53 protein-coding genes (2 of these 53 running past the window's edge) are annotated in these 54,805 nt (G+C 66.4%); 31 read left to right on the plus strand and 22 right to left on the minus strand.

Translation table 11 applies throughout. From position 1 onward, the window contains the following. The 7 genes from B3349_RS17635 to B3349_RS17665 all read left to right on the plus strand — a co-directional run. Positions 1 to 61: the end of an ABC transporter ATP-binding protein gene (locus B3349_RS17635; protein ID WP_291590689.1), read on the plus strand. 1,529 nt of this gene lie to the left of the window's left edge; the window shows 61 of its 1,590 coding nt (coding positions 1,530–1,590); its start codon lies beyond the left edge, outside the window; the stop codon is at positions 59 to 61. Further along, positions 58 to 1,143, plus strand: coding sequence for an ABC transporter permease (locus tag B3349_RS17640; protein WP_291590691.1), 1,086 nt, complete (start codon positions 58 to 60; stop codon positions 1,141 to 1,143). Before B3349_RS17635 ends, B3349_RS17640 begins: the two co-directional genes overlap by 4 nt. Next, complete coding sequence (locus B3349_RS17645) at positions 1,143 to 2,063, plus strand: ABC transporter permease (protein WP_066536647.1); 921 nt, start codon at positions 1,143 to 1,145, stop codon at positions 2,061 to 2,063. Before B3349_RS17640 ends, B3349_RS17645 begins: the two co-directional genes overlap by 1 nt. 47 nt (positions 2,064 to 2,110) lie before the next feature. Continuing rightward, positions 2,111 to 3,262 (plus strand): BMP family ABC transporter substrate-binding protein, encoded by a 1,152-nt coding sequence (locus tag B3349_RS17650; RefSeq protein ID WP_291590693.1) that lies wholly within the window; start codon positions 2,111 to 2,113, stop codon positions 3,260 to 3,262. 289 nt (positions 3,263 to 3,551) lie between these two features. Then, positions 3,552 to 4,700 (plus strand): BMP family ABC transporter substrate-binding protein, encoded by a 1,149-nt coding sequence (locus B3349_RS17655; RefSeq protein ID WP_291590694.1) that lies wholly within the window; start codon positions 3,552 to 3,554, stop codon positions 4,698 to 4,700. Between the two features lie 106 nt (positions 4,701 to 4,806). Beyond that, positions 4,807 to 5,790, plus strand: a complete 984-nt coding sequence (locus B3349_RS17660; RefSeq protein ID WP_291590695.1) for an aromatic ring-hydroxylating dioxygenase subunit alpha — start codon at positions 4,807 to 4,809, stop codon at positions 5,788 to 5,790. A gap of 203 nt (positions 5,791 to 5,993) precedes the next feature. After that, positions 5,994 to 7,043, plus strand: a complete 1,050-nt coding sequence (locus B3349_RS17665) for an adenosine deaminase (protein WP_291590696.1) — start codon at positions 5,994 to 5,996, stop codon at positions 7,041 to 7,043. Between the two features lie 98 nt (positions 7,044 to 7,141). Here the strand turns inward: B3349_RS17665 and B3349_RS17670 are convergent, their stop codons facing one another. Beyond that, entirely contained in the window at positions 7,142 to 7,597 is a 456-nt protein-coding gene (locus tag B3349_RS17670; protein ID WP_291590697.1) for an HIT family protein, read from the minus strand. A 259-nt stretch (positions 7,598 to 7,856) separates the two neighbouring features. Here B3349_RS17670 and B3349_RS17675 point away from each other — a divergent pair, with 259 nt between their 5' ends. The 3 genes from B3349_RS17675 (at position 7,857) to dcd (ending at position 11,147) form a co-directional block, all read left to right on the plus strand. Beyond that, a complete protein-coding gene (locus B3349_RS17675) occupies positions 7,857 to 8,987 on the plus strand; it encodes a BMP family ABC transporter substrate-binding protein (RefSeq protein ID WP_291590698.1) in 1,131 nt (376 codons plus the stop codon). Positions 8,988 to 9,223: 236 nt separating this feature from the next. Beyond that, entirely contained in the window at positions 9,224 to 10,516 is a 1,293-nt protein-coding gene (gene guaD, locus B3349_RS17680) for a guanine deaminase (protein ID WP_291590699.1), read from the plus strand. A gap of 64 nt (positions 10,517 to 10,580) precedes the next feature. Next, positions 10,581 to 11,147, plus strand: a complete 567-nt coding sequence (gene dcd, locus B3349_RS17685; protein WP_066536613.1) for a dCTP deaminase — start codon at positions 10,581 to 10,583, stop codon at positions 11,145 to 11,147. A 97-nt stretch (positions 11,148 to 11,244) separates the two neighbouring features. On the opposite strand, the gene B3349_RS17690 is transcribed toward dcd, so the two are convergent. Beyond that, a complete protein-coding gene (locus tag B3349_RS17690; RefSeq protein ID WP_291590700.1) occupies positions 11,245 to 13,065 on the minus strand; it encodes a sensor domain-containing diguanylate cyclase in 1,821 nt (606 codons plus the stop codon). A 2-nt stretch (positions 13,066 to 13,067) separates the two neighbouring features. After that, a complete protein-coding gene (locus tag B3349_RS17695) occupies positions 13,068 to 14,030 on the minus strand; it encodes a delta(1)-pyrroline-2-carboxylate reductase family protein (RefSeq protein ID WP_291590894.1) in 963 nt (320 codons plus the stop codon). A 203-nt stretch (positions 14,031 to 14,233) separates the two neighbouring features. Between B3349_RS17695 and B3349_RS17700 the strand changes: the two genes are divergently transcribed. The 3 genes from B3349_RS17700 (at position 14,234) to B3349_RS17710 (ending at position 17,066) form a co-directional block, all read left to right on the plus strand. Continuing rightward, complete coding sequence (locus B3349_RS17700) at positions 14,234 to 14,464, plus strand: hypothetical protein (RefSeq protein WP_291590701.1); 231 nt, start codon at positions 14,234 to 14,236, stop codon at positions 14,462 to 14,464. A 56-nt stretch (positions 14,465 to 14,520) separates the two neighbouring features. Then, on the plus strand, positions 14,521 to 15,402 hold the full coding sequence (gene ypfJ, locus B3349_RS17705) for a KPN_02809 family neutral zinc metallopeptidase (RefSeq protein ID WP_291590702.1): 882 nt from the start codon (positions 14,521 to 14,523) through the stop codon (positions 15,400 to 15,402). Between the two features lie 182 nt (positions 15,403 to 15,584). Beyond that, positions 15,585 to 17,066: a DEAD/DEAH box helicase gene (locus B3349_RS17710; RefSeq protein ID WP_291590704.1), complete on the plus strand. Its 1,482-nt coding sequence runs from the start codon at positions 15,585 to 15,587 to the stop codon at positions 17,064 to 17,066. A gap of 139 nt (positions 17,067 to 17,205) precedes the next feature. Here the strand turns inward: B3349_RS17710 and B3349_RS17715 are convergent, their stop codons facing one another. Then, entirely contained in the window at positions 17,206 to 18,051 is an 846-nt protein-coding gene (locus B3349_RS17715) for a symmetrical bis(5'-nucleosyl)-tetraphosphatase (protein ID WP_291590706.1), read from the minus strand. A gap of 325 nt (positions 18,052 to 18,376) precedes the next feature. On the opposite strand from B3349_RS17715, the gene B3349_RS17720 reads away from it, so the two are divergent. Both B3349_RS17720 and B3349_RS17725 read left to right on the plus strand, forming a co-directional pair. After that, entirely contained in the window at positions 18,377 to 18,667 is a 291-nt protein-coding gene (locus B3349_RS17720; RefSeq protein ID WP_280013674.1) for an H-NS histone family protein, read from the plus strand. 294 nt (positions 18,668 to 18,961) lie between these two features. Beyond that, positions 18,962 to 20,170, plus strand: a complete 1,209-nt coding sequence (locus B3349_RS17725; protein ID WP_283338320.1) for an FAD-dependent monooxygenase — start codon at positions 18,962 to 18,964, stop codon at positions 20,168 to 20,170. 185 nt (positions 20,171 to 20,355) lie between these two features. Here B3349_RS17725 and B3349_RS17730 read toward each other — a convergent pair whose 3' ends face one another. Both B3349_RS17730 and kynA read right to left on the minus strand, forming a co-directional pair. Further along, positions 20,356 to 21,552: an MFS transporter gene (locus B3349_RS17730; RefSeq protein WP_291590896.1), complete on the minus strand. Its 1,197-nt coding sequence runs from the start codon at positions 21,550 to 21,552 to the stop codon at positions 20,356 to 20,358. A gap of 199 nt (positions 21,553 to 21,751) precedes the next feature. Beyond that, positions 21,752 to 22,636, minus strand: coding sequence for a tryptophan 2,3-dioxygenase (gene kynA, locus B3349_RS17735; RefSeq protein WP_291590709.1), 885 nt, complete (start codon positions 22,634 to 22,636; stop codon positions 21,752 to 21,754). A gap of 131 nt (positions 22,637 to 22,767) precedes the next feature. On the opposite strand from kynA, the gene B3349_RS17740 reads away from it, so the two are divergent. Together B3349_RS17740 and B3349_RS17745 are read left to right on the plus strand one after the other, a co-directional pair. Next, positions 22,768 to 23,670, plus strand: a complete 903-nt coding sequence (locus B3349_RS17740; protein ID WP_291590711.1) for a methylated-DNA--[protein]-cysteine S-methyltransferase — start codon at positions 22,768 to 22,770, stop codon at positions 23,668 to 23,670. A gap of 47 nt (positions 23,671 to 23,717) precedes the next feature. Continuing rightward, positions 23,718 to 24,737: a DNA-3-methyladenine glycosylase 2 gene (locus tag B3349_RS17745; protein WP_291590712.1), complete on the plus strand. Its 1,020-nt coding sequence runs from the start codon at positions 23,718 to 23,720 to the stop codon at positions 24,735 to 24,737. 22 nt (positions 24,738 to 24,759) lie between these two features. Here B3349_RS17745 and B3349_RS17750 read toward each other — a convergent pair whose 3' ends face one another. From B3349_RS17750 to B3349_RS17775, 6 genes are all read right to left on the minus strand, one after another. Then, positions 24,760 to 25,401: a 3'-5' exonuclease gene (locus tag B3349_RS17750; RefSeq protein WP_291590713.1), complete on the minus strand. Its 642-nt coding sequence runs from the start codon at positions 25,399 to 25,401 to the stop codon at positions 24,760 to 24,762. 4 nt (positions 25,402 to 25,405) lie between these two features. Beyond that, on the minus strand, positions 25,406 to 26,710 hold the full coding sequence (kynU, locus tag B3349_RS17755) for a kynureninase (protein ID WP_291590714.1): 1,305 nt from the start codon (positions 26,708 to 26,710) through the stop codon (positions 25,406 to 25,408). An 85-nt stretch (positions 26,711 to 26,795) separates the two neighbouring features. Next, positions 26,796 to 27,437: an arylformamidase gene (kynB, locus tag B3349_RS17760; RefSeq protein WP_291590715.1), complete on the minus strand. Its 642-nt coding sequence runs from the start codon at positions 27,435 to 27,437 to the stop codon at positions 26,796 to 26,798. Between the two features lie 79 nt (positions 27,438 to 27,516). Next, positions 27,517 to 28,881, minus strand: a complete 1,365-nt coding sequence (locus B3349_RS17765; protein WP_291590716.1) for an amino acid permease — start codon at positions 28,879 to 28,881, stop codon at positions 27,517 to 27,519. A 124-nt stretch (positions 28,882 to 29,005) separates the two neighbouring features. Beyond that, a complete protein-coding gene (locus tag B3349_RS17770; protein ID WP_291590717.1) occupies positions 29,006 to 29,803 on the minus strand; it encodes an AraC family transcriptional regulator in 798 nt (265 codons plus the stop codon). Between the two features lie 10 nt (positions 29,804 to 29,813). After that, a complete protein-coding gene (locus B3349_RS17775; protein ID WP_349682199.1) occupies positions 29,814 to 30,434 on the minus strand; it encodes a LysE family translocator in 621 nt (206 codons plus the stop codon). Between the two features lie 243 nt (positions 30,435 to 30,677). On the opposite strand from B3349_RS17775, the gene B3349_RS17780 reads away from it, so the two are divergent. The 3 genes from B3349_RS17780 to B3349_RS17790 are packed head-to-tail and all read left to right on the plus strand — an operon-like array spanning position 30,678 to position 33,152. Next, entirely contained in the window at positions 30,678 to 30,968 is a 291-nt protein-coding gene (locus tag B3349_RS17780; protein WP_066536565.1) for a FeoA family protein, read from the plus strand. After that, positions 30,965 to 32,941, plus strand: a complete 1,977-nt coding sequence (feoB, locus tag B3349_RS17785; protein ID WP_291590719.1) for a ferrous iron transporter B — start codon at positions 30,965 to 30,967, stop codon at positions 32,939 to 32,941. Before B3349_RS17780 ends, feoB begins: the two co-directional genes overlap by 4 nt. A 13-nt stretch (positions 32,942 to 32,954) precedes the next feature. Then, a complete protein-coding gene (locus B3349_RS17790) occupies positions 32,955 to 33,152 on the plus strand; it encodes an ADOP family protein (protein WP_291590720.1) in 198 nt (65 codons plus the stop codon). 64 nt (positions 33,153 to 33,216) lie between these two features. Here the strand turns inward: B3349_RS17790 and B3349_RS17795 are convergent, their stop codons facing one another. The 5 genes from B3349_RS17795 to B3349_RS17815 form a co-directional block, all read right to left on the minus strand. Then, positions 33,217 to 33,537: a YkgJ family cysteine cluster protein gene (locus tag B3349_RS17795; protein ID WP_291590721.1), complete on the minus strand. Its 321-nt coding sequence runs from the start codon at positions 33,535 to 33,537 to the stop codon at positions 33,217 to 33,219. Positions 33,538 to 33,762: 225 nt separating this feature from the next. Continuing rightward, positions 33,763 to 34,128 carry a YkgJ family cysteine cluster protein gene (locus B3349_RS17800; RefSeq protein WP_291590722.1) on the minus strand — a complete coding sequence of 122 codons (366 nt, stop codon included), beginning with the start codon at positions 34,126 to 34,128 and terminating at the stop codon, positions 33,763 to 33,765. Between the two features lie 111 nt (positions 34,129 to 34,239). Further along, on the minus strand, positions 34,240 to 34,500 hold the full coding sequence (locus tag B3349_RS17805) for a hypothetical protein (RefSeq protein ID WP_291590723.1): 261 nt from the start codon (positions 34,498 to 34,500) through the stop codon (positions 34,240 to 34,242). Between the two features lie 37 nt (positions 34,501 to 34,537). Continuing rightward, entirely contained in the window at positions 34,538 to 35,461 is a 924-nt protein-coding gene (argF, locus tag B3349_RS17810) for an ornithine carbamoyltransferase (RefSeq protein ID WP_291590724.1), read from the minus strand. 19 nt (positions 35,462 to 35,480) lie between these two features. Then, a complete protein-coding gene (locus B3349_RS17815) occupies positions 35,481 to 36,677 on the minus strand; it encodes an aspartate aminotransferase family protein (RefSeq protein WP_291590726.1) in 1,197 nt (398 codons plus the stop codon). 278 nt (positions 36,678 to 36,955) lie between these two features. On the opposite strand from B3349_RS17815, the gene B3349_RS17820 reads away from it, so the two are divergent. Next, positions 36,956 to 37,273, plus strand: a complete 318-nt coding sequence (locus tag B3349_RS17820; RefSeq protein WP_066536546.1) for a DUF3579 domain-containing protein — start codon at positions 36,956 to 36,958, stop codon at positions 37,271 to 37,273. Positions 37,274 to 37,522: 249 nt separating this feature from the next. On the opposite strand, the gene rpsT is transcribed toward B3349_RS17820, so the two are convergent. Further along, a complete protein-coding gene (rpsT, locus tag B3349_RS17825; protein ID WP_066536543.1) occupies positions 37,523 to 37,813 on the minus strand; it encodes a 30S ribosomal protein S20 in 291 nt (96 codons plus the stop codon). 181 nt (positions 37,814 to 37,994) lie between these two features. On the opposite strand from rpsT, the gene murJ reads away from it, so the two are divergent. Further along, positions 37,995 to 39,554 carry a murein biosynthesis integral membrane protein MurJ gene (gene murJ, locus B3349_RS17830; protein ID WP_291590728.1) on the plus strand — a complete coding sequence of 520 codons (1,560 nt, stop codon included), beginning with the start codon at positions 37,995 to 37,997 and terminating at the stop codon, positions 39,552 to 39,554. Between the two features lie 30 nt (positions 39,555 to 39,584). Continuing rightward, a complete protein-coding gene (locus B3349_RS17835) occupies positions 39,585 to 40,433 on the plus strand; it encodes a SirB1 family protein (protein WP_291590730.1) in 849 nt (282 codons plus the stop codon). 274 nt (positions 40,434 to 40,707) lie between these two features. On the opposite strand, the gene B3349_RS17840 is transcribed toward B3349_RS17835, so the two are convergent. Then, entirely contained in the window at positions 40,708 to 41,775 is a 1,068-nt protein-coding gene (locus tag B3349_RS17840) for an AI-2E family transporter (protein WP_291590732.1), read from the minus strand. Positions 41,776 to 41,808: 33 nt separating this feature from the next. After that, positions 41,809 to 42,861, minus strand: coding sequence for a phosphoribosylformylglycinamidine cyclo-ligase (purM, locus tag B3349_RS17845; protein ID WP_218333693.1), 1,053 nt, complete (start codon positions 42,859 to 42,861; stop codon positions 41,809 to 41,811). A 334-nt stretch (positions 42,862 to 43,195) separates the two neighbouring features. Here purM and hda point away from each other — a divergent pair, with 334 nt between their 5' ends. The 5 genes from hda (at position 43,196) to B3349_RS17870 (ending at position 48,460) form a co-directional block, all read left to right on the plus strand. After that, entirely contained in the window at positions 43,196 to 43,897 is a 702-nt protein-coding gene (hda, locus tag B3349_RS17850) for a DnaA regulatory inactivator Hda (protein ID WP_291590897.1), read from the plus strand. A gap of 42 nt (positions 43,898 to 43,939) precedes the next feature. Beyond that, positions 43,940 to 44,641 carry an HAD family hydrolase gene (locus tag B3349_RS17855; RefSeq protein WP_291590735.1) on the plus strand — a complete coding sequence of 234 codons (702 nt, stop codon included), beginning with the start codon at positions 43,940 to 43,942 and terminating at the stop codon, positions 44,639 to 44,641. Then, complete coding sequence (pcnB, locus tag B3349_RS17860; protein WP_291590737.1) at positions 44,638 to 46,224, plus strand: polynucleotide adenylyltransferase PcnB; 1,587 nt, start codon at positions 44,638 to 44,640, stop codon at positions 46,222 to 46,224. Before B3349_RS17855 ends, pcnB begins: the two co-directional genes overlap by 4 nt. A 2-nt stretch (positions 46,225 to 46,226) precedes the next feature. Then, positions 46,227 to 46,766 (plus strand): 2-amino-4-hydroxy-6-hydroxymethyldihydropteridine diphosphokinase, encoded by a 540-nt coding sequence (gene folK, locus B3349_RS17865; RefSeq protein WP_291590738.1) that lies wholly within the window; start codon positions 46,227 to 46,229, stop codon positions 46,764 to 46,766. Positions 46,767 to 47,134: 368 nt separating this feature from the next. Continuing rightward, positions 47,135 to 48,460, plus strand: coding sequence for an aspartate aminotransferase family protein (locus B3349_RS17870; RefSeq protein WP_291590740.1), 1,326 nt, complete (start codon positions 47,135 to 47,137; stop codon positions 48,458 to 48,460). A 138-nt stretch (positions 48,461 to 48,598) separates the two neighbouring features. Here B3349_RS17870 and B3349_RS17875 read toward each other — a convergent pair whose 3' ends face one another. Together B3349_RS17875 and B3349_RS17880 are read right to left on the minus strand one after the other, a co-directional pair. Then, positions 48,599 to 49,579, minus strand: coding sequence for a Bug family tripartite tricarboxylate transporter substrate binding protein (locus tag B3349_RS17875; RefSeq protein ID WP_291590899.1), 981 nt, complete (start codon positions 49,577 to 49,579; stop codon positions 48,599 to 48,601). 289 nt (positions 49,580 to 49,868) lie between these two features. Beyond that, positions 49,869 to 50,915 carry a CDP-6-deoxy-delta-3,4-glucoseen reductase gene (locus B3349_RS17880; protein ID WP_291590741.1) on the minus strand — a complete coding sequence of 349 codons (1,047 nt, stop codon included), beginning with the start codon at positions 50,913 to 50,915 and terminating at the stop codon, positions 49,869 to 49,871. Between the two features lie 100 nt (positions 50,916 to 51,015). Here B3349_RS17880 and B3349_RS17885 point away from each other — a divergent pair, with 100 nt between their 5' ends. From B3349_RS17885 to ppk2, 3 genes are all read left to right on the plus strand, one after another. Further along, positions 51,016 to 51,978, plus strand: coding sequence for an SDR family oxidoreductase (locus tag B3349_RS17885; protein ID WP_291590742.1), 963 nt, complete (start codon positions 51,016 to 51,018; stop codon positions 51,976 to 51,978). 473 nt (positions 51,979 to 52,451) lie between these two features. Beyond that, positions 52,452 to 53,531, plus strand: coding sequence for a branched-chain amino acid ABC transporter substrate-binding protein (locus tag B3349_RS17890; protein WP_370510786.1), 1,080 nt, complete (start codon positions 52,452 to 52,454; stop codon positions 53,529 to 53,531). A gap of 569 nt (positions 53,532 to 54,100) precedes the next feature. Continuing rightward, positions 54,101 to 54,805: the 5' portion of a polyphosphate kinase 2 gene (ppk2, locus tag B3349_RS17895; protein WP_291590902.1), read on the plus strand. The gene runs 405 nt beyond the window's last position; the window shows 705 of its 1,110 coding nt (coding positions 1–705); the start codon lies at positions 54,101 to 54,103; its stop codon lies beyond the right edge, outside the window.

The following is a 54,805-nucleotide window of genomic DNA, read 5'->3' on the forward strand; positions in this document are numbered from 1 at the left end:
CGAGGTGCAGCAGCACCTGGCACGCAGCGAGCGCCAGGCCGGGACAGGGGGGCAGGCATGATCAAGCTGGAACAACGTCCCCAGGCTTCGCGCTGGTGGACCTATGGCTCGCCCTTGCTGGCGCTGGCCATCACGGTGCTGATCGGCATCGTCCTGTTCATGTTGTTGGGCAAGGACCCGGTCAAGGGGCTGCAGGCCTTCTTCTGGGAGCCGCTGAAGACCACCTACGCCATGGGTGAGGTGGCCATGAAGGCCACGCCGCTGCTGCTGATCGCGCTGGGCCTGGCGGTGTGCTTCCGCTCCAATGTGTGGAACATCGGCGCCGAAGGACAGTTCGTGATCGGCGCCGTGGCGGCTGGTGGTGTGGCCTTGCTGGCCGACAAGACCACCGGTCCCTGGATTGTTCCGGTGATCCTGCTGGCGGGCGTGCTCGGCGGCATGGTGTGGGCGGGCATCGTGGCCTTGCTGCGCGACAGGTTCAACGCCAACGAAATCCTGGTCAGCCTGATGCTGGTCTATGTGGGCACCCTGGTGCTGGGCTATCTGGTCTATGGTCCCTGGAAGGACCCCATGGGCTACAACTTCCCGCAGAGCAAGATGTTCGAGCGGGTCACGCAGATTCCTAAGCTGATCGAAGGCACGCGCCTGCACATCGGTACGCTGCTGGCCTTGCTCGGCTCGGCCCTGCTGTGGGTCTTCCTGTTCCGTACCAAGCTGGGCTTTGCCCAGCAGGTGGGCGGTCTGGCCCCGGCGGCGGCGCGCTATGCCGGCTTCTCCTCGCGCCGCGCGCTGTGGACGGCGCTGCTGATCTCGGGCGGCTGCGCCGGCCTGGCGGGCGCGCTGGAAGTGGCGGGCCCCATCGGCCAGCTTACCCCGTATGTGCCGGCCGGTTACGGCTTTGCCGCCATCATCGTGGCCTTCGTGGGGCGCCTGCACCCGGTGGGCATGATCTTCTCTGCCATTCTCATGAGCATGTTCTATATCGGTGGTGAGCTGGCGCAGTCGCGTCTGGGCCTGCCCAAGTCTTTGACCGGCGTCTTCCAGGGTCTGCTGCTGTTCACGCTGCTGGCATGCGACACCCTGATCGCCTACCGCCTGCGCTGGGTGTCGGCATCCAAGGGCGCAGCGAAAGGAGGCCAGTGATGGACGCTTACGCACTGCTACTGGGTTCCACACTGAGCGCCGGCACCGTGCTGGCGCTGGCTGCCCTGGGTCTGCTGATCAATGAAAAAGCCGGCATTGTCAACCTGGGGGCCGAAGGCATGATGCTGTGCGCCGCCCTGGCGGGTTTTGCCGCGGTGGTGCACACCGGCAGCACCTGGATCGGCTTTGCCGCCGGCATGGCGGCGGGCGCGCTGCTGGCCGGCCTGTTCGGGGTGCTGGTGATCTGGTTGAACACCAACCAGTACGCCACCGGTCTGGCGCTGAGCCTGTTCGGCACCGGCTTCTCGGCCTTTGCCGGCCAGGCCTATGTGCAGGCCAAGCTGCCCGAGCTGCCGAAGTACGCCATTCCGCTGCTGTCGGACATCCCGGTCATCGGCCCGGCACTGTTCAAGCTGCATCCGCTGGTCTACATCACCGTGTTGCTGGCACTGGCGCTGATCGCTTTCCTGTACCGCTCGCGCGCCGGGCTGGTGCTGCGTGCCGTGGGCGAGTCGCCCGAGTCGGCACACGCCATCGGCTATGCCGTGCGTCCCATCCGTCTGGCGGCCGTGATGGCCGGCGGCGCGCTGTGCGGTCTGGCAGGGGCCTACATCTCCACGGTCTACACCCCGCTGTGGGTCGAAGGCATGGTTGCGGGCCGTGGCTGGATTGCCCTGGCGCTGACCACCTTCGCCACCTGGCGGCCGGCCCGCGTGCTGCTGGGCGCCTACCTGTTCGGCGGCGTGACCATGCTGCAATTCCACCTGCAGGCCACGGGCGTGCAGGTGGCCAGCCAGCTGCTGTCCATGCTGCCTTATCTGGCCACCATCGTGGTGCTGGTTATCATCTCGCGCAATCCGGCCTGGATCCGCGCGAATATGCCGGCTTCCCTCGGCAAGCCGTTCTATCCCGGCTCCTGAGGCCAGATTCCCCTTTTTCACAGAACTCCCACCAGAGGAACACTCGCATGAACGCACTGCGCAAGCGCACTTTGCTCAAGATGATCGGCCTGTCGGCCGTGTCCGTGGCGGCCCTGACGGCCTGCGGCAAGAAGGAAGAAGCACCGGCTGCGGCCGCTGCCCCTGCTGCCCAGGCACCGGCGGCCGACAAGCTGAAGGTCGGTTTCATGTACGTCAGCCCCATCGGCGATGGCGGCTGGACCTTCCAGCACGAGCTGGCGCGCAAGGCGATTCAGGACAAGTTCGGCGACAAGATCGAAACCGCCATGGTGGAAAGCGTGCCCGAATCGGCCGATGCCGAACGCGTGATGCGCGACATGGCCGGCCAGGGCAACAAGCTGATCTTCGCGACCAGCTTCGGCTACCAGGAATTCGTGCAGAAGGCAGCCGCCGATCTGAAGGACGTGAAGTTCGAGCACGCCACCGGCTACAAGCAGGCCGACAACGTCGCCGTGTACGACAGCAAGACCTTCGAAGGTGCCTACCTGGCCGGTCTGGTGGCCGGTGCCATGACCAAGACCAAGACCGTGGGTGTGGTGGCTTCGGTACCCATCCCCGAAGTGGTGCGCAACATCAACAGCTTTGTGCTGGGCGCCCAGGCCATCGATCCCTCGATCAAGGCCAAGGTGGTGTGGGTGAACGAATGGTTCAGCCCGCCCAAGGAATCGGAAGCCGCCACCAGCCTGCTCAACGGCGGTGTGGACGTGATGTACCAGAACACCAATTCGCCCGCCGTGCTCAAGACCGCCGAAGAGCGCGGTGCCTATGCCTTCGGCAAGGACGGCGACATGAGCGCCTTCGCGCCCAAGGCCCACCTGGGCTCGGCCGTGATCAACTGGACGCCTTACTACACCAAGGTGGTGGAAGACACGCTGGCCGGCAACTGGCAGGGTGGCAACTACTGGTGGGGCGTCAAGGAAGGCGCGATGGATCTGGTGAAGATCGCCGACCAGGTGCCCCAGGACATCAAGGACAAGGTCGAAAAGGCCAAGGTCGGCATGAAGGACGGCAGCTTCGCCGTCTGGACCGGTCCCATCAAGGACAACACCGGCAAGGAAGTGCTGGCCGCCGGCCAGGTGGCCGATGACGGCTTCCTGCGTGGCATCAACTTCTACGTCAATGGCGTGGAAGGCAAGGTGCCGGGCGCAGGCGGCAAATAAGCACGGGCCCGCAAGCCCCTGATGCAGGCCTCCTTCGGGAGGCCTTTTGCATGCGGTGCGCAGTCGTCTGCAGCCGGCACCGCGCCATGGTGCGGTTTTTGCATGTGTAACATGCCCGCTGGACGAACGTCGCCTGCAGCGTTGTGCCACAGGCACAGTGCGGCAAGGCGATGGATCGCAGGCAGAATCTGCGCCGGAACTGTGCAAACATAGTGCACCCCGCCGACCGGCACGGGCACTGTGCGTGCGTGTCGCAAATCACCTCTTTTTTCCTCCAGAAGGAATATCCATGACAGACCTGAAGAAACGCTCTTTGTTCAAGATGGCGGCCATGTCCGCTGTGGCAGCGGCCGTGTTGGCTGGCTGCGGCAAGAAGGAAGAGCCGGCACCGGCCGCTCCCGCTGCCGAACCTGCACCCGCCGCCAAGGCCGAGCCGCTGAAGATCGGTTTCGCCTACGTCGGCCCGGTGGGTGACGGCGGCTGGACGTTCGCGCACGACCAGGCCCGCAAGAAGCTGGAAGCCGAATTCGGCGACAAGATCCAGACCTCCTTCGTGGAAAGCGTGCCCGAAGGTCCGGACGCCGAGCGCGTGCTGCGCGACCTGGCCTCTCAGGGCAACAAGATGGTCTTCGGCACCACCTTCGGCTACATGGACAGCATCCAGAAGCTGTCCGGCGACTTCAAGGACGTGAAGTGGGAACACGCCACCGGCTACAAGACCGCCGAGAACGTGCGCACCTATGACAGCCGCACCTACGAAGGTGCCTACCTGGCCGGCATCATCGCCGGCTCGATGACCAAGTCCAACACCCTGGGCATCGTGGGCTCCGTGCCCATCCCCGAAGTGATCCGCAACATCAACAGCTTCACGCTGGGCGCGCAGAGCGTGAACCCCAAGGTCAAGACCAAGGTGGTCTGGGTCAATGAATGGTTCAGCCCCCCCAAGGAAACCGAAGCTGCCACCAGCCTGATCAACGGCGGCGCCGACATCCTGTTCCAGAACACCGATTCGCCCGCCGTGCTGAAGACCGCCGAAGAAAAGGGCATCCGTGCCTTCGGCTGGGATTCGGACATGACCGCCTACGGTCCCAAGGCCCACCTGGGTTCGTCCATCATCAACTGGGCGCCTTACTACTCCAAGGCCGTCAACGACGTGCTGAACAACACCTGGGCCACGGGCAGCAGCTGGTGGGGTGTGAAGGAAGGCGCCATCGATCTGGTGTCCATCGCCGAAGACGTGCCTGCCGAAGCCAAGGCCAAGGTGGAAGAAGTCAAGAAGGGCCTGAAGGAAGGCACGTACGTGATCTGGAAGGGCCCGATCGCTTCCAACGACGGCAAGGAAGTGCTGGCAGCCGACAAGGCCGCCGACGACGCGTTCCTGCAAGGCGTCAACTTCTACGTCAAGGGCGTGGAAGGCAAGGTTCCCGGCGCCAAGTAAGGCGGTATATGCCTGGCGTTATGACGGGTATCAAGCCCGTCAATACTGCTCGGTTATGCAAAGGCTGCCCTCCGGGCAGCCTTTTTGTTTGGAATGATCGCGCCCCATGATGGAAAAAAACCAGTGGCACCCGCTTGCCCTCTCCCACGATGTGATTGATGCTCCCCTGGCCGTGCGGCTGCTGGAGCAGGACCTGGTGCTCTGGCGCGACACCAGCGGTCGCGCACAGGCCTTTGTCGACCGCTGCCCGCACCGCGGCGCACGCCTGTCGCTGGGCCGGGTCAACGAAGGCAACCTGGAGTGCCCCTACCATGGCTGGCAGTTCGCCGACAACGGCCAGTGCGTGAAGGTGCCGGCGGTGCCCGGTTTCACGCCGCCACCGCAGCACTGCGTCAAGTCCTTCAATGTGCAGGAAGCCTATGGCCTGGTCTGGGTGCAGCTGCAAGCGCCGGAAGGCGCCGAGGTGCCGCTGCCGGTGTTCGAGGCGGAGGCCAACGACCAGCTGCGCAAGCTTAACTGCGGCCCGTACGATGTGGCAGCCAGCGCACCACGCATCATCGAGAACTTCCTGGACATGTCGCACTTCGGCTTTGTGCACGAAGGCTGGCTGGGCAGCCGCGATGCCACGGCCATGGCGCCTTACCAGGTGGAACCCACGCCCACCGGCGTCAAGGCCACCGGCTGCAAGGCCGTGCAGCCCCAGTCGAACCTGCATTCCACCAAGCCTGCCGAAGTGGAATACACCTATGAAGTGACGGCACCCTACACCGCGCTGCTGACCAAGATCCCGGAAGAGGGCAGCAGCAAGCAGGGCTGGCACGAAGCCATCGGCCTGTTCATCTGCCCGGTCACGCCCGACACCAGCCGCGTCTGGTTCCGCCTGGCGGTGGCCGACTTCGAGTCCACCGACGACCAACTGCAGCAATTCCAGCACACCATCTTCACGCAGGACCAGCCGGTGCTGGAGTCGCAGCTGCCCAAGCCGTTGCCGCTGGACCCGCGCGCCGAGCTGCATTCGGCCGCCGACCGCATGTCGTCCGCCTACCGCCGCTACCTGAAAGCCAGCGGCGTCAGCTTTGGCGTGTGCTGACCTCCACCACCACGCTCCGGGCCGCCATCGCGGCCTGTGCCACTCCGGGAATGACCGCCTGGCTGCGGAGCGGCTAGCGGACATGGTCCGGCGGCGTACAGGCGGCGATGGCGTACGGTTTTTTGCGCACGGTTCTTGCACCTGCGCCTGGGCGTGCCATATTCGCAGTCTGAGAGCGGCGCGCAGCGCCATAGAGGATTGAAATGCATACTGTGCCCGTCGTGGAAACTTCCCGTCTGCCCCTGTTGCTGCGCGCCATGCCCAAGGCGGAGCTGCACATCCACATCGAGGGCTCGCTCGAGCCCGAGCTGATCTTTGCCCTGGCAGAACGCAATGGCGTGGATCTGCCCTATGCCGATGTGGAAGCGCTGCGTGCCGCCTACGCCTTCACCGACCTGCAGAGTTTTCTGGACATCTACTACGCTGGCGCCAGCGTGCTGCTGCAGGAAGAAGACTTCTACGACATGACCATGGCCTACCTGCGCCGCGCGGTGCAGGACAACGTGGTGCGGGCCGAAATCTTCTTTGACCCGCAGACCCACACCGAACGCGGCGTGGCCATGGGCACCATCATCCACGGCCTGACGCGGGCCTGCCGCGATGCGCATGCGCAATGGGGCATCAGCGCCGAACTGATCCTGAGCTTTCTGCGGCATCTGAGCGAGGAAGACGCCATTGCCACGCTGGAAGCGGCCCTGCCGTTCCGCGACCAGTTCATCGGTGTCGGGCTGGACAGCAGCGAGCTCGGTCACCCGCCCGAAAAGTTCACCCGCGTGTTCGCCCGTGCCAAGCAGCTGGGTCTGCGGCTGGTGGCCCATGCCGGGGAAGAGGGGCCGCCCGCCTATGTGTGGGGTGCGCTCAATGCGCTGGCCGTGGAGCGTATCGACCACGGCGTGCAATCGGAAAAAGACGCTGCACTGATGCAGCACCTGGTCGACCGCGGCATTCCGCTGACCGTGTGCCCGCTGTCCAACCTGAAGCTGTGCGTGGTGGACGACCTGACCCAGCACAATCTGCCGCGCATGCTGGATGCGGGGCTGAAGGTGATGGTCAATTCCGACGATCCGGCCTATTTCGGCGGCTACGTCAACGACAACTATGTGCAGCTGTTTGCCGCCACCGGCATGGGGGCCGAGCACGCCTACCAGCTGGCGCGCAACAGCCTGGAAGCCACGTTCGCCAGCCCGCAGCAGCAGGCCGCCTGGGTGCAGCAGCTCGATGCCTGCTTTGCCCGCTTTGCGAACCGCAACTGACCGCATCTGAGGCGCTGCGCAGCGCTTGCGGCGGGCTGCCCCTGCCACAGCTGCGGGTGTCTGCCGGCAGGACCAGGGGCGGTCGATGCCCCGTGTGATCAGTTCGTCTTCTGCGCCGCCAGGGCTGTGCGCAGCTTCTCGGCATAGGCTTGCAGTGCGGCCATGCCGGGCTCCTTGCGCGGCCAGGTCAGATGCATGCCGTCGTCCACATGGCGCGGCAGCATGTGCAGGTGGAAGTGGAACACCGTCTGCCCGCCGGCTGCCCCGTTGGCCTGGAACAGGGTGATGCCGTCCGGCCCGAAGGCCTGCTCGGCCGCCTGGGCGACGCGCTGGGCGGTCTGCATCACGGCGGCGCATTCGGCCGGCGTCAGTTCCAGCAAGGTGACCGCGTGGCGCTTGGTGGCCACCAGCACATGGCCGGGGTTGACCTGGCCGATGTCCATGAAGGCAATGGTCAGCGCGTCCTCGTAAATGGTGGCAGCGGGAATCTCTCCGGCCACCAGCTTGCAGAAGATGCATTGGCCGGGCGGGGAGGTGTCGATAAACATGGGCATGGAACCGTCTCCGAAGGCATGACAGCGGGGCGCCGCGCGGCACCGGTGCCAGCCGGTGTGCGTTGCGGTCTATGCGCCCCATGCTACGCATGTGTGGTGCGTCGCACCATCCGGGTGAACCGGGCTTGCCAAGCGCCTGCTTCGGGCAATAGCTGTGCCGCAGCAAGGCTCAGGCGATTGGGCCTACAATCCGCGCCTTCGCCCGCTGGACTGCCCCACCGGCTGGCGTTTTCAACTCCGGGCCATGTAGAGGAATACCATGTACAAAAACCTCGCAGCCGCACTTGCGGCCGCTTGCTGTTTGGCCCCTGTCTGGGCTGCATCCCCCACGCCCCCCGCTTCCACTGCGAGCGCGCCTGCCAAGGCGGTGCCGCTGCAACGCCCGGTCAAGGCCGCCTTTGTCTATGTGACGCCCGTGCTGGATGCCGGCTGGACCACCCAGCACGATGCCGGCCGCCGCCAGTTGCAGACCCAGCTGGGCGATCAGGTGCAGACCACGGTGGTGGCCGATGTGGCCGAGGGGCCGGATGCCGAGCGTGTCATCCGCGATCTGGCGGCCAATGGCAACGACATCATCTTCACCACCAGCTTCGGCTATATGGAGCCCACGATGCGTGTGGCGCGCGACTTCCCGCAGGTGAAGTTCGAATCCATCACCGGCTACCAGCGTGCGGCCAATGTGGCCACGGCCAATGCGCGCTATTACGAAGGGCGCTACCTGTCGGGCATTGCCGCAGCGCGCCTGAGCCAGACCGGCGTGGCCGGCTTCGTGGCAGGCTTTCCCATTCCCGAAGTGATCCAGGGCATCAACGCCTTCGTGCTGGGCATGCGCAGCGTCAACCCCAAGGCCCAGGTCAAGGTGGTGTGGCTCAACGCCTGGTTCGACCCACCACGCGAGCGTGAAGCCGCCATGGCACTGATGAACGAAGGCGCCGACGTGCTGTCCTTCCAGGTGGCATCGACCGCGGTGATGGGCGCCGCCCAGGAGCGCGGCAAGATGGCCATCGCTTTCCACAGCGACATGCGCAAGGCCGGGCCCCAGGCCCAGTTGCTGGCCGTGACCCACCAGTGGGGCGGCTACGACACGGCCCGTGTGCGTGCCCTGCAAAAAGGCGAATGGAAAAGCCAGGACACCTGGGGCGGCGTGCGCGAAGGCATGATCCGCGTGGACAGCTTCGGTCCGCGCGTGCCCAAGGACGTGCGCATGGAAGTGCAGCAGCGCCAGGACGAAATGGCCCACGGCAAGCTGCACGCCTTCCGTGCCGGTGCCGCTCCCATTCGCGACAACCTGGGCCAGGTGCGCATTCCGGCCGGCAGCACGCTGCCGGATGCGGACATTCTGCAGATGAACTGGCTGGCCGAAGGCGTGGTCGGACAGTTGCCGCGCTGAGCCCTGCGGCCCCGTGCTGCAGGCCCTGCGATCGTGGGGGGCGCGGGGTGATGGCCTGCCTGCAGGCATGGCATATGCTTGGTGCCATGCCCAAACCGGAGCGTGTGCGGTGTGCGCAGCAAGGACTGCATGGCTGATTGGGCCTGCACGGGTTGCGGCATGTGCACAACAGGCTCCGGTGTGGTGATGGGCGACCCGCTGCACAGGGCAGCGGGTGCCCGTTAAGCTCCCAGCCTATGAAGATCTACCGCAGCGCCTTGCTCCGCTTTGCCTTCGACGGCAGCCCCTTGTATGACAGCGACGGCCTGCTGGCCACCGCGCCCGATGCCCAGGGGCAGGAACGTGTGGTGGCTGCCGGCAGCTGGCAGGCACTGCAGGCGCACTACACCCAAGAAGCCGGTGCGCAGGTACAGCACCTGCCCGGTCGGCTGATCGCTCCGGGCTTTGTGGACATGCACATCCACTATCCGCAGACCGATGTGATCGGCGCCCCTGCCGATGGTCTGCTGCCCTGGCTGGAGCATTACACCTTTCCCCACGAGGCGCGCTTTCATGACCGCGCCTATGCCGACGGCATGGCGGAATTCTTTCTGGACGAGCTGCTGCGCAACGGAGTGACCACCGCGCTGACGTTCGCCACCTCCCACCCCAACTCGGTGGATGCCATCATGACCGCCGCGCAACAGCGCGGCATGCGCATGATTGCCGGCAAGGTGCTGCAGGACCGCCACAGCCCGGACGGCGTGCGCGACGACACCGAGCAGGGGCTGATCGATACCGAAACGCTGATCCAGCGCTGGCATGGCGTGGACCGGCTGGGCTATGCCATCACCCCGCGCTTCGCGCCCACCAGCACGCCCGCCCAGCTGCGGGGCGCTGGGGAGCTGGCGGCCAAATACCGCGATGTGTGGATCCAGTCCCATGTGTCCGAGAACCTGGACGAGATCCGCTGGGTACGTAAGCTTTTCCCCGCTGCGCGCAGCTACCTGGGGGTGTACGACGACTTCGGCCTGATGCGTGAACGCGCGGTCTACGCCCACTGCATCTGGCTGGACGACGAAGACCGCGCGCTGCTGCGCGAAAAGCACACAGCGGCGGCCATCAGCCCCACCAGCAATCTGTTCCTGTCCAGCGGCTACTTCGACTACCAGAAGGCCGATGCGGCGGATTTCCGCTACGGCCTGGCCAGCGATGTGGGTGGCGGCATGAGCTTTTCACCGTTTCGCACCATGCAGGCCGCCTATGTGGTCGGGCGCGAAGGCCATGCCAAGCAGGGTTTCAGCCTCAAGCCCGGCGCACTGTGGTGGCAGCACACGGCCGGTGCCGCGCAGGCGCTGGGCCTGGACGGCGTGATCGGCAATCTGCAGCCGGGCTGCGAGGCGGACTTCGTGGTCCTCCACCCGGCCTGCACGCCGCTGCTGGCGCGCAAGACGGCCCAGGCCGAGACGCTGGACGAGCTGCTGTTTGCCATGATCGTGCTGGGCGATGACCGCCTGATTGAGCAAACCATTGTTTCTCAAGCAAAATAGCGGAATTGCGCTGGTTGTATAGCCGCATGGCGCTATCAAAAATCAAGCGAACAGGATTTTCCCAATGAGCATCAAGAGCGACAAATGGATCCGCACCATGGCGGAGCAGCACGGCATGATCGAGCCCTTCGAGCCCGGCCAAGTGCGCCAGGTCGACGGCAAGAAGATCATCAGCTACGGCACCAGCAGCTACGGTTACGACATCCGCTGCGCGCGTGAATTCAAGGTCTTCACCAACATCCACAGCACCGTGGTGGACCCCAAGAACTTCGACGAGAAGAGCTTTGTCGATTTCGAAGGCGACTACTGCATCATTCCGCCCAATAGCTTTGCGCTGGCCCGCACGGTGGAGTATTTCCGCATTCCCCGCGATGTGCTGACGGTGTGCCTGGGCAAGAGCACCTATGCGCGCTGCGGCATCATCGTCAACGTGACGCCGTTCGAGCCGGAGTGGGAAGGCTATGTGACGCTGGAGTTCTCCAACACCACGCCGCTGCCCGCCAAGATCTATGCCGGTGAAGGCTGCGCCCAGGTGCTGTTCTTCCAGGGCGATGAGCAGTGCGAGACCAGCTACAAGGACCGCAACGGCAAGTACCAGGGCCAGCATGGCGTGACCCTGCCCAAGGCCTGAAGCAGCGGCCGTTGCCCCCCATAAAAAAAGCGCGGACCTCCGCGCTTTTTTTATGGGGAAATGCTGCGGTGCCTGCAGCGGGGTGGCCTGGTCTGCATCAGGGGATGTAGTGCACCAGGTTGCGTCCGGCATTCTTGGACTGGTAGAGCGCATCGTCGCTGCGGCGCAGCAAGGCGGTGTCGTTGTCTTCTGTGCCGTTCTGCAGCGTGGGGCGCAGCGCGGTGATGCCGGCGCTCAAGGTGAGCCGTCCCACCAGCGGCCACTGGTGCTGTTCGATGGCCGCCAGGATCTCGCGCGCAATGCGCTGGGCGGCTTCGGGTGGGGTGTCGGGCAGCAGCACCACAAATTCCTCGCCCCCAAAGCGGGCGATCACGTCCGAATCACGCAGCCGGCTGCGCAGCTGGTTGGCCACGCTTTTGAGCACCAGATCGCCGACTTCATGGCCATAGTTGTCGTTGACCTGCTTGAAATGGTCGATATCCAGCGTCGCCAGGCACAGCGGGCGGCCGCTGCGGCGGGCCAGCGCCATTGCAAACTGCACCTGGGCATCAAAGCCGCGGCGGTTGAGCAGACCCGTCAGGGGGTCGGTACTGGCCTGGCGGTCCAGTTCGCGGTTGGCGTCATACAGTTCCTGCGTACGCATTTGCACCTCATGCTCCATGGATTCGTTTGCGGCCAGCAGACGCTGTGTCATGGCGTTGAAGGACTGCGACAGCAGCTGGACTTCGCGGTTGCTCTGCAGCTCGGGAATGGGCACCTGGCGTTCACCGGCGTCGATGCGGCGTGCGGTGTAGGCCAGGGTGTTGAGCTCGCGCACCATGCGGCGGGCCAGCCACCACACCAGCCAGGTGGCCACGATGGCGGCCAGCAGACCCGCTCCCATCACGTACAGCATCTGCTGCTGGGCATCGGCGTAGGCGCTGGCCACGGGCTGGCGCGCCACCACGTACCAGCCCAGGTCGCTGGGGGCGTTGCGAGCCGGCAGCTGGGCCACGGCGGTCAGAAAATCGTGGCTCTGGTCGTTCCAGCGCACCACGCTGGCCTGGACACGGGGCTGGCGATGGTCGGCCTGCAGCTGTTCCGGCCGCAGCGGCAGGGTCTGGTCGACGGCGATGAACGGCGACAGCTTGCCGCCCGGGGCAAAGATCAGCTTGCCCTGGCGGTCGAAGATGAACAGCGAGATCTGGTCCTCACGCGAGAACGTGGGCAGCAGCTCCTGGACCATCTCGCGCGCCCAGTCCCAGCTGGTGTGCATGCCCAGCACGCCAATCAACTGACCGTCCACCCGGATGGGCGCCGAGAAATCCACCAGCCGCAGCGGCTCGCCCGAGGCGCTGGGTGGCAGCAGCGGCGCCAGCAGCTTGGCGGGCACCACATCGGACACGTAAGGGCCGGAAGCCCCTGCGGTGAACCAGGTGTTGTCGCTGATATTGCGGCCCACCAGCTGGTTGCCGGTGGCGTGCACCACCGTGCCCTTGGGATCGGCAACGCCCACCCAGACGCAGTAGGGGCGGGTCAGCCGGATGCGGGCGAACAGGGCATTGACCTCGGCGGAGCTCAGGCCATTGCGCCACAGGTCGGGAGAGTGGGCCAGCGCCTGCACCAGCCGGCTGTGATCGAACAAGGCATCGGACAGCTGCTTGGCGGCGCTGCTGGACACCACCTGCAAGGCCGCGCCGGCTTCGCGCTGCATGCGGCTCTTGAGCAGTTCACCGAAGGCGAATGACAGCATCAGCACCAGGGCGGCCGTCAGACCGCCAAACACCCAGGCCAACTGCGTCCGCAGGCTGCGCTTGCGCGAGGCCGGTGCCTGGGCGGGCGGGGCCGGCGGCTGCGAACGCGGCGCAAACGGTCCCGCGGGCGGCGCCGTGCCTGCCGGAGGGGTGGTGACCGGAGGTGCCCAATCCGTCTCTTGCATGTTCATGGCTCCTGGAGGGGAGGATCATCGTTGGCGTGCAATGGCTGGCGGTGCAAGCGGGCCGCCAGGCGCGCCGCAGCCAGGTCCCAGCCGCCCCAGCCGCAGCTCTTGAACAGCACCGGCCCGGCGGGGCGGGACTGTTGCCGCGCCAGACTCTGGGCCAGCGTGGGAAAGCTTTGCACATCCAGGCCCGCCTGCAGCAGGTCGCCGGCTTCGTGCACGGCTTCGGCGGTGTCCACAAGCACCTGACCGTGCCGGGCGATGTGCTGGCACAGGCTGGGGGCCAGTTCCACCATCTGCGGCGTGAAGGCGCCCACGGCGGCAATGAAGGCGTCGGGCCGGGGGGCGTGCTGCAGCACCACCGCCTGGGCATTGGTGCAAGTGACGATATTGGGGCAGTGGGCGGCAGCCTGGGCCAGGTCGGTGGCGGCATAGGCCTGCAGGCCCAGTGCATGGGCATGGTCCAGCAGGTGGCGCACGCTGTCCAGGCTGCGCGATGCCACCCAGACTTCGCGCGTGCCGGCGCCGGCCGCAAAGGCCTCCAGATGGGACTTGCCCTGAACGCCCGCGCCAATGATGAGCAGCGGACCGCCGGGGTTGGGAGCATGGTGCTGGGCGGCCAGCAGCGAGACGGCCGCGGTGCGCCGGGCGGTGACGGTGGGTCCGTCGATGATCAGCTGGCGCTGGCCGGTGGCAATGTCAAAAATCGTCACATCACCCTGGATGGTGGGGCGTGCCGTTGCAGCATTGGCGGGGGTGAAGGTGATGAGCTTGGTCATCGCCACCTGCGCATCACTGGCCGGCATGCAAAACAGGCTGCCGCCCTGCGGCAAAGGCATCACAATGCGGGGCGGCACCTGCACGCTACTGTCTTGCAGCACGGCTTCCAGTTCGGCAGCCAGGGCTTGCCAGGGCAGCAGTGCCTCGGTGGCCTGCGGGGTGAACAGTCCTTGCATGGCGTGCATGGCAGGGGTGGCGGTAGGGGGCAACACAGACATCACTTGCATGTGGCTTTATACCGTGGGCTTTTGCGATGGGCTAGGTGGTCTGTCCGGGCCTTGTGTCAAGGTGTGGCGTGTTCTCCTACAAAGCCTGGCGCTAAAGTGAGTTCGCACTCTCGCCGTGGCTGCGTAGCATCCAGCGCTTATGGTTTTGTGGGCATCTACATATGGAATCTGGTCAGGAAAAAGGAAGTGCTCACCGTACGGCGGCACGCTGGCAATGGGCGGTGGTGGGCGTGGGCATCGCCGCCATTGCGCTCCTGCTGTGGACCTTTGTCGGGATGCTGGACGATCACATGAGCCAGTCCCGGGAAATGAGCCGCAATGCCCAGTGGCATGTGCACGCCCCGGTCGAAGGCGCCCAGGCGGCGGTGTTGCTGCAAGGCGGCGAACCCTGAGCAGCCGTGCCGGCGCGACTTCATAATGGCGCCCCACAGCGCATCAGGAGCAGACCATGAAGTGGGAAGGTAACCGCGAGTCGGACAACGTTGAGGACCGCCGCTCGGACGGCGGCGGTGGGGGTGGCCCCATCTTCGGTGGCCGCAGCATCGGCATCGGCACCATCGTGGTGGCCCTGGTGGGCGGCTGGGTGCTGGGCATCAACCCGCTGACGATCCTGAGCCTGCTCAGCGGCGGTGGTGGCGGCGGACAGGTCGTGCAGCAGCAGTCGCCTGCACAGGCGCCGCCGGCCCATGACACCATGGCCCGTTTCGTCTCGACCGTACTGGCAGATACCGAAGACGTGTGGACCGACATCTTTCGCCAGGGCGGCAGCCAGTACCGGGACCCCAAGCTGGTGCTGTTCCGGGGCGCTGTGGGCACGGCCTGCGGCACCGGCCAGTCGGCTATGGGGCCGTTCTACTGCCCGGGCGACCAGAAGGTCTATATCGATCTGTCCTTCTACGACCAGCTCAAGAACCAGCTGGGCGCCCCCGGCGACTTCGCCCAGGCCTATGTGATCGCCCATGAGGTCGGTCACCATGTGCAGAACCTGCTGGGCATCAGTGGCAAGGTCGACGAGATGCGCGGCCGCGTCAGCAAGGTGGAATACAACCGGCTGTCCGTGAAGCTGGAGCTGCAGGCCGACTGCCTGGCCGGCGTCTGGGCCCACCATGCCCAGAATGCACGCCAGATCCTGGAGCAGGGTGATGTGGAAGAAGCCATGAATGCCGCCGCCAGGATCGGTGACGACGCGCTGCAGCGCGCCCAGACGGGCCAGGTGGTGCCGGACAGCTTCACCCACGGCACCAGTGCCCAGCGCCAGCGCTGGTTCATGACCGGGCTGAAGAGCGGTAGCGTCAATTCCTGCGACACCTTCTCGGCTGCATCGCTGTAACTGGCACGCAGCAGGCGCAGGTGTTGGCATGGCGCCACATCTGCGCTATCAAATTCTGCGTGGGGTGTACGCCCACCCGCTCTTTGTGGGGGTGGCGGGCAGGGCGGGTGACCGCTGTCGCAGTCCGGATTTGTAGAGCGCCAACAGCTGTCAATGCGGGCAGTGCGACAATAGCGGTATTCATGACAAGTTCTTTTTCCTCTCTCCTCTTGGCGGAGCCTCTGGCACGCGCTGTGGCCGAAATGGGCTACGAGTCGATGACCCCCATCCAGGCGCAGGCGATCCCCGTGGTCCTGACCGGCAAGGATGTGATGGGTGCAGCCCAGACCGGCACCGGCAAGACAGCGGCTTTTTCGCTGCCTCTGCTGCAGCGGCTGATGCGCCATGAGAACAGCTCGGCATCGCCCGCGCGCCACCCCGTGCGGGCTCTGGTGCTGCTGCCCACGCGCGAGCTGGCCGACCAGGTGGCCCAGCAGATTGCGCTGTACGCCAAGCACACCAAGCTGCGCAGCACCGTGGTGTTCGGCGGCATGGACATGAAGCCCCAGACCCTGGAGCTGAAGAAGGGGGTGGAAGTCCTGGTGGCCACGCCGGGGCGCCTGCTGGACCACATCGAAGCCAAGAACGCCGTGCTCAACCAGGTGGAATACGTGGTGCTGGACGAGGCCGACCGCATGCTCGACATCGGTTTCCTGCCCGATCTGCAGCGCATCCTGTCGCACCTGCCCAAGAGCCGCACCACCTTGCTGTTCTCCGCCACGTTCTCGCCCGAGATCAAGCGTCTGGCCGGCAGCTACCTGCAGGACCCGGTGACCATCGAAGTGGCCCGCCCCAACGAGACTGCTTCCACTGTGGAGCAGCGTTTCTACAGCGCCAACGACGACGACAAGCGCCGCACCATCTGTGCCGTGCTCAAGGACCGTGGCATCCGCCAGGCCTTTGTGTTTTCCAACAGCAAGCTGGGTTGTGCCCGTCTGACCCGCGCGCTGGAGCGTGACGGTCTGCGCGCCGCCGCCCTGCACGGCGACAAGAGCCAGGACGAACGGCTGAAGGCGCTGGAAGCCTTCAAGGCCGGTGAAGTGGACCTGCTGGTGTGCACCGACGTGGCGGCGCGCGGCCTGGACATCAAGGATGTGCCTGCGGTGTTCAACTACGACGTGCCGTTCAACGCCGAAGACTATGTGCACCGCATTGGCCGTACCGGCCGTGCCGGCGCCTCCGGCCTGGCGGTGACCCTGGTGTCCAATTCGGACGGCAAGCTGGTGAGCGATATCGAGAAGCTCATCAAGAAGAAGATCGACGTGGAAAGCTATCCGCTGCCGTCGTTCCAGCGCCGCGACCGCAGTGAGCGCGACCACGGCAGCCGTGAAGGCCGGTCGGAGCACAGCCGGGACCAGGGCCGCAGCCGCCGCCACGAAGAAGGCGATGCCGGTTACGGCTCGGCCCATTCCGCCGGCTACCGCCCGGTGGGTCGGGGCATGGCGCGTCCGCTGCGCGCAGCCCCGTCCGATCCCTTCTTCGACAAGCCCTATGAGGCTCCTGCCGCAGCGGCAGCGCCTGCCGCCTGGGATGCAGCTTCCGCACCCGTGACACCGGGCCGCAGCGCCAGTATCCGCACCAAGCGCAAGGTGGCGGCGCTGTTCAAGCCCGCGGGCAGTTTCTGATGCCGCAGGGCGTTGGAGGCCACTCCAACCCCTTCACTCAGTGAATACGCCTGCAGAGCCCTTCGCGCACTGCACCAAGCCAGCAATCCTGCTGGCTTTTCTCATGGCGGCAGGCTGCCTGTGATGTCTGGGCAGCCGGTCAGCCAGGGCGCTGGGCCTGCTCGCAATCGATCTGGATCAGCTCGCGCGCCTGCAGATCATCCTCCACGCGCACGGCGGTCAGCTGTCCTCCCCAGACGCAGCCGGTATCCAAGGCCATCAGCTGCGGCTGGTTGATCAGGCCCAGCGTGGACCAGTGGCCAAAGGCCACCACATGCTGCGCCGTCTGGCGGGCAGGGCAGGTGAACCAGGGGACAAGGCCTTCGGGCGCCTGCGCGGCCGATTCGGCGCTCTCGAAGTCCATGCGGCCTTCGGGCGTGCAAAAGCGGATGCGGGTCAGGGTATTGACGATGGCGCGCAGGCGGTCGGTGCCGGTCAGGGCGTCGTCCCACTGATCGGGCAGGTTGCCATACATCTGCTGCAGAAAGTCCGGCAGCGCCGGACTGGTCAGCACATGCTGCACCTCGGCGGACAGGGCCAGTGTCTGCGCCAGTGTCCAGCTGGGCTGCACGCCGGCGTGCACCATCAGCACCTGCCGGCCTTGCGCATCGGTCCAGCTGCGGGCCAGCGGCTGCTGGCGCAGCCAGTCCAGCAGGGCGGCACGGTCGGGCGCCTCCAGCACGCTGGCCAGGGTGTCGCGGCGCGATGATTTGCGCATGCCGTGGGCGGCGGCCAGCAGGTGCAGGTCGTGGTTGCCCAGCACGGGCTGCACGGCGTCGCCCCAGGCCATGCACTGGCGCAGCACGCCGGCGGAGTCGGGACCCCGGTTGACCAGGTCACCCAGCAGGTACAGGGTATCGCGGCTGGGCGAGAACTCCACCTGCTGCAGCAGGTTCAGGAAGGCGCTGTGACATCCCTGGATGTCGCCAATGAAATAACGGGCCAATGCAAACTCCGAAAAAATCGATTCCCTGCGTGCCGGCAGACGCAGCGGTCGTCCGGGACAAGGCATTTGGCTGCGATTATCGGTGCACAGCCCATACCCCGGCATGGGCATTGCGAGGGCAGTTCCGATATGCCAGCAACGGAAATCAACTTGCAAGTCGCTTTGTCGGTACCATTTCTCGGAAAATCCAGGTGTTACATTTCTCCCGCAATATGGCTGCACAGAATTTTTATAATATGCACTTGTGGATACTGCGTACCCACAAAAAAAACCAGATTGCGTATTTGTTTTTATAATCCTCCCAATTATTGAAAGGATGCAATCCATGACCTCTTACAAAGAGCTACTGCAGCAGCGCGAACAGCTGGAACAGAAGATTCAAGAAGCACGCAAGAGCGAACTGAGCGACGCAGTTGCCAAGGTGCGCGCGCTGGTGGCCGAATATGGCCTGAGCGCTGACGATGTGTTTCCGCCCGCCAAAGCCAGCCGTGGCGCAGGCCAAGGTGGCAAAGTGGCTCCGAAGTACCGCAACCCTGAAACCGGCCAGACCTGGACCGGCCGTGGCAAGGCGCCCAAGTGGATTGAAAACCAGGATCGCGAAAAGTTCGCTATCTAAGCCTTTATGGCAGACAACAGCCCGCTTTCAGCGGGCTTTGTTTTTGGTGGGCTTGAATGTGCTGCGTCGCAGCGGTATTGCGGCCAACCGCTGCTGCGGATAAGCCTGTCCGGTATGAGCGGGCCTTATGCCAGGCCCGCAAAGCGCGGAAACAACATATTCCATTTCGGCCAGTGGTAATGCCAGGGTTTCGCCGTATGGCGATTTCAGGGACAGAATCAACGGACTGCGTTGCATCAATTTCTGCGCAGTTCCAGCCAATCACCGCCCCAGTCCGGCGGACAATAGTCAGCCATGAGAAAACAGGTCTTGATTGCGGGGGGCGGTATTGGCGGCTTGGCGGCTGCACTGGCCAGCTCCCATGCCGGTTGGGATGTGCGCCTGTTCGAGCGCGCGCCTTTGTTCAGTGAAGTCGGTGCCGGTGTGCAGCTGGGACCCAATGTGGTGCGCCGGCTCCAGGCCTGGGGCCTGCAGCGCGCCCTGGTGGATGTCGCGGCCATTCCTGCGCGATTGCGGGTGCGCAGTGCCTTGAGTGGTGCCGAGCTGGCCTGCATGCCGTTGGGCGCTGCCATGGTGGAGCGCTACGGTGCCAACTACCTGTCCATCCACCGCGCCGATCTGCACGGGTTGCTGCTGCAGGCCGTGGGCGAGCGTGCCGAGATGCACATCAACGCCGGCCAGGCGGTGGAGTCCGTGGTGCAGACCCCCCAGGTGGTGACCATCACCACTTCCGCCCGCAAGACCGTGGAGGGCGATGCACTGATCGCGGCCGACGGCGTCTGGAGCCGGCTGCGCGCCCAGTTGCTCAACGACGGGAAGGCGCAGCCTACCGGTCACCTGGCCTACCGCGCGGTGGTGCCCCAGGCCCAGCTGCCGGCCGCCATGCGCAGCGACGGCGTGACCACCTGGCTAGGCCCGCACATGCACGTGGTGCAGTACCCGCTGCGCCGTGGCGAGCTGATGAACATCGTGGCGATCATCGAAGGCCCGGCGCCGGCCGACATGGAGACCTGGGACCATGCCGCCAATGCGGTCGATCTGGAAGCCGCATTGGCCCGCTATTGCACGCCGCTGCAGGACCTGATCCGCGCCGTGCCCGCTGCGGGCACGCAGTGGCGGCTGTGGCCGCTGTCCGACCGCGACCCGCTGTCCAGCGCCGACCAGATGGCCCAGGGCCTGGTGGGCCTGCTGGGCGACGCCGCCCATCCCATGCGCCCCTATCTTGCCCAGGGGGCTGGCATGGCCATCGAAGACGCGGCCGAGTTGCAGCGTGCCCTGGCCATGGACGATCTGGACGTGCGCCTGCGCCTGCGCCGCTACGCGCTCAACCGCTGGCAGCGCGCTGCCCGGGTCCAGGCCCGTTCGCGCCGCAACGGCCGCATCTTCCACGCCAGCGGCCCCATGCGCTGGGGGCGCGATCTCTCGCTCAGGCTGCTGGGCGCACGCATCATGGACCTGCCCTGGCTGTACCGCGGGGATGGTTCCAGCGCCACCACGCTGTAGCGGAACGCGTCACCAGCTCACCCAGCCGCAGGGAACACCGTTGCTGCGCAGCCGCCCCCAGCGCCGCACGGTCGCGGGAGAGAACTGTTTTGCGGCGGTGGTGTGGAAACCATTCCAGTGCGTGCCGTCCAGCGTGGGGCGCTGTCTGCAGGGCGCGCAGGCGCCCGGTGCGTACGGCCCCCGGCTCAGGCCTTGCTGGTCTGCAGCAGCGGCGAGCTGGGCAGAAAACGGAAGGCTGTGGATGCCGCAGCCAGCATGGCGGCAATGCTGAACATGACCGCCTGATAGGGCTCGATGCCGCGCCCCTCGGCCCAGGCCGCGACGATGCCGGTGAGCCACTGCATCAGTGCCACACCCAGAAACATGGCCATGGTAAACAGCGACAGTGCGCGGCCGGTCAGCTCCGGAGGGTAGGAAGAGCGCACATCCGCGTACTGCAGGATGCTGTAGCCCGAGACCAGCCCCATCAGCAGGATCAGCGCCACATTGGCGGCGGCGTGGTGCAAAAAGGCCATCAGCAGAAACAGCGCCGCCATCAGCAGCGAGAAATTGTTCAGCCAGCGGCGGCGGCGGGTCGGCCCGGGGTCCATGCGGCCGAACATGGCCGGGGTGAACAGCGAGATCAGCGACACCAGCAGCGCCACGTTGCCGCTTTCCACCAGGGAAAACTGGTAGCGCCCGATGAGCATGGGCCCCAGCCACAGTCCGCGCAAGGTCAGAAAAGCCGCGTAGCAGCTCATGCCCAGAATCAGGATGCCCACGGTGTGCGGCAGCTGGAACAGCGCACCCATGCGGCGGAAGGCCTGGCCCCTGCTTTCACGCGTCTGCTGCGTGGTGTGGGCGGAAGCCGGTTCATGCACGCGCCAGGCAATCAGCAGCCACGACAGCAGCGACAGCACGGCCAGCAGCCCGAAGCCGGTGCGCCAGCCCCAGTGCTGCACCACCCAGGCCAGCGGTGTGCCGGTGAACAGCAGGCCCAGGCCCCCCACGCCCATGCCCAGGCCGGAGAAGAAGGCAAAACGCTCGCTGGGAAAGTGGCGCGAGATGAACACCGTGCTCGCCAGAAACACCGGCGCACAGCCCACCCCTATCAGCAACTGTCCCAGCATCAGCCAGCCATAGCTGGGGGCCAGCGCTGACAGCGCTGCGCCGACCACGGCCAGCGGAAACGACAGCAGCACCGTGCGGCGCAGGCCGTACACATCCATGCCGATGCCCATCAGCAGCTGGGCCACCCCGAAAGACAGGCCGAACAGCCCGGCGAAGGCGCCCAGCGACTGGGAAGAAATACCGAAATCCGCCTGCAGTCCCGTGGCGATGATGGCGGTGACGGTGCGGTAGGCCTGGCTCAGCGCAAAGGCCGACAGCAGGGACACCAGCATCACCCACAGGCACTGGTCGGGGGCAGGACGGGGGGCGGGCGAGTGCGCAGGGGATGCGCTAGAGGCGGTATCGGCAGGCACGGGTGGGGAGTCTCCTGGGGCGCAAGCCTAGCGAAATCCGCGCCTGCGTGCTGTCGCGCACAGGCGAAAAACGAGTGCGGCAGGCCGCATGGGCCGCGGCGCTGCCGGCCCGCCCTGCTCACAGCTCGGTGCGCAGGCTCCAGATTTCGGGGAACAGCACCACATCCAGCATCTTTTTCAGATAACTCACACCGCCGGTGCCGCCCGTGCCGCGCTTGAAGCCGATCACGCGTTCCACCGTGGTCAGGTGGCGAAAACGCCACAGACGGAAGGCATCTTCGATATCGGCCAGCTTTTCGCCCAGCTGGTACAGGTCCCAGTGCTGCTGCGGGTTGCGGTAGACGGTCAGCCAGGCCTGCTTCACGCCTTCGCTGGCTTCGTAAGGCTGGGTCCAGTCGCGCTGCAGCCGGTCGGCCGGCACCTCCAGGCCTTCGCGTGCCAGCAGCTGCAGGGCCACGTCGTACAGCGAAGGTGCCTGGTAGGCGGCCTGCACCTGTTCCAGCAGATCGCTGCGGTGGGCATGGGGCTGCAGCATGGCGGCATTCTTGTTGCCCAGTGAAAACTCGATGCTGCGGTACTGGTAGCTCTGAAAACCGCTGGAATTGGCCAGGTAGGGGCGCATGGCCGTGTATTCCGGCGGCGTCATGGTCGAGAGCACGGTCCAGGCGTTGACCAGCTGCTCCATGATGCGGCTCACGCGGGCCAGCATCTTGAAGGCCTCGGGCCGGGTGTCGGCCTGCGAACTGGCCAGCGCGGCGATGGCGGCCCGCAGCTCGTGCAGCATCAGTTTCATCCACAGCTCGCTGGTCTGGTGCTGGACGATGAACAGCATTTCATCGTGGGCGGGCGACAGGGGTTTCTGTGCCGTGAGGATCTGGTCCAGCTGCAGGTAGTCGCCGTAGCTCATGTCCCGGCTGAAATCCAGCTGGGCTTTTTCTTCGTGGACGATGGAGGCCGGGCGGCCGCTGCCGTGCATCGGGCAGCCGGAGGATTCGGTGGTCATGGGGCAGTCGCAGTCGTGGGCAATCGGCAAAACAGCGCGCAGCGTAACCGAAAGCGCAGCCTGCAAGAATGTGGAGGCGGGATGGCGCGCCACGCTTTAGAGTGCAGCCATCCCCCGGAAAACCTGTTGCCATGTCTGCCATCCGCCCTGCCGCCGTCCCTTCCGCTGCTGCCAGCGACACCGCTGCCCTGGTGGCGCGCTGCTGCCGCTGGCTGGAAGGCGAGGCCCCGCCTGCGCTGCCCGCACTCGCCCAGCGCGTGGGGCTGAGCCCCTGGCAGTTGCACCGCCTGTTCAAGCAGGCCACGGGGTTGACGCCCAAGGCCTATGCCAAGGCCTACCGCACCCAGGCCGTGCAGGCCGCGCTGCAGCCCGGCCAGTCCCGCTCGGTCACCGATGCGGTCTACGGCAGCGGCTATGCGGCCAGCAGCAGCTTCTACAAGGATGCGCCCCGCATGCTGGGCATGGCGCCGGGGGCTTTCCGCGCCGGTGGCGCGCGCCAGACCATCCGTTTTGCCGTGGGCGAATGTTCGCTGGGCAGCCTGCTGGTGGCCGCCACCGAGCGCGGCGTGTGCTGCGTGCAGCTTGGCAACGATGCCGAGGCCCTGGTGCGTGCGCTGCAGGACCGGTTTCCCCAGGCGGAACTGGTCGGGGGGGATGCGGCCTTTGAAGCCACCATGGCCCAGGTGGCGGCGCTGGTGGAGCGGCCGGCACAGGGGCTGGATCTGCCGCTGGATGTGCAGGGCACGGCCTTCCAGCAGCGTGTGTGGCAGGCGCTGCGCGCCATTCCGGCGGGAGACACGGTCAGCTACACCGAGCTGGCACTGCGCATCGGTCAACCCAGCGCCACCCGCGCCGTGGCAGGGGCCTGCGCCGCCAATCCGGTGGCGGTGGCCATTCCCTGCCACCGCGTGGTGCGCAATGATGGCAGCATCTCCGGCTACCGCTGGGGCGTGGAGCGCAAGCGCGCACTGCTGCTGCGCGAAGCGGCCCAGGCCGGGCACGACGTGCGTGTCGCCTTGCCCGGATTGTTCTGAACCTTTTCCAGAAACGCAGCCGCCTGCGAGCCGGGCTGCCACACAAGATGCCTTCCCTGCCTGTCCAGAAAATCCCGGCGGCACTGTGCCATGTGCAGCCAATGCCTGCGGTGTACCGGCTGCAGGAAGTGCTGTCCTTTCACCAGCGCGATGCCGAACAGCTGGCAGAGCAGGTCACGCTGGGGGCCGACGGCCTGCCACGCTTGCGCAAGGGGCTGGACTGGGAAGGCCAGGCGGCCTGGCTGGAGCTGGTGTGGGAGGCTGCGGCCCCGTCCGCGGCCGACCCGCTGCAGGTGCGCGCCACGCTGCACCTGCCTGCGCACCAGCGCGTTGATGCCAGCACCCAGGCCCGCTGGGCCGCCACCGTGCGCCGCATGCTGGGTCTGGCCTATCCGCCCGAGGCGCTGGAAACCGCCCATGCCGATCACCCGCTGCTGGGCCCGCTGCTGCGTTCCCAGCAGGGCCTGCATGTCCCGGCGGCCCCCACCGCCTGGGAGGCGCTGACCTGGGCCGTCACCGGCCAGCAGATCAGTGTGGCGGCGGCTGTGGCGCTGCGCCGCCGCTTGATCCGCGCCGCCGGCACGCCGCTGGCGCCGGACGGCCATGGCGATGCGGGGGCCGCTGGGCTGTGGACCTATCCCAGCGCGGCCCAGGTGGCGCAGCTGGGACCGGATGGGCTGCGCGCTGCCGGCTACTCCCAGTCCAAGACCCGGGCGCTGCTGGCGCTGGCCGCAGAGGTGGACAACGGGGCGCTGCCGCTCGAAGACTGGGTGCAGGCCAGCGATGCCGGCACGATGCCTGCGGCGGACATGGACACGGCCATGCAGCAGTTGCTGGCCGTGCCGGGCATCGGCCCCTGGACCGTGCACTACACGCTGCTGCGCGGTCTGGGCTGGCCCGATGGCAGCCTGCACGGCGATGTGGCGGTGCGCAAGGCCCTGGCCCGGTTGCAGGGCGTGGAGCGCATCACCGAGGCCCAGGCCCGTGACTGGCTGGCGCCGTTTGCCCCCTGGCGCGCGCTGGTGGCAGCGCACCTGTGGGCCTCGCTGTCGGCCAAGGCGTACTAGGCAGACGGGAAGCCCGGGCCGTTTACAGGCCCGGTAGCTGCGGTTGCGTCTGTGCCTGCGACAGCCGCTGCAGCAGCAGCGCCAGGTGTTTCTTCTGGCAGACCTGCAGCTGCTGCAGCAGGGCATGGTGGGCATCGGGGATGTGCCAGCGCTGGTGCAGGTCGGCCTGCATGCGCAGCAGCAGGTGGGCCGTCATCTCGGCGTCGGCCAGCGCGCGGTGGGCCTTGTCGGCGGGCGGCAGTTGCAGGTGGCGCACGATGCGGCCCAGCGAATGGCTGGGCGCTTCGGGGTAGAGGCGGCGCGACAGCAGCACGGTGCAGGCGAAGGGCTGTTGCGGTGGGATACCCAGGCGCTGCAGCTCGTCCGCCCAGAACTTGCTGTCGAACGAAGCGTTGTGCGCCACCATGGGGGCATCGCCCACAAAGGCCGCAGCCTCGCGCATCACGGTGTCGGCCGCAGGAGCGCCCTCCAGCATGGCATTGGTGATGCCGGTGAGCTGGGTGATGCTCCAGGGCATGCGCTGCCCGGTGTTCATCAGGCTCTGGTAGCGGTCCACGATGCGCCCGCCCTCGATCAGCACAATCCCCACTTCGGCCGCCCGCGCGCCGTGCGCCGGGCTCATACCGGTGGTCTCAAAGTCGATGATGGCAATGTGTTGGGCCATGGGTTCAGGTCACCGCATGCACCTGGTTGAATTGCGGCTGGCGCCATTCCCCCGATTCCAGCACCTGGCGCAGGTGCTCCACGGCATGCCACACGTCTTCAAAGCCCACGTACAGCGGGGTGAAACCAAAACGCAGGATGTCCAGGTGCTTGCCGCCGTCGCCCTTGCGGAAATCGCCGATCACACCGCGCGCGATCAGGGCCTGGACAATGGCGTAGGCGCCGCTGTCCTTGCCGTCCACGCCCAGGCCTTCGCTGCGGGTCAGGCAGACCTGGGAGCCGCGCAGGGCGTGATCGCCGGGGGTGGCAAAGCCCAGCCCATGGCCCGGGCAGCGTTCCTGCACCAGTTGCATGAACAGATCGGTCAGTGCCAGCGATTTGCGGCGCAGCGCGGCCATGCCGCCATACGGCTCGGCTTCGGTGAACACATCCAGCCCGCATTGCAGCACGCTCAGGGACAGGGCCGACTGGGTGCCGCACAGATAGCGGTCGATGCCGGCAGCCGGCTGGTAGTCAGGCGTGAACTGGAAGGGGGCGGCATGGCCGAACCAGCCCGACAGCGGCTGCCAGAAGCGGTTGATCAGCCGTGGGTGGGCCCAGACAAAGGCCGGCGAGCCGGGGCCGCCGTTCAGGTATTTGTAGCTGCAGCCCACGGCAAAGTCGGCATTCGCGCCGTGCAGGTCCACCGGTACGGCGCCGGCGCTGTGGCACAGGTCCCAGATGCACAGAATCCCCTGGGCGTGCGCAGCGGCCGTGAGCTCCTGCATGGCATGCATGGCGCCGGTGCGGTAGTTGACATGGGTGAGCATGCAGATCGCCACATCGGGCTGCAGGGCCGCGGCAATCTCTTCCGGCTCCAGCAGCACCAGCTCCAGGCCATAGGCCTGGCAGACGGACTGGGCGATGTACAGATCGGTGGGGAAGTTGCTGCGTTCGCTGATGAGCTTCTTGCGTGCCGGCGCGTCTTCCTGGGCGATGCGGGCGGCGGCCGTCAGCACCTTGTACAGGTTGATGGAGGTGGTGTCGGTGAACACCAGCTCACCCGGGCCGGCACCGACCCAGGGGGCAAACTGGTCGCCCAGGCGCTGGGGCAGATCGATCCAGCCGGCGCTGTTCCACGAACGGATCAGGCCCTGGCCCCATTCCTGTTCCACCACCCGCGCAGCGCAGGCGGCGGCGGCCTTGGGCTGGGCGCCCAGGGAGTTGCCGTCCAGGTAGATCACCCCTTCGGGCAGGGCAAAGCGCGCGCGCAGCGGGCGCAGCACATCGTTGGCATCCAGGGTGCGGCAGTCTTGCAGGGTCAGGGGCATGGAAAGTTGTCTCGTTTCGGATAGCAGCTTGCGTGCAGGGGCATGGCGCAAACCGCTGATTCTCGCTGGAATGTGCAGCGGCGGGTCACAGGGCGCGCAGCACGGCGCGCACCGGGGAGGCATCGGCTTCGGTGAGCTTGAGCGGCAGGGCAATCAGCTCGTAATCGCCTTCGGGCACCGCGTCGAGCACCAGGTTCTCCAGCACGCGCAGATTGCGCTGGCGTATGACCTGGTGGCTGTCCAGGGTCTTGCTGCTGGCCGGGTCGATGCTGGCAGTGTCGATGCCGATCAGCTGCACGCTGAGGTCGGCCAGGCGCTGCACCGTCTCGGGTGCATAGGCGGCCAGCGCACCATCCCAGGTGGTGGGGGCCTGCTGGTAGGTGCGCACCAGCACGCGTGCGGGCAGATCGGGCGTAATGGCGTGCGCGATATGTTGCCATTCGATCAGCGGCCCGCAATCGATGGCGTGGACCACGCGGCAGCGGCCCAGGAACGGGGCCAGATCGACCGCACCGATGGCAGCGCCCTGCGGGTCGTAGTGCAGCGGCGCATCGGCGTGGGCACCCACATGGGGACTCAGCGTGATGGCGCTGACATTCACCGGGCAGCCCGGGCCGATGGTGGCGCACCACTGCTGGCTGTACGGCGTGTCACCCGGGAAGACCGGTGCAGCGGCGTGGATGGCGGGGGAGATGTCCCACAGGGTGCGTTGGGTGTCAGCGGTCATGGCAGCAAACAAAAAAGCCTGCGACCGGAGGCGGACGCAGGCTGGGCAGTATGGTCGGTTTTGGGCCGGGCTGCAGCGTTCAGCCCTTGTTGCGGCGCAGCAGGTACAGGCCGGCCAGCACCGCCAGCCAGGGCAGGCCGAAGGCCAGCGTCAGGCGGAATGCGGGGGTGAAGGCCGTGGTCAGCAGCACGGCGCCCATCAGCACGGCCCCCAGCAGCGTCAGCCACGGAAAGCCCCACATGCGAAAGGCAATGGCCGGCGCCCCTTCGCGCATGCGGTGGCGACGGAACGCCAGGTGGGTGACAAACACCATGAACCAGGCAAACATGGCGCCGAACATGGCAATCGACATCATCCAGACGAACGATTCCTTGGGCCAGAACGCATTGATGAACATGGCCACGGCCGCGCCCAGGCTGGACACCAGAATGGCGGCCACCGGCACCCCGTTGGCATTGGTCACGCCGAACACGCGCGGCGCCTGCCGGGCGCGGGCCAGGCTGAACATCATGCGCGAGGTGGTGTAGAGCTGGCTGTTCATGGCCGACAGCGCGGCCACCAGCACCACAAAGTTCAGCACGCCGGCGGCGAACGGAATGTCCAGCACCTGCATCACCCGCACAAACGGGCTGGTCTGGGTGGCGGCATCGGTCCAGGGCACGATGGCCAGCATCAGCGCCAGCGTCAGCAGATAGAACAGCACCAGGCGCAGCACCGTGGTCTTCATGGCAGTCTGCACCGCCTGCTGTGGGTGCTGGGCTTCGCCGGCCGCCACGGCAATGGCCTCCACGCCCAGGTAGCTGAACATGGCCACGATCACCCCCAGCCACATGCCCCAGGCGCCCTTGGCCCAGAAGCCGCCGCCTATCTGGTAGTTGGCAAAGCCGATACCGGGTGTGGACGTGCCGAACACCACATAGGCACCGATCAGCACAAAGGCCACGATGGCCGCCACCTTGATGGCCGAGAAGCTGTATTCCACCGCGCCGTAGACCTTGACGCTGCGCAGGTTCACGCCAATCAGCACGGCCGAGAAGAGGCCCACCCAGACCCATTGTGGAACGTCCTTGAACCAATAGGCCATGTACATGCCCACGGCCGTCACCTCCATGCCCACGGCCAGCACCAGGGCGGCCCAGTAGGCATAGCGCACCACAAAGCCCGCCATCGGGCCCAGGTAGTACTCGGCATAGGCCCCGAACGAGCCGGATGTGGGGTGGGCCACGGTCATCTCGCCCAGGCAGCCGATCAGCAGCAGGGCAATGAAGGCGCCGATCGCGTAGCTGACCAGCACCGCCGGCCCGGCAAAGCCGATGGCAAAGGCGCTGCCCATGAACAGGCCCGTGCCCACGGCGCCGCCGATGGCGATCATCACCATCTGGGCGCTGGTCAGGTGTTGCTGCAAGCCGGTTTCGCGTTGCTGGATCTGCTGAAAATCGGCCATGCGTCGATTCCGTTCAAAGGGGGTGCCAAAACCCTCAAGTATCGGTGTGTTCGCGTCTGGCGATGGCAGGGCTCGCAGATTGCCGAGGTCTGCTGCGGTGGTTTAGGGCCGCCGCCGGACGGCTTCAGGGTCGGGCGCCCTGGGCATAGCGCCCGGGTGTCAGTGCATGGTGGGCCTTGAAGGCGCGCTGCAGATGGGCCTGGTCGGCAAAGCCCATGGCGTGGGCAGCATCGGCCAGCGCAGTCCCCTCGGCCAGCATCCGGCGTGCACCGTTCAGGCGCAGGTTCAGGCGGTAGGCCCCGGGCGTGACACCGGTGGCCGCCTTGAAGTGGCGGATAAAGCGCGAGGCGCTCATGCCTTCGGCACGGGCCAGATCCTGCACACTGGGTGTCGCATCCGGCTGGCGGTGCAACTGCTGCAGGGCATGGTGTACCGCCGCATCGCGGGCCGGGAGGGGGGACTGCGCCGCCAGCGGGTGGGCGATGGCGGGCTGGCGCAGCAGGGCGGTCAGTGCCTGCGTCCAGGCCGCGGCATCGCCCTCCAGCAAGGTCTGGCACAGCTGCTGCACAGTCGCCGTGGCTGCCGCATCGTGCCGGGCGCGTTGCACAAAGCGCAGGCCCGCGACCCCCAGCTGGGCGTGCAGCCAGTCGGCCTGCACATAGAGCATGCGGTAAGACCAGGCCGCCACCTGCGCCGGGTTGCAGGCATGCCAGACGCCGGGCTCGATCAGCACCACGCTGCCGGGGGTCATGGGCTGCGCGCCATCGGCATGCTGGAACACGGCGCTGCCGGCATCCACAATGCCCAGCGAATATTCCGCGTGCGTGTGCAGCCGGTAGCAGTGGGGGGACTGGCGGCTCACGCGCAGTTCGGCCCAGGGCAGGGCCGGGTGGCGGTGGAACTGATGGGGCTGGGCAGTCATGTCCGGCGCATCATGCCAGCATGCCCAGTACGCTGGCCACAAGCAGGGCTGCCAGGGCATAGTGCAGCGCCTGCTGGCGCCGGGGCGTGGACAGCCAGCCGGTCAGCACCCGCCCCAGCAGCGCCCAGCAGCCGACGCCCAGCAGGCAGGCCAGCAGCGAGATGGCACACAGCAGGTACAGGGCTGCGGGGCCGTCTTTTGCGCTGGGCAGGGCAAACACGCCCACGGCCGACAGGGCAAACAGCCAGGCCTTGGGATTGAGCGTCTGCACCGCCACACCCTGGGCAAAGGCCTGGGCGGCCGGGGTGGGCCGGAGGGGCGGGGTGGTGCCATCGGCAGCCTGGGGGTGGGCGGCGGCCCGGGCCAGGCGCCAGGCCAGCCACAGCAAATAGGCCGCGCACAGCCATTGCGCGGCGCCTGCCAGGCGCGGCAACCCGTCCACCAGCTGCCGGGCGCCCTGGCCCATGCACCAGACCACGGCGGCGTAGCTGACACTGGCGCCCAGCACATACAGCAGCGCAATATGGCGCGGAGCCTGGCTGCCATGGCGCAGGGCCAGCACATTCACCGGGCCGGGCGTGATGGCGCCCACCAGGGCGAAACTGGCCATGGCCAGCAGCGAAGACAGCAGGGAGGGGGAGAGGAGTTCGGTCACAGCGGCGCACTGTGCGCGGCGGCGCTGGATCTGTATTGAACGCAATTGCGCACGGCCGGCAACGGCGGCTCGGGAGGGGACGCCGCCGGGAGGGGGCGCTCCCGCCCCTATGGCCCTGTTCACAGGATGGCCGCTGACACTCCAGTTCTGTCCTGGCGCAAGACAGAGCGGGGTGTTTGGAGTGAAAATGAGAATAAGTAGCGATTGATTGCGTGTTTCATGAATAGTTTTGCTTTGCCCTCCGGCGCAGCGGCCACCATTGGCCTGGACCAACTCGCGCGGCAGGTGCCGGCACGGGTGGTGGATTTGCTGGCCAGCGACGAACCTGCCAGCCAGGAAGCGCTGCTGCGCCTGATGGAAATCGGTTTTCTGCCGGGCGAGCCAGTGCGCATCATCGCCACCGGTTTTCCCCAGGGAGACCCGCTGGCCGTGCGCATTGGCCAGGCCACGTTTGCGCTGCGGCGCCAGGAAGCCGCTCTGGTGCGGGTGAGCGTGGAGGCCGCAGCATGAACGCGCGCGACGACCGCACACCGCAAGGCGCCACCGTGCAGCTCATTGCCATCACCCCTATCACCTCCACTGCCGCGTCGTCCACCGGGGCACAGCCCCTGCGGGCAGCGCTGCTGGGCAACCCGAACTGCGGCAAGACCGCCTTGTTCAACCTGTTGACGGGCGCCCGCCAGAAGGTGGCCAACTACGCCGGCGTGACGGTGGAGCGCAAGGAAGGCTGGCTGCACACCCCCGCTGGCCGGCGGGTCCGGGTACTGGATTTGCCCGGCACCTACAGCCTGCATGCGCACAGCGAAGACGAACGCATCACCCGCGACATCGTCACCGGCGAACATGCGCGCGAGGCACCGCCCGAACTGCTGGTCTGCGTGACCGATGCCACCCACCTGCGCCTGAACCTGCGCCTGGTGCTGGAAGCCCGCGCCCTGGGTCTGCCCATGGTGGTGGTGCTCAACATGAGCGATATGGCCCGCCGGCAGGGCATTGTGGTGGACAAGGCCCGCCTCAGCGCCGCGCTGGGCGTGCCGGTGCTCGAAAGCGTGGGCGTGCGCCAGGACGGCGCCCAGGAACTGTTGGCCTGGCTGGACAGCGATGCAGCCCACCAGCTCCAGGCTCCCGCGCTGGACGGCCGTTCGCAGACCCAAGCCGGCCACAACACCCGTGCCGGTCTGCTTGCTTTGCACCAGGATGTGACTGCCATTCTGCAGGCGGCCGTGCAGGTGCCGCCGGTGGACAACCAGCGTGACGACCGCATCGACGCCGTGGTGCTGCACCCGGTGTGGGGCACGCTGCTGCTGCTGGCCACCTTGTTCCTGATGTTCCAGGCCGTGTTCAGCTGGGCCGAGCCCTTGATGGACGGCATCGAAGGCTCCGTGGGCTTTGTCGGAGAATGGGTGGGCAGCGTGATGCCCGATGGCGTGCTGCGCAGCCTGCTGGTGGAGGGCGTGATCGCCGGCACCGGCGCGGTGCTGGTGTTCCTGCCGCAGATCCTGATCCTGTTCTTCTTCATCCTGGTGCTGGAAGACTCGGGCTATCTGCCACGTGCCGCCTTTCTGCTGGACCGCATCATGGGCACGGTGGGCCTGTCGGGGCGTTCCTTCATTCCGCTGCTGTCCAGCTTTGCCTGTGCTGTGCCGGGCATCATGGCCACGCGCTCCATCCCCAGCTGGCGTGACCGCCTGCTGACCATCATGATTGCCCCGCTGATGACCTGCTCGGCCCGTCTGCCGGTGTATGCGCTGCTGATCGCGGCCTTCATCCCGGAGCAGAGCGTGGGCGGCATATTCAATCTGCAAGGCTTGGTGCTGTTTGCGCTGTACATCGGCGGCATCGCAAGTGCCATGGCGGTGGCCTGGGTGGCCAAGCTGGCCCGCACCGACAAGTCCCGCACGCCGCTGATGCTGGAGCTGCCAGCCTACCGCTGGCCCAGCCTGCGCAGCCTGGTGCTGGGGCTGTACGAACGTGCGCTGATCTTCCTGCGCCGTGTGGGCGGCATCATCCTGACGGTGAGCATCGTGCTGTGGTTTCTGGCCAGTTACCCGTCGGCGCCGGAGGGTGTAACCGAGGCAGCCATCCGCTACAGCTTCGCCGGTCAGATCGGCGGCTGGCTGGAAGTGGTGCTGGCGCCCATCGGTTTCAACTGGCAGATCGCCATCGCCCTGGTGCCCGGCATGGCCGCGCGCGAAGTGGCCGTGGGGGCATTGGGGACGGTGTATGCCTTGTCGGCCGCAGGCGACGACGCCATGGCCCAGCAGCTGGGTCCGCTGATTGCCAGCAGCTGGTCGCTGGCCACGGCCCTGTCGCTGCTGGTCTGGTTCGTGTTTGCGCCCCAGTGCATTTCCACGCTGGCCATGGTCAAGCGGGAAACCAATGGCTGGCGCTATCCCTTGATCATGACGGCGTATTTGTTCGGCCTGGCCTATGCCGCCAGCTTCGTCACCTACCGGGTGGCGGTGGCGCTGGGCTGGGGTTAAAGGAGATCAGGCCATGTGGCAGGAAATCATTGTGGGCATCATCGTCGCCGTGGCAGCCGCCTCGCTGCTGTGGCGCTATCTGCCGGCGCGCTGGCGTCAACGGGCCGGGCGCGTGCACCCGGCACTGGCCCCGGCAACGCCCAGCGGCAGCTGCGGCGGCTGCAGCGCGTGCGGCGGCGACAGCTGCTCGGACACGCGCAAGTCCTTGTGAACAGCGCTCCAGGGGGGCTGCAGCCCCTGCAGTCCACCCTGCGGCGCAGCGGGGTGAGCGCGGCCTACAGCAGGCCGCTTTCCAGCGCCGGCAGGCCGATGCGCAGCCGCACGCGGTTGCAGGCATCGGAGCCGGCCGCAAATTCCCGGCAGGGCGAAGGGCGCCACTCGTAGATCCCGCAGTGGGCTTTTTCACCCACCGTACCCACCAGCGCGGCGCAGCGCGGCCGGGCGTAGTCCGTGCCGCGCATGCGGCAGCTGTGCTCGGTGATCTCGTCGGCCAGCCCGGCCGGTACGCGTCCGCCATGGACTTCGGATTCATAGACCGAAAAATCCACGCGGAAGGCGGCGCAGCAGGCGCCGCAGGCAAGGCAAGGGTGGGTCATGGCGGGCGGGCGACAGAAAGTGGGTGGCGGATTGTGCCTGCAGCGCGCCGCCGGTGCAGCCTGCAGGCACGCCGGTAAAGCGGCGCGGCAGGTTTTTCAAAAACAGGAGCTGCCTGTGCCCTGCGGCACATGCTTGCGGCGCAGAAAAGCACGGAAGTTACGGGAGCGCTGCCCCCGCAGCCACCTGCACCAACCGGGATGTCGGGCAGTGCGGCGGCGGCGCCCTCAGGCGGCTTCCAGCCAGGGGGCTACGTCTTCCTCGCTCAGCGCGGGCAGGCCGAATTTGGCGCGGGTGTCGTGGCAGCCGTAGGAGGCAAACGGGAAGTCGCGGCAGGGGCGCGAGCGCTGCTCGTAAATGCCGCAGCCCACGCAGTTCTCGCCCAGGTGGGGCAGTGCGGTCAGGGCCACGCAGCGTACCGGGTGCTTTTCGGTGCCGTTCATGCGGGCCCGGTTGCCTTTGCCGGGCACTTCATGGGCCAGGTGGTCGGGCACGGTGCCGCCCATGGATTGCAGCTCGTAGACGGAAAATTCCACGCGGTAATTGGTGCAGCACACGCCGCAGGTTACGCAGGGATGGAGGGATTGGCTCATCGTGTTTCTTCAGGATCGGGGCACAGGCAACCGGCAGCGTTTCCGCACCGGAAAGCCGCCTGTCACAGGGAAAGCAAAGGCCACGCCGGGGGCGTGACCGCTTGCGGCCCACTAGGTGTGGCCTTGAAGAAACTTCAGATAGAAGGTGTGGATGCGCACATAGAGCGCGCGCACCCGGGCCGCAAAACGCTTGCGCGGCCCGTAGACGGAGGGCACGCGGCTGTGGCGTGCGATGTGCGGCTGGCGCAGGGCCTGTGCACCGCCGCACTGGCCGTAGCGTGCATCCCCCAGGCAGGGGCGCAGCGGCCAAAAAAACACCGCCAGCCGGCGCAAGGCCTGCAGGCGGTGTGGTGTGCCGGGGCTCGGATGCATGGTGTTGGGGGTATGCAGGTGAGCCGGGCGTGGCGGATCAGCCGGGTTGGCGGCCCAGCAGCAGGTATTCCATCAGCGCTTTTTGCACGTGCATGCGGTTCTCTGCTTCGTCCCAGACGACGGATTGCGGGCCGTCGATGACGTCGGCCTCCACTTCCTCGCCGCGGTGGGCGGGCAGGCAGTGCATGAACAGGGCGTCGGCTTTGGCCGCGGCCATCATCTCGGCGTCCACGCACCAGTCGGCAAAGGCCTTCTTGCGTGCTTCGTTCTCGGCCTCGTAGCCCATGCTGGTCCACACATCGGTGGTCACCAGGTCGGCGCCCTTGCAGGCGTCCAGCGGGTTCTGGAAGACTTCGTAGCAGCCGGGGTGCACGGGCTTGCCGTTGAAGGCCAGCTGTTCATCCACTTCATAGCCGCCGGGGGTCGACAGGTGCACCTTGAAGCCCAGCAGATCGGCCGCCTGCAGCCAGGTGTTGGCCATGTTGTTGCCATCGCCCACCCAGGCCACCACCTTGCCCTTGATGGAGCCGCGGTGCTCGATGAAGGTGAAGATGTCGGCCAGGATCTGGCAGGGGTGGAACTCGTTGGTCAGGCCGTTGATGACGGGCACGCGCGAGTATTCGGCAAAGCGCTCGATCTTGTCCTGGCCGAAGGTGCGGATCATCACCAGATCGGTCATGCGGCTGATCACGCGGGCGCTGTCCTCGATGGGCTCGGCGCGGCCCAGCTGGCTGTCGCCCGTGGTCAGGTGCACCACGGAGCCGCCCAACTGGTACATGCCGGCTTCGAAGCTCACGCGGGTGCGGGTGCTGGCCTTCTCGAAGATCATGGCCAGTGTGCGGTCGCTCAGCGTGTGGTGCTTCTCGTAGCCCTTGAACTTTTTCTTGATCAGGGCGGCGCGCTCCAGCAGGTAGTCGTACTCGTCGGCGGTGAAGTCGCTAAATTGCAGGTAATGCTTCATGCAGTCCATCCTAACGCGTTCAGGCTGCCAGCACGGCTTGCACCAGCGGCTTGAGGCGGGTGACCAGCTCATCGGCTTCGGCGGTGGTCATGATCAGCGGCGGAACCAGACGGATCACGGTGTCGGCAGTCACGCTGATCAACAGACCGGCCTCGGCAGCCTGGCCGATCAACTGGCCGCAGGACTTGGACAGTTCCACGCCGATCATCAGACCCTGGCCGCGCACTTCCACAAAGCCGGGGATGCTGCCCAGCTCGGACTGCAGCTTGGCCTTCAGGTGTTCGCCCACGGCGGTCACATGGTCCAGCAGCTTGTCTTCTTCCATGATGCGGATGGTTTCCACCCCGGCGCGCATGGCCAGCGGGTTGCCTCCGAAGGTGGAGCCATGGTTGCCCGGCTGCAGCACGGTGGCGGCCTTGCCGTGGGTGACCACGGCCCCCACGGGCACGCCCGAGCCCAGGCCCTTGGCCAGGGTCATCACGTCGGGGACGATACCGGACCACTGGTGGGCAAACCACTTGCCGGTGCGGCCCATGCCGGCCTGCACTTCGTCCAGCATCAGCAGCCATTCGTTGGCGTCGCACAGGGCGCGCACTTCCTTCATGTAGTCGGCGCGCATCGGGTGCAGGCCGCCTTCGCCCTGGATGGGCTCCATCATCACGGCCACGATGTTGAGGTTGCCGGCGGTGGCCGCCTTCAGCGCTTCGATATCGTTGGGGGCCACGCGGATGAAACCGTCCAGCAGCGGGCCGAAGCCGTTGCGCACCTTGGGGTTGCCGGTGGCGGTCATGGTGGCGATGGAGCGGCCATGGAAAGCATGGTCATAGACCACGATCACCGGCTTTTCGATGCCCTTGTCCACGCCGTACTTGCGGGCGATCTTGATGGCGGCTTCATTGGCTTCCAGACCTGTGTTGCAGAAGAACACATTGGTCATCTGGGCGCGCTCGGTCAGCAGCTCGGCCAGCTGCTCCTGGCCAGGCACGTGGTAGTAGTTGCTGGTGTGGATCAGCTTGGCGATCTGCTCCTGCAGTGCCGGCACCAGCTTGGGGTGGTTGTGGCCCAGGGTGTTGACGGCAATGCCGCCCAGACCGTCCAGGTATTCCTTGCCGTTCACATCCCACACGCGGCAGCCTTGGCCTCGTTCCAGCGCGATGGGAACGCGGCCATAGGTGTTCATTACGTGGGGCGAGGTTGCCTCGATGTGAGCGGTCATGAATACTCTCCTGACAAAGCAGTGGTGGCGCATATCTTGCTAGTATTTTGGATACTTGCTGCACGATGGAGCGCCAGGTTGGCAAAGCGCAATTCTAGAGTGCGCGTGCTGTGCGAGAGTTGAGGATTGCGCATCACAGCCATGCGAACGCACCCAGGTTCTGGTCGGGTAGCTGCCGCGCAATAAGGCCGGTCTTGTATAAGAGCTAGAATCCGAGGGCTTGGCACACCTGGTGGCGATCCTGCAGTTGTGGCCTGTCTCTCTTAGAAATCGATCCGATGGTCTCCCCTACCTCCAAAGAACTCTTTATCCAGGGCGTCACCCTGGATGGAAAAACCTTCCGCCCCAGTGACTGGGCCGAGCGCCTGGCAGGGGTGATGAGCCAGTTCCGGCCTGGTGGCGCCACGCGCGGCAGCCACCTCAGCTACTCGCCCTGGTGCGTGCCCACCTCGATCGACGGGGTCAAGTGCGTGATCATTCATTCCGATCTGCGCGCCCATGAGCCCATGGCCTGGGATTTCGTGCTGAACTTTGCCAAGGACAACCGCCTGCAGGTGGTGGAGGCGTGCACGCTGCCGGATGCGCCCGAGGCCTGACCACGGCCTTTTGAGGCGACAGAGCAGACCGAGGGCTTCCGCAGGAAGCCTTTTTTATGGCCGCAAATTTTGGGGGATGCCCTGCAGCTTGGGGAGAGCCACCGCCACAGCGGCGGTCCAGGCCCACTGCGGACCCACATCATGCAGGCACAAAAAAACCGCCCGAGGGCGGTTTCTTTGTTTCGCTGGCAGCGCACCGAAGCAAACAGCAGATGGCCGGAGCCATCCGTGCGATGCCTAAAGTGACTTTTAGGCGGCGGCCAGGGCCTTGACCTTGGCGGACAGGCGGCTCTTATCGCGAGCAGCCTTGTTCTTGTGGAAGATGCCCTTGTCGGCAATCGTGTCCAGCACGGACTGCGCCTTGGCGAACAGTTCGGTGGCCTTGGCCTTGTCGCCGGTCAGAACAGCCTTTTCGACGTTCTTGACAGCGGTGCGGTACTTGGAACGCAGCGAGGTGTTGGCTGCGTTCAGCTTGACGTTTTGGCGAGCGCGCTTGCGGCCGGAGGCCAGGCGGGGGTTCTTTTTGGCTTTGGTTGCCATGATCTATATTCCTTGAGTGTGTCTGGGATGATGCCAGCGAAGCCGAGCAGTATAGCATTCCCGGTGGCCCCCTGGGTTCCGCATCTCCGAAGGGCCGGGCCAACGCATGGGGGCATGCACGGCGGCACGCGGCACAGCCCGGGCGCCGGCAGTGGGTGTCCGCTCTCGCTACACTGCCGGGGTGTCACTCTTCAAAGCTGCCTCCACCGTCTCCCTGTTCACGCTGGCCTCCCGCGTCACAGGCCTGCTGCGCGATCTGATCATGGCCTCCATGTTCGGGGCCAATGCCCTGACGGATGCCTTCAATGTCGCTTTTCGCATTCCCAATCTGTTTCGCCGGCTGTTTGCCGAAGGGGCCTTCAGCCAGGCCTTTGTGCCGGTGCTGGCCAGCACCAAGGCCCAGGAAGGCGAGGAGCGTACGCGGGCGCTGATCTCCGATGTGGCCACGGTGCTGTTCTGGGTGCTGCTGGTGGTGTGTGTGGTGGGCGTGGTCGGTGCCCCTGCCCTGGTGTGGCTGCTGGCCAGCGGGCTGGAGCAGGATCCCGGTGGCATGGACGCCGCCGTGCAGATGACGCGCTGGATGTTCCCCTATATCGGCTTCATGTCGCTGGTGGCGCTGTCGGCCGGGGTGCTGAACACCTGGCGGCGCTTTGTGGTGTCGGCGGCCACGCCGGTGCTGCTCAACCTCAGCATGATGGCGGCGGCATGGTGGCTGGCACCGTACTTTCAGTCGCGCGGGATCGAACCCATCTATGCCATGGCCGCCGGGGTGATGCTGGGCGGCGTGCTGCAGCTGGGGGTGCAGATTCCCGCACTGCGCGGCCTGGGTCTGCTGCCGCGCATCGGCATGTCGTGGTCGGCCATCCGAGAGGCCTGGAGCGATGCCGGGGTGCGCCGCATCCTGCGCCTGATGGGGCCTGCGCTGCTGGGCGTGGGCGTGGCGCAGATCAGCCTGATGATCAACACCCAGATCGCCTCGCACCTGGCGCCCGGCAGTGTGACCTGGCTGTTTTATGCGGACCGCCTGATGGAATTCCCCACGGCCATGCTGGGCGTGGCGCTGGGGGTGGTGCTGACGCCACAGCTGGCTGCCGCCAAGGCGGCGGGGGACAGCGAGAAATACTCCGCCATGCTGGACTGGGGTCTGCGCCTGGTGCTGCTGCTGGCCGTGCCCTGTGGTGTGGGGCTGCTGGCCTTTGCCACGCCCTTGGTGGCCACCTTGTTCCACCGCGGCGCGCTGCATGCCAGCGATGTGGGGCAGATTGCCATCGCCCTGATCGGCTACGGCGTGGGGCTGGTGGGGCTGGTGGCGATCAAGGTGCTGGCGCCGGGCTATTACGCCAGCCAGGACATCCGCACCCCTGTAAAGATTGCTATCTGTGTGCTGGTGTTGACGCAAATTTTCAATTTGCTGATGGTGCCCTGGTTGGCCCATGCTGGGCTGGCACTGTCGATAGGGCTGGCGGCGTTGGTGAATGCCGCCTGGCTGCTTGTAGGACTTATCCGACGCAAGGCCTTCGTGCCGGCGCCGGGCTGGGGCAAACTATTGATGCAGGTCACGGCGGCCGCCATTTTGCTGGCGGTACCCTTGCTGTGGTTTGCACAATCTTTTGACTGGCTGGCGCTGGGCGAATGGAAGCGCGCCGGCCTGATGGCGGGAGCGTTGGCGCTCTCCTCCTGTGTGTATTTCGGGGTATTGGCAGTGACTGGCTTGCCCTTGCGCAAGCTGTTGCGCCGGTGATCCCGTGCTCAGCAGCGTGAGATGAATCGAATGACGCTTGATTTTGGACTGCCTACCCCACTGGAATATTTTGAAACCCTGGTGCGCCGCGATGAGCCGCGCCTGCTGCTTGAGGCGGCCATCAGCCTGGGGCAGGATGCCGATCCGCAGCTGGATATCGAAGACGCGCTCTACCAGTACGAGCGTACGCTCAAGCTGCTGCGCGACTGCGTGCCATGGGGCGCCAACGGCCTGCAGCGCCTGACCATTCTGAACCAGTTCTTCTACGAAGACCTGGGCTATGCCGGCAACCACAACGACTTCTTCCACCCGGACAACAGCTATTTGCACCGGGTGATGGACACGCGCCGCGGCATTCCCATCTCGCTGGGCGTGCTGTGGCTGGAGCTGGCCCATGGCATCGGCCTGACGGCGCACGGGGTGTCGTTCCCGGGGCATTTCCTGGTCAAGGTGCAGCTCAAGGAAGGCATCATCGTCCAGGATCCGCTGACCGGCCAGGGGCTATCACATGCCCAGCTGGGTGAGCGCCTGGAGCCCTTCAAGCAGGCCTGGGGCCTGGAGCAGGAGGACATGGCACCGCTGGCCATGTACCTGCAGCCGGCCGGTCACCGCGGCATTCTGGAGCGCATGCTGCGCAACCTGAAGAACATCCACCAGCAGCAGGGCGATGAGGTGCAGACGCTGGCCGTGATGAACCGCCTGATCACGCTGAACCCCACCGCCTGGGGCGAGTACCGCGACCGCGGCCTGGTGCGCATGGAACGTGGCGAGCGCCGCGCCGCCATGCAGGATCTGCAAACCTATGCACAGCACGCCGGGGCCGCGCAGGATCTGGACATGGTGGAAGAGCAGCTGGCCCAGCTGCGTGCCAGTTCCTGAGTCGGTGCTGGCGAGCCTGTGGGCACCCCTTGCACCGGTGGCTAGTGTTGGAGGATAGAAGCCTAGGGTAGATCCAGATGAAGAGCAGTGCGCAGGCACTGCTCTTTTTTTGCGCGGGGATGGTGGGCCAGATCCCACGGAGCCAGAAGGCGGGGCGGCAGCCAAAAAACGTGCTGCGGGCTATGCCACGGGCACTTGTGGCGGGTAGGCGGTAGATGGGGAATGGCGTTTGCCTGTGGCCGCGGACAGGAGGGCGCAGCCTGCAGCCGTTGCGTCAGATCATGCGCGCGTCGTGCAGTTCTTTTTTCAGGTAGGCGTAGAACAACGGGGCGGCCACCAGTCCGGCGGGGCCGAACACCGATTCGGCCACGAACATCACCGACAGCAGCTCCCACACGGCCATGTGGGTGCGCTGGCCTATGACCTTGGCGTTGATCACGTACTCGGCCTTGTGGATCAGGATCAAAAAGGCCAGGCAGGCGGCAGCGGCAATCGGGGAGACCGACAGGCCCACCACCGTCAGCACCACATTGCACAGCAGATTGCCCACGATGGGAATCATGCCGGCCACAAAGGTCAGGGTGATCAGGGCCGGGGTGTAGGGCAGGGACAGGTCCCACACCGGCAAAATGATCAGCAGGAACAGCGCGGTCAGCAAGGTGTTGAACAGCGCAATCCAGAACTGGGCGGCCACGATCTGGCGGAAGGACTCTCCCAGCAGCGTCACACGGCGGTGCAGCGCCTGGGTCAGCGGGTGGTGGGGCACGGTCCGTGGGCGCACGGCGGCCAGGGCGCCGATCAGCAGGCCCACATAGGCGTGCAGCACGCCGGCCAGCCAGGCTTTGCCGGCCATGGCCAGGGTGCCGGCCTTGTTGGCCAGGTAGTTGGCAATGATGTGCTGGATCTCGGCCGCCCCCTGGGGCAGCTGGGCCGTCAGGTCATGCGGCAGTTTGTCGCGCAGCTCCAGCACCGTGCGTGCCAGGTAGTCCAGCAGTTCGCGGTACTGTTGGGGCGCGTCGACGATGTAGCTGCGGGTGTGGGTCAGGGCGCCGGTCAGCAGCAGCAGCGGTGCCAGCATGATGATGCCGGCTGCCAGATTCTGGACCCAGCGCTCGGGCATGGCGCCCGAGGGACGGCGCTGCAGCCGGGTGATGCCGCCGGCCAGTGCGCGGGTGAGCAGAAAGCCCACGCAGGCGCACAGCAGGCCGGGGAGCAGGCCGCGCCACATCACCAGCAGCAAGGCCCCTGCCATCAGCAGATAGCTGGCGATCACTACACCGCGTGGCGGCGTGGGGGGCGAGGAAGGACAGATGCTGGGAAGCTGGGAAGAGTTCTGGCCCATGGTGTCCGCGCCCTGCTGCTGTTTGCTGCGCGATCAGCGAACCTGAACGGCAGCGCCTTCGCTGCGCTCGACGATCTGGCCGATCTGGTAGACCGTCTCGCCCAGGCCACGCAGCGTGGCCGCAGTGGCTTCGGCGTGTTCGGCGTCGATGACCAGCACCATGCCGATGCCGTTGTTGAAGGTGCGGTTCATTTCCACATCGTCAATGCCGGCGGTTGTCTGCAGCCAGGCAAACAGCTCGGTCTGGGGCCAACTGCCGGCCTTCAGGTCGGCGCCCGTGCCTTCGGGCAGCACGCGGGGGATGTTTTCCAGCAGGCCGCCGCCGGTGATGTGGGCCAGGGCCTTGATGGGGTGCTGCTCCAGCGCGGCCAGCACGTTCTTCACGTACAGGCGGGTGGGTTCCATGATGGCGGCCTTGAAGGGCTTGCCGTCCAGCGTGGCAGGTACCGTGCCGTTGGCTTCGGCGCGCTCGATGCACTTGCGCACCAGCGAGAAACCGTTGGAGTGCACGCCGTGCGAGGTCAGGCCCAGCACCAGGTCGCCGGGCTTCACGTTCTGGCCGGTCAAGATCTTGGACTTCTCGACCGCGCCCACGGCAAAGCCGGCCAGGTCGTATTCGCCATCGGGGTACATGCCGGGCATTTCAGCGGTTTCGCCGCCGATCAGGGCACAGCCCGACAGCTCGCAACCCTTGGCAATGCCGCCCACCACGGCGGCTGCCGTGTCCACATGCAGCTTGCCGCAGGCAAAGTAGTCCAGGAAGAACAGCGGCTCGGCGCCTTGCACCAGCACATCGTTCACGCTCATGGCCACCAGGTCAATGCCGACGGTGTCGTGCATATTCCACTCGAACGCCAGCTTGAGCTTGGTGCCCACGCCGTCGGTGCCGGAGACCAGCACGGGTTCCTTGTAGCGCTTGGGCACTTCGAACAGTGCGCCGAAGCCACCGATGCCTGCCATCACGCCTTCACGCATGGTCTTCTTGGCCAGCGGTTTGATGCGCTCGACCAGGGCGTCGCCTGCATCGATGTCAACGCCAGCGTCTTTGTAGGAAATGGGGGTGGAGGCAGAGGTGGAGGAGCTCATGGGGTCGTCAGTGCAGGAGATGCCCTGGGGCGGGCTGAATCTGCTGATTCTAAGGCGAGACCCCATTCACCGGGCTGGTGGTACGGCGTTTGCAAGGCCTTTTGTCCTTGTCGCCAGCCCTGCGTTGCATGCCTTCTGTCCATGGGGTCGTGCGCTACGGTCTAAAATCCCCCAGCGCAGCCTTGTTACGGGTTGTGTGCAAGGCGCTCTGCTTCGGTGGGGCGCACTGCCTGTCCCTTGTTCTGTCTGGAATGCTGCTGCCCTTGTCTGTGCCTGCTTTGATCGTCTGGACCCTGTCGGTCCTTCCCCGGGAGGAGGCCTGCGCATGGCCGCGATGAAGCAGCTGGCCCTGGACATCGGCCTGGCGACCGGCCCTTCGCTGTCGCGTTTTTACGAAGGCAGCAACGCCGCCGTGGTGCAGCATCTGCGCACCTGGGTGGGGGAAGGCCTGTCCTCGGATGCCGCCCGCGCCCCGGTGCCCACCTACCTGTGGGGGGTGTCCGGTTCGGGCAAAAGCCATTTGCTCAAGGCGGTGCACGCCGCGCTGCGCGAGCAGGGCGCCGAAGTGGGCTGGATGGATGCCAGCACTGGCTTCCCCCCGGAATTCGACGAGCGCTGGGCCGCCGTCATCATGGACGATGTGCACCTGTACACCCCCATGCAGCAGTCCCGGGCCTTCAACTGGTTCGTGAATGCGATTGCGCCAACGTCCGGCTCGCCGCGCTGGGTGCTGGCCGCAGGCGACGCCCCTCCGGCCGATCTGACCTTGCGCGACGACCTGCGCAGTCGCCTGGGCTGGGGCCATGTGTTCCAGCTGCACCTGCTGGACGAGCCCGAACGCCGGGCCGTGCTGCGCCAGGAAGCCGACGCACGCGGCGTTTTCCTGAGCGATGATGTGATGGATTACATGCTCAATCGCTTCTCGCGCGATCTGGGCAGCCTGATGCAGCTGCTGGGCATGCTGGACGGTTTTGCGCTGCGCAACAAGCGCGCCATCACCATTCCGCTGCTCAAGACCATGCTGGAAACCGAGTAGGCCATGGCCATTTCGCCGCAACCTGCAACTTCTTTCGACACCATGTCCGCACCCACTGCACCGCAGCGCCCCCGGCTGGCGCTGTTCGATCTTGACCACACGCTGCTGCCGCTGGATTCCGACCACGGCTGGGGCGAGTTCTCCATTGCCATCGGCTGGTGCGACCGCACCGAATTCGGCCGCCGCAACGACGAATTCTTTGCCGACTACCTGGCTGGCCGCCTGGATGTGCCCGATTACGTGCGCTTTGCCACCGCCGCCGTGGTGCAGCGCGGACCCGAAGCCGCTGCGGCGGCCCACGCGCGGTTCATGGACGAGGTGATCCGCCCGGCCATGACGCCGGCAGCCCTGCAACTGGTGCAAGGCCACCTGGATGCGGGCGATACCGTGGTCATCACCTCGGCCACCAATGAATTCGTCACCCGCCCCATCGCCCAAGCCTTTGGCGTGCAGGAACTGGTGGCCACCTCGCTGGCGCGCGATGCCCAGGGCTGGTTCACCGGCGAGATCGACGGCATTCCCAACATGCGCGAAGGCAAGGTGGTGCGCATGGACGCCTGGCTGGCCGCACGGGGGCTGTCCTGGAGCGATGTGGAGACCACGTTCTACAGCGACTCCATGAACGACGTGCCCCTGCTTGAGAAAGTGGACCATCCGGTCGCCACCAATCCTGATACGCGCTTGCGCGCCCTGGCCCAGGAGCGTGGCTGGCGCGTGCTGGACCTGTTTACCGAGACACCATGATCAAAACCTTTATCGACAAACTGCTGGGCAAGGCCCCGGCCGCCACCCGTTCGCGCAAGCCGCAATTCGGCAAGCGCGAAGACGTGCCGGCCGAGGTGCACGGCATCGACCCCGAGCTGGTGGACCGCCGCGCCGTGGACGTGGTGCGCACACTCAAGGATGCCGGCCATGAGGCCTACATCGTTGGCGGCGCCGTGCGCGACCTGCTGCTGGGCCTGCGTCCCAAGGACTTTGACGTGGCCACCGACGCCACGCCCGAACAGGTGAAGAACCTGTTCCGTCGCGCCTTCATCATCGGCAAGCGTTTTCGCATCGTGCACGTGGTCTATGGCCGCGGCCGCGAGAACGAGGTGATCGAGGTCTCCACCTTCCGCGCCTTCATGGACAACAGCTTGGCCGAGCAGGTCAGCGGCAACGAGCGCACCAGCAAGGCCGCGCTGGCCCACATGCAGCATGCGGTGGACGCCAGTGGCCGGGTGCTGCGCGACAACGTCTGGGGTCCGCAGGACCAGGACGCCACGCGCCGCGACTTCACCATCAACGCCATGTACTACGACCCGGAAACCCAGGTCGTGGTGGACTTCCACAAGGGCATCCAGGACGCGCAGAAGAAAATGCTGCGCATGATCGGCGATCCGGCCACGCGCTACCGCGAAGACCCGGTGCGCATCATCCGTGCCGTGCGTTTTGCCGCCAAGCTGTCGCCGCTGGGTTTCAAGCTCGAACCCAAGACCGCCAAGCCGCTGCTCGAGTGCGAGCCCCTGCTGAAGGAAGTGCCGCAAAGCCGCCTGTTCGACGAAATGCTCAAGCTGCTGCAGACCGGCCATGCGCTGTCGTCCGTCGAGCAGCTCAAGAAGCTGGGTCTGGAAAAAGGCATTTACCCGCTGCTGGATGTGGTGGTGGAGCGCGCCGACCATCCCTTTGTCACCGCCGCCCTGACCGACACCGACCGCCGCGTCGGCGAAGGCAAGCCCGTGGCGCCCAGCTTCCTGCTGGCCTGCGTGCTGTGGCAGGACGTGAAGACCGGCTGGGAGAAGCGCCTGAACAAGGGCTTCCATGCCTTCCCGGCGCTGCAGGAAGCCATTGACGAGGTGTTCGACCAGCGCATTGGCGATGTCTCCGGCCGCGGCAAGCTGGCCGCCGACATGCGCGAAATCTGGGTCATGCAGCCGCGTTTCGACAAGCGCACCGGGTCCACGCCGTTCGGCATGGTGGCCCAGGGCCGTTTCCGCGCAGGTTTCGACTTCATGCGTCTGCGCGCCGATGTGGGAGAGGTCGAGGAATCGCTGGCCAGCTGGTGGCAGGAGTTCCAGCAGGCCGACGATGCCCGCCGCGAAGACCTGGTGGCCCAGGCCCGTGAAGAACAACGCCAGCGCCAGAAGAGCCAGGCTCCGGCACCCGCCCGCCGTGTGCCCAAGAAGGCCGCTGCGGCAGCCGAAGGCAGCCCCGCGGCCGTCTCGGCTGCACCGGGCGCCGATACGCTGGATGCCTTGCTGGGCGACAGCGATGCCCCGGCCAAGAAGCGCCGCCGTCGCCGCCGCAAGCCCGCCGGTGCAGGCGGTGCCGAGGCCGCAGGCGAGTGAGCGTGGCGGCCGACAGCCCGTCCTCCTCCCTGCCCGCCCAAGCCGCTCAGCTCGCCTTCATCGGCCTGGGCGCCAATCTGGGGGACCGGGGCCAGGCCCTGGCCCTGGCCGTGCACGCCATGGCCCGCTTGCCCGACACACAGGTGGTTGGCGTGTCGTCGCTGTATGTCAGCGCGCCGGTGGATGCCGGCGGGCCGGACTACCTGAACGCCGTGGTGGCGCTGCAGACGGCGCTGGCGCCCCTGGCCTTGCTGCACGCGCTGCAGACCATCGAGCAGGTCGCCGGGCGCGAGCGCCCCTACCGCAATGCCCCGCGCACGCTGGATCTGGACGTGCTGCTCTACGGCGATCAGCAGATCGCCAGCCCGGCGCTGACCATTCCCCATCCCCGCCTGGCCGAACGTGCCTTTGTGCTGCAGCCGCTGGCCGAGCTGGCGCCGGAACGTGTTTCCGCCGCACAGCTGGCCGCCGTGGCGGAGCAGCGCATCGACCGCTTCCAGGCCGCCGCCGACTGGTGTCCGCAGGTGACCACACCGCACTGAGGCCTCCGCTTGCAGGCTCCATGGCTGCCCAAAGGCATTCAGCGCCATTGGGCAGTTTTTTTATGGGAAATCCGACGCTGGTGCGCGTTGCATTGTGTGCCCCGGTGCTGGGTGGGCGATGTCGCACCCAGAGAGGTATATGCCGTTCGCCCGACCTGCGCCGGAATGCATAGCTGCTGGCACAGCGAAGGAGGGCGTTGCAACCGATCCGGCAGGCAATGCCACGCCTGGCAGTGGGTGATTGGTGAGGGGCCGGCTGGCGCTGCGCGCCGCACAGGCGCTTAATAGTGGGAGAGCGCGCAGGCGCCAGTGGCGGGGCACGCCCCCACCGGCGGGCTGTGCCGGGTGCTGGCTTCAGGAGAATCACCATGTCTGTGCACAACGCTCTGGATGTGGCCCTGCACGCAGCGGTGGCCGACTATGTGGCTCACAACCCGCGCAGCCAGACCTTGTGCGAGGTGGCGGCCCATGTGCTGCCCGGCGGCAACACCCGCTCGGTGCTCTACCACCCGCCTTTTCCCCTGACCATGGTGCGCGGTGAAGGCTGCTGGCTCTGGGATGCGGATGGCCATGTCTACATCGACACCCTGGGCGAATTCACCGCCGGCCTCTTTGGTCACTCCGACAAAACCGTGCGCGCTGCCGTGCAGGAAGCGCTGGTGGGTGGGCTCAACCTGTCCTCCCACACGGCACGGGAGGCGCGGCTGGGGCAGGAGATCCAGCGCCGCTTTCCCTCCATGGCACTGATGCGCTTCACCAACTCCGGCACCGAAGCCAATCTGATGGCCCTGGCCGCTGCCACCGTGCACACCGGCCGGCGCAAGGTGATGGTGTTCGACGGCGCCTACCACGGTGGGGTGCTGAGCTTTGCGGGCGGAAGCTCGCCGGTCAATGTGCCCCACGACTGGCTGGTGGCGCCGTACAACGACCTGGAGCACGCCACGGCGCTGGTGCGCCGGCATGGCGCCGATCTGGCAGCCATTCTGGTGGAGCCCATGCTGGGCTCGGGTGGCTGCATTCCCGGCACGCCGGCCTTTCTGCGCGGGCTGCAGGATCTGGCCAGCGACTGCAATGCCTTGCTGATCCTGGACGAGGTGATGACCTCGCGCCTGTCCTTTGGCGGGCGGCAGGCGCTGCTGGACATTACGCCGGACCTGACCACCGCGGGCAAATACCTGGGCGGCGGGCTGTCGTTCGGCGTGTTCGGCGGACGCGCCGATGTGATGGACCGGTTTGATCCGCGCCGCAGCGATGCGCTGGCCCATGCTGGCACCTTCAACAACAATGTGCTGAGCATGGCCGCAGGCCATGCCGCCCTGTCCCGGGTACTGACGGCAGAAGCCCTGGATGCGCTGAACGCACGGGGCGACCACCTGCGCGAGCGGCTGAATGCCCTGTTCGCCTACGAAGGCGTGGCCTTGCAGGCCACGGGCCTAGGGTCGCTGCTGACGCTGCATGCCACCGACCGGCCCATCCGCAATGCGGGCGACCTGGCCGGCAGCGACCCGCGCGTGAAAGACCTGCTGTTCTTCGATCTGATGGCGCGTGGCATCTTCCTGGCGCGGCGCGGGATGATGGCCTTGTCGCTGCCGCTGGGCGAGGGGGAATGCGACTGCGTGCTGGGTGCGATGCTGGAAATCGTGGAGGAGCGGCAGGCATTGCTGCCGCAGCGCCATGCCGTGCCGCTGATGTAGCGCTGCCTGAGCCGCCCAGGCGGTGCCCCACATGCCCGTGGCACGGCACCGTCCGCCGTGCCTGCAAAAACGCCCTGCAGTGCGGGCACCCAGGGCGTTGTCGCTGAAGCAGCCGTGCAGGCTGCAGACCGGCGGAGGTCAGTCCACCTTGGCGCCGGAAGCGGCCACCAGGCCTTTGTACTTGGCGCGTTCGGCGGCCATGAAGTCCTCAAACTGCTTGGGCGTGGTGGCCACGGGCTCGGCCAGCAGGGTCTTGAAACGGGTCTGGGTTTCGGGCGTGTTCAGGGCGTCGGTGAAGGCCTTGTTCAGCTTGGCGACCACGTCCTTGGGGGTGGCCGCCGGGGCAATCAGGCCCCACCAGGTGTCAATGGCAAAACCGCGCAGCGTGGTGGCCAGTGGTGGCACATCGGGCAGCATGGGCGAGGCCAGCAGCGACGTCACGGCCAGGGCCTTGAGCTTGCCGCTCTTGATGTTGGGGGCGGCGGCAGCCAGGTTGTCGATGTTGAAGTCCACTTCGCCCGCCAGCAAGGCCAGCTGGGCGGGGTTGGCGCCGCGGTAGGGAATGTGCAGGGCGTGGATGCCGGCACGCTGCTTGAGCAGCTCGCCTGCCAGGTGGCCTGCGCTGCCATTGCCGCCGCTGCCGTAGTTCAGCTTGGCGGGATTGGCCTTGGCGTACTTGATCAGGTCGGCCACGGAATGGATGTTCAGCTGCTCGGCGCGGGCGGCATTCATCACCAGCACATTGGGTACGCGCACCATCTGGGTGATGGCAGCAAAGTCCTTCTCGGCGTCGAACGGCAGCTTGGTGTAGAGCCAGGGGTTGACGGCGTTGGTGGCCGTGGTCGCCAGGCCGATGGTCAGGCCATCGGGAGCGGCCTTGGCAATGGCGTCCACGCCAATGTTGCCGCCGGCACCGGCCTTGTTCTCGATGATCACGGTGCCCAGGGTGTTGCGCACGCTTTCGGCCAGTGCGCGCGAGGTCACATCCAGCGGGCCGCCGGGTGCAAATGGCACGATCAGGCGGATGGGCTGTTGTTGGGTGCCAAAGGCTTGGGCCAGGGGGGCGAATGCGGTCACGGCGAAAGCCGCGGTGGCCAGGGCAAGGGTTCTACGCTTCATCATGGTGACGGTATTGTGCAAAAAAATTGCGTGACCATGTTTCGCATGGTTGCATTTCTGCGTTTTATTGCATGAATGGTGTCCATGCACGTGGTGTACGGCACAAATGCACTGCTGTGGTGCGGAATTGTGCGCGCTAACACAGAGCCCATTTCCGTGCACACCGGGCGACGCCCCCCGGTGCCGCAGGCCGCCGGGCGGCTGCGTGGTCTGCCAAGCGGCCAGATTGGCCCGGCGGCAGGTTAGGCGCAGCCGGCCCGGGGCGTGTGCCCCGGCCGGGCTTTCGGGCTTACTTGTCGGCTTCCGAGGTGAAGGCGTCGGCGAAAAAGGCTTCCTCCGGCAGGCTGCGCTGGCTGGTGTAGCTGGTGCGGGCCGAATCCACCACGATGGGGGCGCCGCAGGCGTAGACCTCATGGCCGGACAGGTCGGCAAAGTCGTCCAGCACGGCCTGGTGCACAAAGCCGCTGCGGCCGGTCCAGGCGTCTTCGGGTAGGGCGTCGGAAACCACCGGCACATAGGTCAGCGTGGGCATGGCAGCGGCCAGTTCCAGCAGCCAGCTGTGCATATACAGGTCGGCCGGACGGCGACCGCCCCAGTACAGGGCCACGGGGCGGGTGATGCCCTGGTGCTGGATATGTTCCAGCAGCGCCTTGATGGGCGCAAAACCGGTGCCCGACGCCAGCAGGACGATGGGCTTGGCCGAGTCCTCGCGCAGGAAGAAGCTGCCGAACGGGCCTTCCACGCGCAGGATTTCCTTTTCCTTCATGCCGCCGAACACATGGTCCGTGAACTTGCCGCCCGGCATGTGGCGGATGTGCAGCTCCACGCCGGGGGCCGTTTCCTGCAGGTGCGGGGCGGTGGCCATGGAATAGGCGCGGCGGCTGCCGTCGCGCAGGATGAATTCGATGTACTGGCCGGCGTAGTAGCGGAACTTCTCGGCGGCCGGCAGCTGCAGCTTGAGCTGCATCACATCGTGCGACAACGGGGTCAGGCCCGCCACGCGCACCGGCAGCTTCTTGATGGGATAGGCATTCACATCGGTGACCTGGCGCGACTCCAGCACCACATCGCTCAGGGGCGTGGCGCGGCAGGTCAGCACATAGCCATCGGCCTCTTCGGCCGGTGTCAGTGCCTTGTCGGAATGGGTGTCATGCACCACACTGCCGCTGAGCTTCTTGCACTTGCACGAGCCGCAGGCGCCGTCCTTGCAGCCGTAGGGCAGGCCCACGCCGCTGCGTATGGCGGCGGCCAGAATGGTCTCTGCACCCTGGGTGGCAAACTGGCGGCCACTGGGCTGGACGGAAATCTGGTGGGTGGAGCTGGCGGTATCGGTCATGGGTTTTGGCTATCCTTGGCGGCTGTCACGGGCAGGGGCTGCTGCTGCATCTGCCTTTTGCAATGCGTGAAAACCTCGCGCGAAAAAACAACCTTCCATTGTGCCTTCAAACCAAAATCCTCTCGGTGCGCTGCCAGCGCGCTTTCGCCGCCAGCGCCTGCTGATAGTGGGCTGTGGTGACGTGGGCCTGCGCGTGGTGCGCGCCCTGCAGGCCGGTGGCGCGGGTCGCCATGGCCCGCGCGTGCTGGCGCTGACCAGCAGCAGCGACCGGGCCCCCCTGCTGCGCGCCGCCGGCCTGCAGCCCCTGGTGGGCGATCTGGACCAGCCGGCCACCCTGGCCCGACTGGCCGGTCTGGCCCAGCGTGTGCTGCACTTGGCGCCGCCCCCCACGGAAGGGGCGGGTCCCCAGGCCTGGTGGCGCGATCCACGCACCGAACACCTGCTGCAGGCCCTGGCACGGCGCACGCCGCCGCAGGCCCTGGTCTATGCCTCCACCACCGGCGTGTATGGCGACTGCGGCGGGGCCTGGATCGATGAAACCCGTGGCATCGCTCCCGGCAATGCCCGCGGTCAGCGCCGCGCCAATGCCGAGCGCGCGGTGCGTGGCTGGGCGCTGCACAGCGGGGTGCGTGCCACGGTGCTGCGCGTGCCCGGTATCTACGCCCTGGACCGCGAAGGCGGGACGCCCGTGGCCCGGCTGCGCAAAGGGCTGCCGCTGCTGCAGGCCAGCGACGATGTCTATACCAACCACATCCAGGCCGACGACCTGGCCCGCGCGTGCGTGGCAGCGCTGTGGCGCGGCAAGCCCCAGCGCGTGGTGCACGCCAGCGATGACACCGAGATGTACATGGCCGATTATGTGGACCTGGCCGCCGACCTGTGTGGCCTGCCGCGGCCTCGGCGCATCAGCCGGGCCGAAGCCCAGGGCAGCTTGCCGGTGTCGCTGCTGAGCTTCATGGGGGAGTCGCGCCGCCTGCGCAACCGGCGCCTCAAGACCGAGTTGCGCGTGCAGCTGCACTATCCCACGGTGGTGCAGGGACTGGCGGGGCTGACGGCGGATTGAGCGCGGCCCGTGTTCGCGGGGTGGGCGCCGGTGGTCGCAACCGCAGGCACCGCCGGCGGTCGTGCAGTCCTGGCGCAGCGTGGTCGGCCGGGCGCAAGCTGACACCCGGCTGAAGGCCGGTGTTGCAGGGCGGCCCGCGCAGCACCAGCGCTGTGCGCTATCTTGCGCTGCAGCAAGAGCGGCACAGCCCTGGTGCAGGCGCTGCTGTAGCGCAGCCGAGGGCGGTGCGCATCTTGGGGTATCCCCGCGTTTCCGCAGCGCGACGCCATACGTTGTGGAGGGCAGGAGCGAGGAAAAATGTCGCCCATGGGGCCAGAAAAGCCGCCGCAGGCACGGTTTCTGCAAAGGGAAAGCACCGATGTGGAATCGCGGGCCAAGGCAATAGCTTGGCAACTTGTTCAACCAATGGAGATAGTCGCATGCGCGTTAAGGCAGTTTCGCTCGCAATCGTGGGCTTGGTAGGTGGTTTGGCAATGTCTGTGGCCAATGCCCAGGAAATCATCAAGATCGGCCACATCGGCCCTGTCTCCGGTCCCCAGGCCCACTTCGGCAAGGACGATGAAAACGGCGTGCGCATGGCCATCGAGGACCTGAACGCCAAGAACCCCGAAATCGGCGGCAAGAAGGTCAAGTTCCAGCTGGTGGCGGAAGACGACGGTGCCGATCCCAAGCAGGGCACGGCCGCTTCGCAGAAGCTGTGCGACAGCAAGGTCGCCGGCGCGGTGGCATTCGTGAACTCGGGCGTGGCCATTCCCTCGTCCAAGATCTTCAATGACTGCGGCATCCCCATGATCACGGGCGCCGCCACCAACCCCGCGCTGACCAAGCCCGGCTACAAGACCACCTACCGTGTGATCGCCAACGACAACGCGCTGGGCGCTGCGCTGGCCACCTACGCTGCCAAGACCCTGGGTCTGAAGCAGGTGGCGGTGGTGGACGACCGCACCGCCTACGGCCAGGGTCTGGCAGATGTGTTCAAGAAGGAAGCCGAAAAGCTGGGCGTGAAGATCGTGGCCACCGAGTTCACGAACGACAAGGCCACCGACTTCATGGCCATCCTGACCTCCATCAAGGCCAAGAAGCCCGAAGCCATCTTCTACGGCGGTATGTACGGCCAGGCAGGCCCCATGCTGCGCCAGATGGCCCAGCTGGGCATGGGCGAAGTGAAAATGTTCGGCGGCGACGGCATGTGCGTGCCCGAACTGGCCAAGGTCGCGGCCGGCGCCAAGCCGCTGGACCACGTGGTCTGCGCGGACGGCGGCTCTTCGCTGGCCAAGATGCCTGGCGGCACCGAGTGGAAGAAGCGCTATGACGCCAAGTTCCCGGGCCAGTTCCAGGTCTACAGCCCGTACTTCTATGACGCGACCATGCTGCTGGCCGACGCCATGAAGCGTGCCAATTCCTGGGATCCCAAGGTCTACATCCCCTTCCTGCAGAAGACCGACTACCAGGGCGTGACATCCAAGATCGCCTTCGAGCCCAACGGCGAAATGAAAAACCCGACCTACACGCTCAGCCGCTTTGTGGGTGGCAACAAGACGGCCATCGAGTAAGCCGCCGGCCGTGGCAGCGCGCGTCCCGCGCCGCCTGCCGCACAAGTCAGGGCCCGCTTCGGCGGGCCTTTGTTTTGGGTCGTTGAAAACACCTGCAGACCCAAGACCCGGCAAGTGCTAAGGTCATTGCCAGAACCCGTGTGGCGATGGGCGGTGGCTGCCCGATGGCAGCCCGCCCCCGCCACTGCCAGGAAAGCTGTATGACGACCCGAACCACCCACCGATCCACCTCCACTCCGGCCCGCACGGCGCGCGCCTCCGCCGCGCAGCCCGCCAAGACTCTGGCAGCTGCCATCGAAAAAAGCAGTGCCAGCACCGTGGTGGAACTGCCGCCGCCAGCACCCCAGGCTGCCCCCGGCAAGCGCAGTGCAGCTTCCCAGGCGGCCGCACCCTCCAAGCCTGCCGCCAAGGTGGTGGCCGGCAGCACCGCGGCACGCAAGTCCACGGCTGGCAAGGCGGCAGTCACAGTGCCCACAGTGACCGCACCTGCCGCGGCCGGTGCTGCGGCGCCGGTGCCCGTTGCCACCGCGCAGAAGGTGCTGGGCAAGGCCCTGCACGGCAAAAAGCCCATGCATGGCCCGCGCCCGGCCGACCAGGGCGATGTGGCACAGGGCATTCACAGCGGCAAGGCACTGGAGGAATATGTGGCTGGCCAGGCCACCCAGGCCGCGCAGAAAAAGCGCATTGCCGCCGTCATGGCGGTGCTCGATGGCCCGGGTTCCGAACAGGAGCGTGCCAAGGCGTTGCGCACCCTGCTGGAAGGCGCAGACGCCGACGACAAGCGTGCACTGGCCAAGGCGCTGAACAAGCTGGGCAACGAGCCCGAAGGCAAGGCCAACCCCGACGAAGAGCTGGCCAAGGACTGGAAGGACGGCGGCTACCCCTATGCCAACCTGCTGCGCCGCTCGGTCTATGAAAAAGAGAAATTCCGCCTGCAGGTGGAACTGCTCAAGCTGCAGGCCTGGGTCAAGGAAACCGGCCAGCGCGTGGTCATCGTCTTCGAAGGGCGTGACGCGGCCGGCAAGGGCGGCACCATCAAGCGCTTCATGGAGCATCTGAATCCCCGTGGCGCACGTGTGGTGGCTCTGGAAAAGCCCAGCCAGACCGAGCAGGGCCAGTGGTACTTCCAGCGCTATGTGCAGCACCTGCCCACCGCCGGCGAGATCGTGCTGTTCGACCGCAGCTGGTACAACCGCGCTGGTGTCGAGCGGGTGATGGGCTTTTGCTCCGACACGCAGTACCGCGAATTCATGCGCCAGGCACCGCAGTTCGAG

Origin of the sequence: Comamonas sp. UBA7528 (assembly GCF_002479375.1) — a bacterium.
GTDB lineage: Bacteria > Pseudomonadota > Gammaproteobacteria > Burkholderiales > Burkholderiaceae_C > Comamonas.

Excerpts from the sequence above, each read along its gene's own strand:
- B3349_RS17800 (WP_291590722.1), bottom strand. The coding sequence starts at position 34,128 with ATGAGCCAATCCCTCCATCCCTGCGTAACCTGCGGCGTGTGCTGCACC.
- B3349_RS17790 (WP_291590720.1), top strand. The coding sequence starts at position 32,955 with ATGTGGCAGGAAATCATTGTGGGCATCATCGTCGCCGTGGCAGCCGCC.
- B3349_RS17875 (WP_291590899.1), bottom strand. The coding sequence starts at position 49,579 with ATGAAGCGTAGAACCCTTGCCCTGGCCACCGCGGCTTTCGCCGTGACC.
- B3349_RS17710 (WP_291590704.1), top strand. The coding sequence starts at position 15,585 with ATGACAAGTTCTTTTTCCTCTCTCCTCTTGGCGGAGCCTCTGGCACGC.
- B3349_RS17815 (WP_291590726.1), bottom strand. The coding sequence starts at position 36,677 with ATGACCGCTCACATCGAGGCAACCTCGCCCCACGTAATGAACACCTAT.
- B3349_RS17650 (WP_291590693.1), top strand. The coding sequence starts at position 2,111 with ATGAACGCACTGCGCAAGCGCACTTTGCTCAAGATGATCGGCCTGTCG.
- B3349_RS17670 (WP_291590697.1), bottom strand. The coding sequence starts at position 7,597 with ATGCCCATGTTTATCGACACCTCCCCGCCCGGCCAATGCATCTTCTGC.
- guaD (WP_291590699.1), top strand. The coding sequence starts at position 9,224 with ATGAAGATCTACCGCAGCGCCTTGCTCCGCTTTGCCTTCGACGGCAGC.
- B3349_RS17660 (WP_291590695.1), top strand. The coding sequence starts at position 4,807 with ATGATGGAAAAAAACCAGTGGCACCCGCTTGCCCTCTCCCACGATGTG.
- kynU (WP_291590714.1), bottom strand. The coding sequence starts at position 26,710 with ATGCCCCTGACCCTGCAAGACTGCCGCACCCTGGATGCCAACGATGTG.
- B3349_RS17690 (WP_291590700.1), bottom strand. The coding sequence starts at position 13,065 with ATGCAAGAGACGGATTGGGCACCTCCGGTCACCACCCCTCCGGCAGGC.
- dcd (WP_066536613.1), top strand. The coding sequence starts at position 10,581 with ATGAGCATCAAGAGCGACAAATGGATCCGCACCATGGCGGAGCAGCAC.
- B3349_RS17640 (WP_291590691.1), top strand. The coding sequence starts at position 58 with ATGATCAAGCTGGAACAACGTCCCCAGGCTTCGCGCTGGTGGACCTAT.
- B3349_RS17695 (WP_291590894.1), bottom strand. The coding sequence starts at position 14,030 with ATGCACGCCATGCAAGGACTGTTCACCCCGCAGGCCACCGAGGCACTG.
- B3349_RS17750 (WP_291590713.1), bottom strand. The coding sequence starts at position 25,401 with ATGGCCCAACACATTGCCATCATCGACTTTGAGACCACCGGTATGAGC.
- B3349_RS17645 (WP_066536647.1), top strand. The coding sequence starts at position 1,143 with ATGGACGCTTACGCACTGCTACTGGGTTCCACACTGAGCGCCGGCACC.
- B3349_RS17855 (WP_291590735.1), top strand. The coding sequence starts at position 43,940 with ATGTCCGCACCCACTGCACCGCAGCGCCCCCGGCTGGCGCTGTTCGAT.
- B3349_RS17840 (WP_291590732.1), bottom strand. The coding sequence starts at position 41,775 with ATGGGCCAGAACTCTTCCCAGCTTCCCAGCATCTGTCCTTCCTCGCCC.
- B3349_RS17805 (WP_291590723.1), bottom strand. The coding sequence starts at position 34,500 with ATGCATCCGAGCCCCGGCACACCACACCGCCTGCAGGCCTTGCGCCGG.
- pcnB (WP_291590737.1), top strand. The coding sequence starts at position 44,638 with ATGATCAAAACCTTTATCGACAAACTGCTGGGCAAGGCCCCGGCCGCC.
- B3349_RS17770 (WP_291590717.1), bottom strand. The coding sequence starts at position 29,803 with ATGACTGCCCAGCCCCATCAGTTCCACCGCCACCCGGCCCTGCCCTGG.
- B3349_RS17780 (WP_066536565.1), top strand. The coding sequence starts at position 30,678 with ATGAATAGTTTTGCTTTGCCCTCCGGCGCAGCGGCCACCATTGGCCTG.
- kynA (WP_291590709.1), bottom strand. The coding sequence starts at position 22,636 with ATGACCACCGAATCCTCCGGCTGCCCGATGCACGGCAGCGGCCGCCCG.
- B3349_RS17725 (WP_283338320.1), top strand. The coding sequence starts at position 18,962 with ATGAGAAAACAGGTCTTGATTGCGGGGGGCGGTATTGGCGGCTTGGCG.
- B3349_RS17880 (WP_291590741.1), bottom strand. The coding sequence starts at position 50,915 with ATGACCGATACCGCCAGCTCCACCCACCAGATTTCCGTCCAGCCCAGT.
- B3349_RS17835 (WP_291590730.1), top strand. The coding sequence starts at position 39,585 with ATGACGCTTGATTTTGGACTGCCTACCCCACTGGAATATTTTGAAACC.
- rpsT (WP_066536543.1), bottom strand. The coding sequence starts at position 37,813 with ATGGCAACCAAAGCCAAAAAGAACCCCCGCCTGGCCTCCGGCCGCAAG.
- B3349_RS17730 (WP_291590896.1), bottom strand. The coding sequence starts at position 21,552 with ATGCTGGTGTCCCTGCTGTCGGCCTTTGCGCTGAGCCAGGCCTACCGC.
- B3349_RS17720 (WP_280013674.1), top strand. The coding sequence starts at position 18,377 with ATGACCTCTTACAAAGAGCTACTGCAGCAGCGCGAACAGCTGGAACAG.
- B3349_RS17870 (WP_291590740.1), top strand. The coding sequence starts at position 47,135 with ATGTCTGTGCACAACGCTCTGGATGTGGCCCTGCACGCAGCGGTGGCC.
- feoB (WP_291590719.1), top strand. The coding sequence starts at position 30,965 with ATGAACGCGCGCGACGACCGCACACCGCAAGGCGCCACCGTGCAGCTC.
- B3349_RS17665 (WP_291590696.1), top strand. The coding sequence starts at position 5,994 with ATGCATACTGTGCCCGTCGTGGAAACTTCCCGTCTGCCCCTGTTGCTG.
- B3349_RS17820 (WP_066536546.1), top strand. The coding sequence starts at position 36,956 with ATGGTCTCCCCTACCTCCAAAGAACTCTTTATCCAGGGCGTCACCCTG.
- ypfJ (WP_291590702.1), top strand. The coding sequence starts at position 14,521 with ATGAAGTGGGAAGGTAACCGCGAGTCGGACAACGTTGAGGACCGCCGC.
- kynB (WP_291590715.1), bottom strand. The coding sequence starts at position 27,437 with ATGACCGCTGACACCCAACGCACCCTGTGGGACATCTCCCCCGCCATC.
- hda (WP_291590897.1), top strand. The coding sequence starts at position 43,196 with ATGAAGCAGCTGGCCCTGGACATCGGCCTGGCGACCGGCCCTTCGCTG.
- B3349_RS17675 (WP_291590698.1), top strand. The coding sequence starts at position 7,857 with ATGTACAAAAACCTCGCAGCCGCACTTGCGGCCGCTTGCTGTTTGGCC.
- B3349_RS17795 (WP_291590721.1), bottom strand. The coding sequence starts at position 33,537 with ATGACCCACCCTTGCCTTGCCTGCGGCGCCTGCTGCGCCGCCTTCCGC.
- B3349_RS17740 (WP_291590711.1), top strand. The coding sequence starts at position 22,768 with ATGTCTGCCATCCGCCCTGCCGCCGTCCCTTCCGCTGCTGCCAGCGAC.
- B3349_RS17745 (WP_291590712.1), top strand. The coding sequence starts at position 23,718 with ATGCCTTCCCTGCCTGTCCAGAAAATCCCGGCGGCACTGTGCCATGTG.
- B3349_RS17655 (WP_291590694.1), top strand. The coding sequence starts at position 3,552 with ATGACAGACCTGAAGAAACGCTCTTTGTTCAAGATGGCGGCCATGTCC.
- B3349_RS17890 (WP_370510786.1), top strand. The coding sequence starts at position 52,452 with ATGTCTGTGGCCAATGCCCAGGAAATCATCAAGATCGGCCACATCGGC.
- B3349_RS17700 (WP_291590701.1), top strand. The coding sequence starts at position 14,234 with ATGGAATCTGGTCAGGAAAAAGGAAGTGCTCACCGTACGGCGGCACGC.
- purM (WP_218333693.1), bottom strand. The coding sequence starts at position 42,861 with ATGAGCTCCTCCACCTCTGCCTCCACCCCCATTTCCTACAAAGACGCT.
- argF (WP_291590724.1), bottom strand. The coding sequence starts at position 35,461 with ATGAAGCATTACCTGCAATTTAGCGACTTCACCGCCGACGAGTACGAC.
- B3349_RS17765 (WP_291590716.1), bottom strand. The coding sequence starts at position 28,881 with ATGGCCGATTTTCAGCAGATCCAGCAACGCGAAACCGGCTTGCAGCAA.